This window comes from Microbispora sp. NPDC088329, assembly GCF_040685655.1.
Taxonomy (GTDB): domain Bacteria; phylum Actinomycetota; class Actinomycetes; order Streptosporangiales; family Streptosporangiaceae; genus Microbispora.
The window spans coordinates 56,866-112,820 of record NZ_JBFBIP010000013.1 but is presented as its reverse complement, the minus strand read 5'-3'; the positions used below and the strand labels follow the sequence as shown (position 1 = coordinate 112,820).

54 protein-coding genes (1 of these 54 running past the window's edge) are annotated in these 55,955 nt (G+C 71.5%); 21 read left to right on the top strand and 33 right to left on the bottom strand.

Annotated features, from left to right (window positions below; translation table 11 throughout):
- Positions 1 to 170: 170 nt before the first annotated feature.
- Positions 171 to 455 carry a hypothetical protein gene (locus AB0O28_RS23800; RefSeq protein WP_363643599.1) on the bottom strand — a complete coding sequence of 95 codons (285 nt, stop codon included), beginning with the start codon at positions 453 to 455 and terminating at the stop codon, positions 171 to 173.
- 153 nt (positions 456 to 608) lie between these two features.
- Here AB0O28_RS23800 and AB0O28_RS23795 point away from each other — a divergent pair, with 153 nt between their 5' ends.
- The 7 genes from AB0O28_RS23795 (at position 609) to AB0O28_RS23765 (ending at position 8,049) form a co-directional block, all read left to right on the top strand.
- Positions 609 to 1,016: a metalloregulator ArsR/SmtB family transcription factor gene (locus AB0O28_RS23795; RefSeq protein ID WP_363643597.1), complete on the top strand. Its 408-nt coding sequence runs from the start codon at positions 609 to 611 to the stop codon at positions 1,014 to 1,016.
- Positions 1,009 to 2,199 carry a cation diffusion facilitator family transporter gene (locus AB0O28_RS23790; RefSeq protein WP_363643595.1) on the top strand — a complete coding sequence of 397 codons (1,191 nt, stop codon included), beginning with the start codon at positions 1,009 to 1,011 and terminating at the stop codon, positions 2,197 to 2,199. Before AB0O28_RS23795 ends, AB0O28_RS23790 begins: the two co-directional genes overlap by 8 nt.
- Positions 2,200 to 2,317: 118 nt before the next feature.
- Entirely contained in the window at positions 2,318 to 3,151 is an 834-nt protein-coding gene (locus tag AB0O28_RS23785; protein WP_363643593.1) for a glycosyltransferase family A protein, read from the top strand.
- Complete coding sequence (locus AB0O28_RS23780) at positions 3,139 to 4,197, top strand: glycosyltransferase family 9 protein (protein ID WP_363643591.1); 1,059 nt, start codon at positions 3,139 to 3,141, stop codon at positions 4,195 to 4,197. Before AB0O28_RS23785 ends, AB0O28_RS23780 begins: the two co-directional genes overlap by 13 nt.
- A gap of 399 nt (positions 4,198 to 4,596) precedes the next feature.
- Entirely contained in the window at positions 4,597 to 5,052 is a 456-nt protein-coding gene (locus tag AB0O28_RS23775; protein ID WP_363643589.1) for a DUF6220 domain-containing protein, read from the top strand.
- Positions 5,049 to 7,247: a multicopper oxidase domain-containing protein gene (locus AB0O28_RS23770; RefSeq protein WP_363643587.1), complete on the top strand. Its 2,199-nt coding sequence runs from the start codon at positions 5,049 to 5,051 to the stop codon at positions 7,245 to 7,247. Before AB0O28_RS23775 ends, AB0O28_RS23770 begins: the two co-directional genes overlap by 4 nt.
- A gap of 157 nt (positions 7,248 to 7,404) precedes the next feature.
- A complete protein-coding gene (locus tag AB0O28_RS23765; protein WP_363643585.1) occupies positions 7,405 to 8,049 on the top strand; it encodes a hypothetical protein in 645 nt (214 codons plus the stop codon).
- Positions 8,050 to 8,162: 113 nt separating this feature from the next.
- Here AB0O28_RS23765 and AB0O28_RS23760 read toward each other — a convergent pair whose 3' ends face one another.
- From AB0O28_RS23760 to AB0O28_RS23710, 11 genes are all read right to left on the bottom strand, one after another.
- Positions 8,163 to 8,984, bottom strand: a complete 822-nt coding sequence (locus tag AB0O28_RS23760) for a GNAT family N-acetyltransferase (RefSeq protein WP_363643583.1) — start codon at positions 8,982 to 8,984, stop codon at positions 8,163 to 8,165.
- A gap of 97 nt (positions 8,985 to 9,081) precedes the next feature.
- Positions 9,082 to 9,939, bottom strand: coding sequence for a carbohydrate ABC transporter permease (locus AB0O28_RS23755; RefSeq protein ID WP_363643581.1), 858 nt, complete (start codon positions 9,937 to 9,939; stop codon positions 9,082 to 9,084).
- Positions 9,936 to 10,862 carry a sugar ABC transporter permease gene (locus AB0O28_RS23750; RefSeq protein WP_363643579.1) on the bottom strand — a complete coding sequence of 309 codons (927 nt, stop codon included), beginning with the start codon at positions 10,860 to 10,862 and terminating at the stop codon, positions 9,936 to 9,938. The genes AB0O28_RS23755 and AB0O28_RS23750 overlap by 4 nt, the downstream gene beginning before the upstream one ends.
- Positions 10,863 to 10,869: 7 nt before the next feature.
- Positions 10,870 to 12,156 carry an extracellular solute-binding protein gene (locus AB0O28_RS23745; RefSeq protein WP_363643577.1) on the bottom strand — a complete coding sequence of 429 codons (1,287 nt, stop codon included), beginning with the start codon at positions 12,154 to 12,156 and terminating at the stop codon, positions 10,870 to 10,872.
- Positions 12,157 to 12,527: 371 nt separating this feature from the next.
- Entirely contained in the window at positions 12,528 to 13,127 is a 600-nt protein-coding gene (locus AB0O28_RS23740) for an ATP/GTP-binding protein (protein ID WP_363643575.1), read from the bottom strand.
- Positions 13,108 to 13,482, bottom strand: a complete 375-nt coding sequence (locus AB0O28_RS23735; protein WP_363643573.1) for a DUF742 domain-containing protein — start codon at positions 13,480 to 13,482, stop codon at positions 13,108 to 13,110. Before AB0O28_RS23735 ends, AB0O28_RS23740 begins: the two co-directional genes overlap by 20 nt.
- Complete coding sequence (locus AB0O28_RS23730) at positions 13,479 to 13,913, bottom strand: roadblock/LC7 domain-containing protein (RefSeq protein WP_363643571.1); 435 nt, start codon at positions 13,911 to 13,913, stop codon at positions 13,479 to 13,481. Before AB0O28_RS23730 ends, AB0O28_RS23735 begins: the two co-directional genes overlap by 4 nt.
- Positions 13,910 to 16,198 (bottom strand): sensor histidine kinase, encoded by a 2,289-nt coding sequence (locus tag AB0O28_RS23725; RefSeq protein ID WP_363643788.1) that lies wholly within the window; start codon positions 16,196 to 16,198, stop codon positions 13,910 to 13,912. Before AB0O28_RS23725 ends, AB0O28_RS23730 begins: the two co-directional genes overlap by 4 nt.
- A gap of 253 nt (positions 16,199 to 16,451) precedes the next feature.
- On the bottom strand, positions 16,452 to 18,062 hold the full coding sequence (locus AB0O28_RS23720; protein ID WP_363643569.1) for a prenyltransferase/squalene oxidase repeat-containing protein: 1,611 nt from the start codon (positions 18,060 to 18,062) through the stop codon (positions 16,452 to 16,454).
- On the bottom strand, positions 18,059 to 18,964 hold the full coding sequence (locus AB0O28_RS23715) for a terpene synthase family protein (protein ID WP_363643567.1): 906 nt from the start codon (positions 18,962 to 18,964) through the stop codon (positions 18,059 to 18,061). Before AB0O28_RS23715 ends, AB0O28_RS23720 begins: the two co-directional genes overlap by 4 nt.
- Positions 18,939 to 20,333 carry a cytochrome P450 gene (locus AB0O28_RS23710; protein ID WP_363643565.1) on the bottom strand — a complete coding sequence of 465 codons (1,395 nt, stop codon included), beginning with the start codon at positions 20,331 to 20,333 and terminating at the stop codon, positions 18,939 to 18,941. Before AB0O28_RS23710 ends, AB0O28_RS23715 begins: the two co-directional genes overlap by 26 nt.
- 773 nt (positions 20,334 to 21,106) lie before the next feature.
- On the opposite strand from AB0O28_RS23710, the gene AB0O28_RS23705 reads away from it, so the two are divergent.
- The gene (locus AB0O28_RS23705; protein ID WP_363643563.1) at positions 21,107 to 22,174 is read left to right on the top strand and encodes a cellulose binding domain-containing protein; all 1,068 of its coding nucleotides are present in this window, start codon (positions 21,107 to 21,109) and stop codon (positions 22,172 to 22,174) included.
- 41 nt (positions 22,175 to 22,215) lie between these two features.
- Here AB0O28_RS23705 and AB0O28_RS23700 read toward each other — a convergent pair whose 3' ends face one another.
- Entirely contained in the window at positions 22,216 to 23,130 is a 915-nt protein-coding gene (locus tag AB0O28_RS23700) for an SDR family oxidoreductase (RefSeq protein WP_363643561.1), read from the bottom strand.
- Positions 23,131 to 23,218: 88 nt separating this feature from the next.
- Between AB0O28_RS23700 and AB0O28_RS23695 the strand changes: the two genes are divergently transcribed.
- Complete coding sequence (locus AB0O28_RS23695) at positions 23,219 to 23,452, top strand: EF-hand domain-containing protein (protein ID WP_363643559.1); 234 nt, start codon at positions 23,219 to 23,221, stop codon at positions 23,450 to 23,452.
- Positions 23,442 to 24,650 (top strand): helix-turn-helix domain-containing protein, encoded by a 1,209-nt coding sequence (locus AB0O28_RS23690; RefSeq protein WP_363643557.1) that lies wholly within the window; start codon positions 23,442 to 23,444, stop codon positions 24,648 to 24,650. The genes AB0O28_RS23695 and AB0O28_RS23690 overlap by 11 nt, the downstream gene beginning before the upstream one ends.
- Positions 24,651 to 24,663: 13 nt before the next feature.
- On the opposite strand, the gene AB0O28_RS23685 is transcribed toward AB0O28_RS23690, so the two are convergent.
- Complete coding sequence (locus AB0O28_RS23685; RefSeq protein ID WP_363643555.1) at positions 24,664 to 25,812, bottom strand: FAD-dependent oxidoreductase; 1,149 nt, start codon at positions 25,810 to 25,812, stop codon at positions 24,664 to 24,666.
- A 267-nt stretch (positions 25,813 to 26,079) separates the two neighbouring features.
- Here AB0O28_RS23685 and AB0O28_RS23680 point away from each other — a divergent pair, with 267 nt between their 5' ends.
- Complete coding sequence (locus AB0O28_RS23680; RefSeq protein WP_363643553.1) at positions 26,080 to 26,733, top strand: helix-turn-helix domain-containing protein; 654 nt, start codon at positions 26,080 to 26,082, stop codon at positions 26,731 to 26,733.
- A 3-nt stretch (positions 26,734 to 26,736) separates the two neighbouring features.
- On the opposite strand, the gene AB0O28_RS23675 is transcribed toward AB0O28_RS23680, so the two are convergent.
- The gene (locus tag AB0O28_RS23675) at positions 26,737 to 27,456 is read right to left on the bottom strand and encodes a uridine kinase (RefSeq protein ID WP_363643551.1); all 720 of its coding nucleotides are present in this window, start codon (positions 27,454 to 27,456) and stop codon (positions 26,737 to 26,739) included.
- Positions 27,457 to 27,564: 108 nt separating this feature from the next.
- On the opposite strand from AB0O28_RS23675, the gene AB0O28_RS23670 reads away from it, so the two are divergent.
- The 6 genes from AB0O28_RS23670 to AB0O28_RS23645 all read left to right on the top strand — a co-directional run bounded on the left by AB0O28_RS23670 (position 27,565) and on the right by AB0O28_RS23645 (position 33,222).
- Entirely contained in the window at positions 27,565 to 28,731 is a 1,167-nt protein-coding gene (locus AB0O28_RS23670) for a homogentisate 1,2-dioxygenase domain-containing protein (RefSeq protein ID WP_363643549.1), read from the top strand.
- Positions 28,728 to 29,819 (top strand): fumarylacetoacetase, encoded by a 1,092-nt coding sequence (fahA, locus tag AB0O28_RS23665; RefSeq protein WP_363643786.1) that lies wholly within the window; start codon positions 28,728 to 28,730, stop codon positions 29,817 to 29,819. The genes AB0O28_RS23670 and fahA overlap by 4 nt, the downstream gene beginning before the upstream one ends.
- Before the next feature lie 59 nt (positions 29,820 to 29,878).
- A complete protein-coding gene (locus AB0O28_RS23660) occupies positions 29,879 to 31,066 on the top strand; it encodes an Ig-like domain-containing protein (protein WP_363643547.1) in 1,188 nt (395 codons plus the stop codon).
- Between the two features lie 46 nt (positions 31,067 to 31,112).
- Entirely contained in the window at positions 31,113 to 31,538 is a 426-nt protein-coding gene (locus AB0O28_RS23655; protein WP_363643545.1) for a VOC family protein, read from the top strand.
- Between the two features lie 92 nt (positions 31,539 to 31,630).
- Positions 31,631 to 32,062, top strand: coding sequence for an NfeD family protein (locus AB0O28_RS23650; protein WP_363643543.1), 432 nt, complete (start codon positions 31,631 to 31,633; stop codon positions 32,060 to 32,062).
- A gap of 2 nt (positions 32,063 to 32,064) precedes the next feature.
- Positions 32,065 to 33,222, top strand: a complete 1,158-nt coding sequence (locus tag AB0O28_RS23645; RefSeq protein WP_363643541.1) for an SPFH domain-containing protein — start codon at positions 32,065 to 32,067, stop codon at positions 33,220 to 33,222.
- A gap of 8 nt (positions 33,223 to 33,230) precedes the next feature.
- On the opposite strand, the gene AB0O28_RS23640 is transcribed toward AB0O28_RS23645, so the two are convergent.
- From AB0O28_RS23640 to AB0O28_RS23590, 11 genes are all read right to left on the bottom strand, one after another.
- Positions 33,231 to 34,643 carry an FAD-dependent monooxygenase gene (locus AB0O28_RS23640; RefSeq protein WP_363643539.1) on the bottom strand — a complete coding sequence of 471 codons (1,413 nt, stop codon included), beginning with the start codon at positions 34,641 to 34,643 and terminating at the stop codon, positions 33,231 to 33,233.
- 159 nt (positions 34,644 to 34,802) lie between these two features.
- A complete protein-coding gene (locus tag AB0O28_RS23635; protein ID WP_363643537.1) occupies positions 34,803 to 35,369 on the bottom strand; it encodes a hypothetical protein in 567 nt (188 codons plus the stop codon).
- Between the two features lie 50 nt (positions 35,370 to 35,419).
- Entirely contained in the window at positions 35,420 to 37,006 is a 1,587-nt protein-coding gene (locus AB0O28_RS23630) for a YfjP family GTPase (protein WP_363643535.1), read from the bottom strand.
- Entirely contained in the window at positions 37,003 to 38,730 is a 1,728-nt protein-coding gene (locus tag AB0O28_RS23625; RefSeq protein ID WP_363643533.1) for an ABC transporter, read from the bottom strand. Before AB0O28_RS23625 ends, AB0O28_RS23630 begins: the two co-directional genes overlap by 4 nt.
- A gap of 41 nt (positions 38,731 to 38,771) precedes the next feature.
- The gene (locus AB0O28_RS23620) at positions 38,772 to 39,299 is read right to left on the bottom strand and encodes a hypothetical protein (RefSeq protein WP_363643531.1); all 528 of its coding nucleotides are present in this window, start codon (positions 39,297 to 39,299) and stop codon (positions 38,772 to 38,774) included.
- A 6-nt stretch (positions 39,300 to 39,305) separates the two neighbouring features.
- Positions 39,306 to 40,913, bottom strand: a complete 1,608-nt coding sequence (locus AB0O28_RS23615; RefSeq protein WP_363643529.1) for a HAMP domain-containing sensor histidine kinase — start codon at positions 40,911 to 40,913, stop codon at positions 39,306 to 39,308.
- Positions 40,897 to 41,583 (bottom strand): response regulator transcription factor, encoded by a 687-nt coding sequence (locus AB0O28_RS23610; protein WP_363643784.1) that lies wholly within the window; start codon positions 41,581 to 41,583, stop codon positions 40,897 to 40,899. The genes AB0O28_RS23615 and AB0O28_RS23610 overlap by 17 nt, the downstream gene beginning before the upstream one ends.
- On the bottom strand, positions 41,583 to 42,203 hold the full coding sequence (locus AB0O28_RS23605) for a hypothetical protein (RefSeq protein ID WP_363643527.1): 621 nt from the start codon (positions 42,201 to 42,203) through the stop codon (positions 41,583 to 41,585). Before AB0O28_RS23605 ends, AB0O28_RS23610 begins: the two co-directional genes overlap by 1 nt.
- A 28-nt stretch (positions 42,204 to 42,231) precedes the next feature.
- Complete coding sequence (locus tag AB0O28_RS23600; RefSeq protein WP_363643525.1) at positions 42,232 to 43,512, bottom strand: ABC transporter permease; 1,281 nt, start codon at positions 43,510 to 43,512, stop codon at positions 42,232 to 42,234.
- Positions 43,509 to 44,264 carry an ABC transporter ATP-binding protein gene (locus tag AB0O28_RS23595; protein ID WP_363643523.1) on the bottom strand — a complete coding sequence of 252 codons (756 nt, stop codon included), beginning with the start codon at positions 44,262 to 44,264 and terminating at the stop codon, positions 43,509 to 43,511. The genes AB0O28_RS23600 and AB0O28_RS23595 overlap by 4 nt, the downstream gene beginning before the upstream one ends.
- Entirely contained in the window at positions 44,261 to 45,439 is a 1,179-nt protein-coding gene (locus AB0O28_RS23590) for a biotin/lipoyl-binding protein (protein ID WP_363643521.1), read from the bottom strand. The genes AB0O28_RS23595 and AB0O28_RS23590 overlap by 4 nt, the downstream gene beginning before the upstream one ends.
- Before the next feature lie 145 nt (positions 45,440 to 45,584).
- Between AB0O28_RS23590 and AB0O28_RS23585 the strand changes: the two genes are divergently transcribed.
- The gene (locus AB0O28_RS23585) at positions 45,585 to 47,447 is read left to right on the top strand and encodes an efflux RND transporter periplasmic adaptor subunit (protein ID WP_363643519.1); all 1,863 of its coding nucleotides are present in this window, start codon (positions 45,585 to 45,587) and stop codon (positions 47,445 to 47,447) included.
- A gap of 112 nt (positions 47,448 to 47,559) precedes the next feature.
- On the opposite strand, the gene AB0O28_RS23580 is transcribed toward AB0O28_RS23585, so the two are convergent.
- From AB0O28_RS23580 to lhgO, 4 genes are all read right to left on the bottom strand, one after another.
- A complete protein-coding gene (locus tag AB0O28_RS23580) occupies positions 47,560 to 47,859 on the bottom strand; it encodes a helix-turn-helix transcriptional regulator (protein ID WP_363643517.1) in 300 nt (99 codons plus the stop codon).
- A 156-nt stretch (positions 47,860 to 48,015) separates the two neighbouring features.
- Positions 48,016 to 49,431 (bottom strand): HAMP domain-containing sensor histidine kinase, encoded by a 1,416-nt coding sequence (locus AB0O28_RS23575; RefSeq protein WP_363643515.1) that lies wholly within the window; start codon positions 49,429 to 49,431, stop codon positions 48,016 to 48,018.
- A gap of 3 nt (positions 49,432 to 49,434) precedes the next feature.
- Positions 49,435 to 50,157, bottom strand: coding sequence for a response regulator transcription factor (locus AB0O28_RS23570; protein ID WP_363643513.1), 723 nt, complete (start codon positions 50,155 to 50,157; stop codon positions 49,435 to 49,437).
- A gap of 18 nt (positions 50,158 to 50,175) precedes the next feature.
- A complete protein-coding gene (lhgO, locus tag AB0O28_RS23565; protein ID WP_363643511.1) occupies positions 50,176 to 51,360 on the bottom strand; it encodes an L-2-hydroxyglutarate oxidase in 1,185 nt (394 codons plus the stop codon).
- Between the two features lie 88 nt (positions 51,361 to 51,448).
- On the opposite strand from lhgO, the gene AB0O28_RS23560 reads away from it, so the two are divergent.
- Positions 51,449 to 51,811, top strand: a complete 363-nt coding sequence (locus tag AB0O28_RS23560; protein ID WP_363643509.1) for a hypothetical protein — start codon at positions 51,449 to 51,451, stop codon at positions 51,809 to 51,811.
- A gap of 63 nt (positions 51,812 to 51,874) precedes the next feature.
- The gene (locus tag AB0O28_RS23555; RefSeq protein WP_363643507.1) at positions 51,875 to 52,309 is read left to right on the top strand and encodes a CBS domain-containing protein; all 435 of its coding nucleotides are present in this window, start codon (positions 51,875 to 51,877) and stop codon (positions 52,307 to 52,309) included.
- A gap of 135 nt (positions 52,310 to 52,444) precedes the next feature.
- On the opposite strand, the gene AB0O28_RS23550 is transcribed toward AB0O28_RS23555, so the two are convergent.
- Entirely contained in the window at positions 52,445 to 53,518 is a 1,074-nt protein-coding gene (locus tag AB0O28_RS23550; RefSeq protein ID WP_363643505.1) for a hypothetical protein, read from the bottom strand.
- A gap of 91 nt (positions 53,519 to 53,609) precedes the next feature.
- Positions 53,610 to 54,722: an epoxide hydrolase family protein gene (locus AB0O28_RS23545; protein ID WP_363643503.1), complete on the bottom strand. Its 1,113-nt coding sequence runs from the start codon at positions 54,720 to 54,722 to the stop codon at positions 53,610 to 53,612.
- Between the two features lie 62 nt (positions 54,723 to 54,784).
- Between AB0O28_RS23545 and AB0O28_RS23540 the strand changes: the two genes are divergently transcribed.
- A complete protein-coding gene (locus AB0O28_RS23540) occupies positions 54,785 to 55,756 on the top strand; it encodes a YafY family protein (protein WP_363643501.1) in 972 nt (323 codons plus the stop codon).
- A 4-nt stretch (positions 55,757 to 55,760) separates the two neighbouring features.
- Here AB0O28_RS23540 and AB0O28_RS23535 read toward each other — a convergent pair whose 3' ends face one another.
- Positions 55,761 to 55,955: the 3' portion of an SDR family NAD(P)-dependent oxidoreductase gene (locus AB0O28_RS23535; RefSeq protein ID WP_363643499.1), read on the bottom strand. The gene runs 558 nt beyond the window's last position; 195 of the gene's 753 nt are visible here — the last part of the coding sequence; its start codon lies off the right edge, out of view; the stop codon is at positions 55,761 to 55,763.

The following is a 55,955-nucleotide window of genomic DNA, read 5'->3' as shown; positions in this document are numbered from 1 at the left end:
ATTCGGCGATTCCGCGTGATTCAAACGGCGGGACACCGGTGAACAGGCACGCGTGCGACGTGAAAGACGGCGGGAACCACGACACGGCCGGGGGAATCGCGCGGCGCGTCATTCAAGTCGTGGACTTCATCCGCTTTCCGGCGCGACCGGCCGCGGCGTTGGCGACATGCTCAACGGTTCTCCCCGCGAAGCCGCCGGCGTCGCCGCGTCAGCGCCCACCCCAGCAGAGCGGCCGAGACGATGCCGGGCCCGAGATGCACCATAAGCACCCCGCCGAGACTGGGACCACCCCAATCGTTTCGGTACGTCGCCGGATCGGACATGTCGATAACGAACGGCTCTACGACGGCGCGGGCGATCAGGTAAACACCGAGAATGACACCGATGGCCGCAGGAATTCTCCACACTCTTTCATCGTACTCAAATGATCGACCGGCGGGCGGCACCGGAATCATTAATGACCGCACCTGACGGATTATCAAACCCTGGGGCACAAAAGGGACGTAGCGGGCGACTGGTGATCGGGGGCGCACGCCCGCGCCGGTCGCGGGTCGCCCCCCTGGCGGTTCTCCGTTGACACCGACGACCGGTGACTTACACTCTCACACGTGAACGATCGTTCAAACGTTGTGGATCTCGTGACGGCCGACTCCTGCGCGCTGCCCGTGGTGGACGCGAGCCGGGTGGAGACCGTCAGGAGGGCCATGCCGGCCCCGGAGACGGTCGAGGACCTGGCGCAGATCTTCGGGCTCCTGGCCGATCCCGGGCGGCTGCGGTTGATCGCGGCGCTGCTGGAGGGCGGCGAGATGTGCGTGTGCGATCTCGCGGCGGCGACCGGCCACAGCATGTCCGCCGCGTCCCACGCTCTGCGCCTGCTGCGCGTCCACAACGTGGTGAAGGTGCGACGGGCGGGAAGGATGGCCTATTACCGCCTCGCGGACTCACACGTGCGGCTGCTGTTCGACCTGGCGATCACGCACATCGGGCATGAGGATAAGGACCGGGACAATGGGTGAGACCGGCAAGGGGCGCGGACACCGCACCGGGACGGGTCACGGCCGTGAGCACGAACACGGGCGCGCGCATGGGCACGGGCACGGGCACGCGGTCAGCGCCGAGGCCGACCGGCGTCTGCTGACCGGCGCGCTGGCGCTCATCCTCGGCTTCATGGCGGTCGAGGTCGTCATCGGTGTCATCGCGCACTCCCTGGCCCTGGTCTCCGACGCCGGGCACATGCTCACCGACGCCATCGCCATCGCCTTCGCGATCATCGCGATGCGGATCGCCGCCCGCCCGCCGCAGGGCGGCTTCACCTACGGCCTCAAGCGCGCCGAGATCATCAGTGCCCAGATCAACGGCATCACGCTGCTGCTGCTCAGCGTCTACTTCGTCTACGAGGGCGTACGCCGCCTGATCGAGCCCCCCGAGGTCGAAGGCGCGTACGTCGTCGGCACCGGCATCGCGGGCATCGCGGTGAACCTGGCCGCGACCTGGCTGCTGAGCAGGGCCAACCGCGCCAGTCTCAACGTCGAGGGCGCCTTCCAGCACATCCTCAACGACCTGTTCGCCTTCATCGCCACCACCGCCGCCGGCGCGGTGATCTGGCTGACCGGCTGGGGCCGGGCCGACGCCCTGGCCGCGCTGGTCGTGGCCGCCCTGATGCTCAAGGCCGGTTGGGAGCTGGTGCGCGAATCCGGCCGCGTCTTCATGGAAGCCGCCCCCGCCGGGATGAACCCCGCCGAGATCGGCCGCAAGGCCGCCGCCCTGGAACACGTGGTGGAGGTGCACGACCTGCACATCTGGGAGGTCACCAGCGGCTACCCCGCCATGTCCGCGCACATCCTGGTCGCCCCCGGCGCGGACTGCCACGCCGTACGGCAGGCGGCGCAGCGGATGGTCCACGACGAGTACGGCATCGATCACACCACGCTGCAGGTCGACCACGCCCCACCGGAGCTTCTCGCGATAGGGGAACCGGCGGCCGAGACGGCCGAGCCGCACTGCGCCACAACGGCGGCCGAGCCGCACTGTGCCGACGCGGCGCCCGAGCCGCACTGTGCCGACGCGCACGGCCCCACGCACACCAACGGGCGGCGGCCCGCGGAGAGCACGGCCGAGGAACGACGGGTGGCCGGTTGCCCCGGCCGGCGCCGCATCAGGTTTCCCAGCCCCCGGCGCCTCTCCGACCGCCGCTCCTGACGCCTGCCGCTCCCGACCCCCGCCGCTCCCGACCCCCGCCGTTCATGGCCGCTCGTCCTCGGCGCCGGCCTGCCCGTGCCCTCCGTTTGCCGTACGACCTCACGGGTATCAGCCGCCCATGTTCGCCCCGTCTGACCTGGATGTACTCGTGCCCACGAAGGACCGCCCGGGCGCGCTGGCCGTCACGTCGGCGGGCCTCGCGGCGCAGACCGTGTCCGGGTTCCGCGTCGTGGTCTCGGACCAGTCACACGAGCCGGTCGCCGACGATCCGCTGGTGGCGGCGCAGCTGCGCATCCTCGATCACCGCGACAGGCCGGTGGCCGTCCACCACCACGTGCCTTCGCGGGGCATGGCGGAGCAACGCGCGTTCCTGCTCGACCGGGCCGAGCGACGGCTGGTGCTCTACCTGGACGACGACGTCTGGCTGGAGCCGGAGGCGATCGAGGTCCTGCTGTCCGCGATGAGCGACCTGCGCTGCGGCTTCGTCGGCTTCGCCCTGCACGGCCTGTCCTACCGCGACGACGTGCGCCCCGCCGAGCTGGCGCCGTACGAGGAGTGGACGGACGGCGTGCGGCCCGAGCGGGTACGCCGGGAGTCGCCGGCCTGGCGTCGTCACACCCTGCACAACGCCGCCAACCCGCTGCATCTCGCTCGGAAACACCTCGGCTCGCCGCGCCCCGGGGAGTGGCGGCCGTACAAGGTGGCCTGGATCGGCGGCTGCGTGCTGTACGACCGGGAGCGGCTGCTGGAGTGCGGCGGCTTCGGCTTCTGGCGGTCGGTGCCGCCCCGGCACGCGGGCGAGGACGTCGCGGCGCAGCTGCGCGTCATGGAGCGGTACGGCGGCGCGGGCCTGCTGCCGAGCCGCGCCTATCACCTGGAACTGCCCACGACGGTCACCGACCGAAGAGCCGAATGCTACGACTACGTGTTCGACGCCGCATGGGCGCGCTGATCGAGGGGGTGCACCGCATCGCGGTGCTGCGGGCCAACGCCCTCGGCGACCTCGTCCTCGCGATGCCCGCTCTGGAGGCGCTCCGTCGGGCCTACCCGGCGGCCCGGCTGACCCTCCTCGGCACCCCGTGGCACGCCCGGTTCCTGGACGGCAGGCCGGGGCCGGTCGACGACGTCGTCGCCCTTCCGCCGATATCCGGGGTCTCGTCGGCGGCCGACGGCCACAAGGCGCCGGAAAGCCTGTTCGAGGAGCTGCGCGAGCGCCGGTTCGACCTCGCCGTGCAGATCCACGGCGGCGGGCGCAACTCCAACCCCTTCGTCAACGCGATCGGTGCCCGGGTGACGGCCGGCCTGCGCACACCGGACGCCGAACGGCTCGACCTGTGGGTGCCGTACGTCTACTACCAGCACGAGACGCTGCGCTACCTGGAGGTCGCCACGCTTGTCGGCGGAACGGCCGAGGTGTACGAGCCGAGGATCGCCGTGACCGACGCCGACCGCGCCGAACTCGCCCGCGTGTACGGCGAGCCGCCGCCCGGCCTGATCGCGCTGCATCCGGGCGCGAGCGACCCACGGCGGCGCTGGCCGGCGCGCGCGTTCGCGGAGGCGGCCGACCGGCTCGGCCGCCCGGTGGTGATCACCGGTGTCGAGAAGGAGCGAGAGGTGGCCGAGGAGGTCGCGGCGGCGATGCGGCGGCCCGCCGTCACGGCCGTCGGCACGCTCGGCGTCGGCGGCCTCTGCGCGCTTTACGAGCGGTGCGACCTGGTCATCTCCAACGACACCGGCCCCCGTCACCTCGCGGCGGCGGTCGGCACGCCCACCGTCGGCATCTACTGGTCGGGCAACCTCATCAACGCCGGGCCCCTCACCCGCACCCTGCACCGAGCCCTGATCTCCTGGACCGCGCGGTGCCCGGTCTGCGGCGTCAGCGGGCACGATCCCCGGGCGGGGCGGTGCCCGCACGACGAGTCGTGGGTGGCCGAGGTTCCGGTCGGCGATGTCGTCGAGCAGGCCGAGGAACTACTCTGGAACGGCGGCCGGAACTGACCCCGTGCTCGGCCGCACCGCACCGCACCCCGCTCCTACCCCGCTCCGACCGCGCACCGGCCGGCACCCCCTCGCCCCACCGCGCGCATCACCCCGGGCCGCCGCATCGACGATCACCCCGGTCTTTACCGTAAACCGGCCCGGGTGACCATACTCCCCTCGCGGTAGCGGCGGACGGCGCTGATCCCCCGGCGGTAGACACGAGAGCCTTCCGGTGTGCGACGACGCCGACGGCCCTCGGCGGCCATCATCGAGACGCCGCCAGGGGACGGAAGGTACGCGTGCCCGCGTACTCCCCCAGCGGTAGCCGACGTGTCTCTCGACGAGGGACGACGCCGCCGGCTCACGTGGGACAGGATTCCCGCGACCGCCATCCGCTGGAGGAAGGGAGCAAAGAGCGTGCGCAAGGTTTACGCCGTACTGGCGACGCTGATGTTCGTCGCCGCCATCGTGCAGATATATCTCGCGGCAGTCGGTGCGTTCGACAAGCCGCATGACGACTCGTCGTTCTCCCTGCACAGCATGAACGGCACGATGGTCATCCCCGTGGTCTCGCTGCTGGCCACCATCGCCGCGGCGATCGCCAAGGCGCCGGGACGCATGATCGGGATGACCATCCTGCCCATCGGTCTGGTCATCGTGCAGGAGCTGATCATCGCGGTCGGCGGCCTGTTCGACGACAGCACCGGCAACACCACGCCGCTCTCCCTGGCGATCCTCGGCCTGCATGCCATCAACGGCCTTGCGGTCGTGTTCGTCTCCGGTCACGTGTCCCGCGACGCGCGACAGTTCGCGTGGGCCAAGCCCGCCACGTCGGAGGCCGCCGCGGAGGGCCGTCCGGTTCGCGCCTCATGACGACCGACCGGCTCATGGCGCTCGACCTGGTCGTCTCGGTCCTGACCGTGGCGGCGTGGGTGGGCGCGGGCGTGGCCGCGGCGGCCCGCCGTCCGAGGACGGCCGCGGCCCTGTACGCCGTGGCCATGGTCGCGTCACTGGCCCGGATCGGGTCCGTCGTCGCGCTGTCCTGGGCCGGTTGGTGGTTCGTGCAGGAGAAGATCCTCGTCGCCCTGCCGCTTCTCGTCGCGGCGGGCGGCGTCGCCGCCGTGCTCGCCGGGCCGCGCCTGTTCTGCGCCGCCCGGCGGGTGAACCCCTCCCGGGAGGCGGACGCGGCCGGGCCGGGTGACTCCGCCGCCCCGCCCGCGCAGGACGCCGTCAGAGCCCCGGCGGTGGTGGTCTCCCTGCTCGGCGCCGGCTACGCGGCGGCGGCCGGAGTCGTGCAGACCTTCCTCATCGGATATCCGGCGGACGCGAGCTCCGCCCTCCTGCTCCTGGCCTTCGTCGCGGGGGCCGTGCTGGTGACCTGGAGAGCGATGAGCGCCCACGTTCCCAGGCTGCGGGTGGCGACGGCGGCGACCGCCGTGGCCGCCGTCCTCGGAGCGGTCCTCGCTTTCATTCCCCCCACGGAGGGGACCACCACGCAGGGAACCAGCGCGGAGGGAACCAACGCGGAAGGGATCAGCGCGGAAGGGATCAGTGCGGCGGGCGCCGCGCAGGCCCACGCGATGGGCGACACCGACGTGCGCGCCGCCCCCGGCACAGACACAGCCGCCGGCACAGACACGCACGCCGGCACACACGCCGACGCCCATTCCGGTGTGCACCCCGCCTCCCAGACTCACTCCGTCTCCGGGGAATCCGCCTCCGCCGTCGCGGGCCCCGACCGTCCGGTGACCGCGCTGCGCGGTCCGGCCGCGCCCCCACCGGGCGGCTCCGTGCGCCGGTTCGAGCTGACGGCCCGTACGGCGACCATCACGCTGTCCTCGGGACGCAAGGTGTCCGCGTGGACCTTCAACGGGCAGGTCCCCGGACCGCCGATCACCGCCGTTCAGGGCGACCTCATCGAGGTGCGGCTCCGCAACGCGGACATCACGTCCGGGGTGACGCTGCACTGGCACGGCTACGACGTGCCCTCGGGTGAGGACGGCGTGCCCGGCCTCACGCAGGAGGCCGTGCCGCCCGGCGGGGAGTTCGTCTACCGCTTCGTCGCCGCACAGGCGGGGACGTACTGGTACCACACCCACGAGGTGTCCGACCTCGGCGTCCGGATGGGGCTCTACGGCACGCTCGTCGTCACGCCGAAGGAAGGCGCGGCCGCCGGAACGGACCTCACCCTGCCCGTGCACACCTTCGGCGGCACGACGGTGACGGGCGACCGCGACCAGCCTCTGGCCCGGCAGATCGCGCCCGGCACGCCCGTACGGCTGCGCTTGATCAACACCGACAACACGCCGCATCGGTTCACCCTGGCGGGCACGCCGTACCGGCTCGTTGCGGTGGACGGGACGGACCTGAACGGCCCGGGCACGCTCGGCCGGACCGGCCTGCGGCTCGCGGCGGGCGGCCGGTACGACCTCGCGTTCACGATGCCGCCGGGCCCCGCCGTCCTGCGGATCGACGACCGCACCGACTCCGTACGGCTCACCCCGGCGAGCGGATCGTCCGGCGCGGACACAGGTGACGGGTCCGCCGGCGCCGCTCCCGCCGCCGGCGGTCAGACTGCGGACTGGCCGGACCTCGACCTCACCCGGTACGGCGCCCCGGCCCCGACGCCGTACACGGCCCAGAGCCGCTTCGACCGTAACTTCACGCTCGTCCTCGACCGGGGGCTGGCGCTGACGAACGGGCGGCCGATGTACGCGCACACGGTGAACGGCCTCGCCTTCCCCAACGTCCCCACGGAAGTCGTCAGGGAGGGCGACCTGGTCCGGCTGACCGTGGTCAACCGCGGCCGTGACATCCACCCCTGGCACCTGCACGGCCACCGGGTCCTCGTGCTCTCGCGCGACGGCCGCTCGCCCACCGGCAGCCCTCTGTGGCTCGACACCTTCGACGTACGGCCCGGCGAGGTGTGGGAGGTGGCCTTCCGCGCCACCAATCCGGGGCTGTGGATGAACCACTGCCACAACCTCAGCCACGCCGATCAGGGGATGATGCTGCACCTGGCGTACGAGGGGGTGACGTCGCCCTTCCACGGCGGGCACGGCGGGTGACTGAATCACCCTTTTCCCCGGTGTGCCGAGTAAAAAATCGAGGCGGGAAATCCTCACAGGTGTAAACGCTGGGTAATCAGATCAGAACTTCGGGTGAGCACCACTGGCCCGGGTCCCCCCGGCCGGGCGTGGGCGATGCCGACCGAAGGGAGAGATCGTGAGAGTGCCCAAGAGCATCGTTCCCGCTCTGGCGGTATGGGCCGCCGCGGGGTGGTTCGTCGTAGGCCACCCCGCGGCGGCCCTCGCGGGCCCGGCCACCTCGGCCGTCGCGAACCGGGCCGTGCCGCCCGGGCCCGGCGAACCCACCACCTCGGGACCGTACGGGCAGGTCGTGCACACTGCCTGGCAGGGGCCCGGTCTCGTGTGCGCCTACCGCCTGCGGGGCGTGCGCAAGGGCGGCTTCCTCAACGTCCGCGAGGGCGCCGGCATCCACCACGCCCCCGTCGCCAAGCTGCGGCCGGCCGACGGAGGTTTCTCCGGGGCCTGCACCGCCACCCACGGCTGGGTCGCGGTGAAGACGGCCGGTGGGACGTCGGGCTTCGCCGCCGCCCGGTTCCTCCACAGGCTCGACCTCAGCGGGCGGCCCTCGCTCTCGTGCGTCTACCGCCTGCGGCACGTGCGCAAGGGCAGTTTCCTCAACGTCCGCGAGGGCGCCGGCATCCACCACGCCCCCGTCGGCAGGCTCCTGCGGGCCGACGGGAACGTCGCGGGAGCCTGCGACGCCGCCCACGGCTGGGTGGCCGTGGACACCCCCGGCGGCGTTCCCGGATGGGCCTCCGCCCGGTATCTGCGGAGGCTGTGACCCGGGCCGGCATGCTCCGGCCCGTCCCATCCCCCCGGCCGCCGCCCTCGTCCCCGGTGTCCCCCTGGCCGGGGACGAGGGCCGCCGGCCCGCCAGGCCGTGCCCCGCACTCCTCAGCCGAGGTCGTGGTGGGGGACGTAGCGGTCGAGCCGCATGAAGTCCTCGCTGGTCATCAGCGTGTCCATGTCGCCGATGTGCCAGCCCTCGTCGAGCAGCAGGGGCAGCAGCGGATGCGTGCCGGGCACCGCCACGTGCACCGGGCCGGCGCCGGGATGGGCGTTCGCCGCCTCCAGCACGATGTCGGCGCAGTCCTGCGGGGTCGCGCCCCCGGCCGGCCCGATGACGACTCCGTCTCCGGCCGTTCTGGCGAACGCGTAGCCCGAGCCGCTGACGTGCAGGGTCACGCCGGGCAGCCCGGCGAACCACCTCAGCGTCGAGGCCCGGTCCCCGCCGCAGACGTGGGCGTCCATGGCCGCCGCCGCGCGGACGTCCGCCTCCCCCGGCGCCTGCCCGCTGTCTCGTGACGCGGGCCGGCCACCGAGCGGTCCCCGCTCGAGATACAGCAGCGGGCAGCGCGGGCGCATCCCGTTCCTGACGTACAGCGCGAACGCCCTCTTGTCGGCGGAGGCGAAGGTGACCGTGGGCGTGCCTTGCGGCAGCAGGCGGGACAGGATGGCACGGCCCACCCCCGACGACTGGTGGTCCGGCAGGACGAACAGGTCGCCGAGGTGCGTGACCGTCCCCCGGCGCAGCGTGCCGCCGAAACCCACGATCGTGCCGTCCACCTCGCCGACGACCACCGCACCGAACTCGCGTTCGGCGTCCACGAAGTCCGGCTGCTCCGGCCACATTCCCAGGAGGCCGAAGCTGTTCGCGACGGCGCGAAGACCGGGCATGTCGGCGTCGGCCGCGGGACGGACGATCGGCTCCGCCATCGGTGCTCCCCCCTGCGCTTCTCCCCTCGTTTCGTTCACCTTAGGGCGCGTTCGCCCTCACGTTCCCTCCGGGGCGCCGGAGGGGAACGTAATCGGGTCAGCCCTTGACCGCTCCCGCGGTCAGGCCGCTGACGAGCTGGCGCTCGGCCACGGCGTAGAAGCCGAGGGCGGGCAGCATCGCGACCACGATGTAGGCCATGACCTTCGCGACGTCGGTCGAATACTGTCCCTGGAACTGCTGGACCCCCAGCGGGATGGTGGACAGGCTGTCGTCGCTGAACACCACGAGCGGCAGCATGAACTGGTTCCAGCTGTTGACGACCGCGAGCACGGAGACCGTGGCGATCGCGGGGCGGGCCATCGGCAGCAGGATCCGCCAGAAGAAGCCGAACGAGGAGCACCCGTCGAGGATCGCCGCCTCCTCGATCTCTCCGGGGATGGCCCGGAAGAAGCCGCGCAGAATGATGATCGTCATCGGCATGCCGAAGGCGGCCTGCGGAAGGATCACGCCGAGCGGGTTGTCGAGCAGCCCGAACATGCGCAGCAGCACGAACAGCGGCAGGATCGCCACCGCGAACGGGAACATCAGCCCCGCCGCGAACATCGTGAACAGCGCCTCGCGCCCCCGGAAGGCGAAGCGGGCGAACACGAAGGCCGCCAGCGCGGACACCGCGACGACGATGAGTGTGGTCAGAGTCGCGATGTAGGTGCTGTTCCAGAGCATGCGCCAGAACGATCCCGATGCCAGCACGCCCGTGTAGTTCTCCGGCACCCAGGGGTCGGGCAGGCCGATCGGGTTGCTCGAAAGCTGCCGGGTCGTCTTGAAGCCGCCCAGCACGCCGTACAGCAGGGGGATGCCGACGAACAACGCCGTGATCACGACGATGGCGTGCAAGGACAGGCTGCGCAGCGGGCCGCCCGACGTGGGGGAATGCCTGCGGCGAATTGCGCTCATCTCTGGTCTCCCAGCACGGTGGAGGCTCCTTCGAGGTCACGGCGCATGACGTATCTCTGATAGAAGAGCGCGAACACGAGGCTGATGAAGAACATCACCACACTGATCGCGCTCGCGTAGCCGACCTGGAAGCGCTTGAAGCCGAACTGGAACATCGTGACGGCCATGGTCTCGGAGGAGTGCGACGGCCCTCCGCCGGTGATGATCCAGACCAGGTCGAACAGCTGGATCGCACCGATGACCGACAGGAACACGCTGATGCGGATCGTCGGGCCGAGCAGCGGCAGCGTGACGTAGCGGAAGGTCTTCCAGCCCGTCGCGCCGTCGATCTGGGCGGCCTCGGTGAGCTCCTTCGGGATGCCCTGGCGCCCGGCGATGTACAAGATCATGTGGAAGCCGAAGTACTTCCAGGTCATGACGATGAACAGTGACATCATGACCGTCGACGGGTCGGCGAACCAGTCGAGGGGGTCGATCCCGAACCAGCCCAGAATGTAGTTGGCCAGGCCGTCCGTGGGCTTCAGGATCATCATGAACAGGACTGCGGTGATCGCCTCCGACAGGACGTACGGGGCGAAGAACAGCAGGCGGAAGAACGCCCGGCCGTGGATTTTCTGGTTGAGCAGCATGGCGATGCCCAGCGAGAGGGGAAGCTGGATCGCCACCGAAAAGATGATCAGCAGTAGGCCGCGCCACAGGTCGCCCAGGAAGACCTCGTCCGCCAGCAGGCGGGTGAAGTTGGTCATGCCGATGAAATCGGTGGGCAGTCCCCGCATGCCGTTCCACTTGAACACGCTCGCGTAGAAGGCGAGCAGGATCGGCGCCACGACGAGCCCGAAGAAGAGCACGAGCGACGGCAGCAGGAACAGCAGGATTTTGGTGAACCCCCGGAGCCTGTGGCTCCGGGGTCTCGTCGTCTTCACGCGACAGTTACTCCGACTTCGCCGTTTCGGTGATGGCCTGCGTCACCTGTTCGGGCGTCTTGGTGCCGCCGATCAGCTCGGCCACGCTGTCGTTGACCTCCTGGCCGACGGCCGGCGGGTACGCCTGGTCGAGGTAGAGCTGGAACCCGGTGGCCCCGGCGAGGTTCTTGGCGACCACGCTCAGGTTCGGGTCGGTGACCGCGTCCTCCTCTCCCTTCAGCACCGGGAGCACGCCGCCGCTCGCGACCTGCTTGCGGTGCTCGGTGCTCTCGGTGAGGAACTTCAGGAACTCGATCGCCTCCGCCGGGGCGTCGGCGCCGATCGCGTAACCGCCACCGCCGCCGAAAGCGTCGGTGACCGCGCCCTTGCCGCCGTCGACCGCCGGGAACGGGAAGAAGCCGAGGTCGTCGCCGAGGCCCTTGCCTGCGTCCTTCTGGACCGCGGGCGCCCACTGGCCCATCAGCTCCATGGCGGCCTTGCCGTCACCCATCGTGGCGGCCTGGCCGCCCGGGTCGCCGTACGTCGCGCCGAGGTAGCCCTTCTGGAACGGCTGGAGGCCGGCCAGTTCCTTGAGCTTCTGTCCCGCCTGCACGAAGGCCGGACCCGTGAAGTCCTTGGTCTCACCGGCCTGCTTGAGGGCGTCGAGACCGCCGATCCGCATGGCGAGGTACGCCCAGTAGTAGTGCCCCGGCCACTTGTCCTTGCCGCCGAGGGCGATCGGGGTGATCCCGGCGTCCTTCAGCTTCTTGACGTCGTCGAGGAGCTCCGACCAGGTCCCCGGGGGCTGGGCGATCCCGGCCTTCTTGAACAGCGCCTTGTTGTACCAGAAGCCCACCATGCCGATGTCGTCCGGGATGGCGTACTGCTTGCCCTCGACCTTGTACGCCGACAGCGCGGCATCGGTGAAGGTGCCGAGCCAGGAGCCCGCGTCCCCGGTCAGGTCCTTCACCAGGCCCGCGTCGACCTGCTGGGCGAGCACACCGCCACCCCAGGTCTGGAAGATGTCCGGCGCCTTGCCGGACTGCGTGAGCGTCGTCAGCTTCGCCTTGAACGCCTCGTTCTCGTAGGGAACGTTCTTGATGGTGATATTCGGGTGCGCGGCCTCGAAATCCTTGATCGCCTGAACGCCGTAGGTCTTCAGGGGGTCCTTGGTCCAGATGTTCCAGAACTCGACCGTCACCTTGCCGCCGGCTGAGCTTTTGCTCTCGCCGTCGTCGCTCCCGTTGCCACCACATCCCCCGAGGACCAGTGCCGACGCCGCCAGGAGCGCCGCACCTCGCCGACTCAACTTCACGGTGGTTTCCCTTCTGGGTTCCGACCGAAACTTTCGGCTACTGTCCGATAGTTTCTGCGATGTGGCGTACGTTACAGCGGCGCTTCCGTTCAGATCAACGGCTGTTGTGTAGCTGTTACGCGCGGTCCACACCGAAAGGAAAGCGAGCCGCCTCGCGCGAAAGAATCCAGACAAACAGCCAACAATCCGGCGCATTTAACGGACGGCCGAAACCCGGATGAGGTCGTCGTCCATGCCGGACGGCCCGACGGGAACGGCGTCGTCCGGTCGATGACTCGGACATAACAGAAAAAGCGCCGCGCCCAGCATGAAAACTGGGCACGGCGCGAAGGAAACGTACGGCCTCGTGCCTGGGGAAGCCGCCGGAAAGGTCAGCGAGCGGCGGCGGTCGGGCGTTTCCCGTACGCGTGCTTGACGAGTTCGATCAGGACTTCCTTGCCCGATTCCCGCTTGCGCGCGTCGCACAGCATGATCGGCACGTCCTGACCGAGGTTGAGGGCGAGCTTGACCTCGTCCAGAGCGAAGACCGGGGCGCCCTCGAAGCAGTTGACCGCGACCACGAAGGGTGTGCCGCGCCGCTCGAAGTAGTCGACGGAGGGGAAACAGTCGGCGAGCCTGCGCGTGTCGGCCATCACGACCGCGCCGAGCGCCCCCTGCGCGAGCTCGTCCCAGACGAACCAGAACCGCTCCTGGCCGGGGGTGCCGAAAAGATAGAGGACGAAGTCCTGGCCGATGCTGATCCGGCCGAAGTCCATGGCGACCGTGGTGGTCGCCTTGGCCTCGATCCCGGACAGGTCGTCCACGCCGACGCTGCGGTCGGTCAGTGTCTCCTCCGTGCGCAGCGGCCGGATCTCCGACACCGCGCCGACCATCGTGGTCTTGCCGACCCCGAAGCCGCCGGCGATCAGCAGTTTGATCGCCTTCGGCATCTTCGGAGGCGTTTTCTGGGGGTCAGAGCGCCCGAAGGCCATCGAGCACCGCCTTGTACATCCGCTCGTCGAGCACGTCCATCTCCGGTTGAGGCTGTTGCACTGCCACGAAGCCCCGGTCGAAAAGATCACCGAGGAGGACCCGGACGATCCCCGCCGGCAGATCCAGATGGGCCGCGATCTCGGCCACCGACGTCGGCCTGCGGCACAGCCGCACGATCGCCTGGTGCTCGGGGTCCAGCCCGATCTCCGCTCCCGTGGTGGGCCGGAGCGTCACCGCGAGCGAGATGAGGTCGAAACGGTCCTGCGCCTCCGTACGGCCACGTGCGATCACGTACGGCCGGATGGTCGGCGCGTCGAGTAAGCGCTCCTCGTCCGGATTCCATTCGGAGTTCACAGGCGAACCTCGCTCCCCGTGGTCCGGTCGATCGTGGTCCGGGCGGGTGAGGTGAGGTACTGCCCGACCCGGACGACGAGCATGGCCATCTCGTACGCCACCAGGCCGACGTCGGCGTCTCCCGCGCACAGCACGGCCAGACAGGCGCCCTCGCCCGCCACGGTCACGATCAGGAAGGCCGACTTCATCTCCACGATGGTCTGCCGTACGGAGCCGCCCTGGAAGCGCTCGCCGACGCTTCGCGCCAGGCTCTGCAGGCCGGAGGCGACGGCGGACAGATGCTCGGCGTCCTCCACGTGAAGTCCCCGCGAGCCGGCCAGCAGCAGGCCGTCGGTGGACAGCACGATCCCGTGCTCGACCTCGCGGACCCGCGCGACGAGGTCGTCGAGCAACCAGGCGAGGTCCGCGGAGGCCGCGGTCTTCTGCGTCACAGGTTGTCCTCCTCGTCAGCCAGCAGCTTCGCCGCCTCGGATCTGCCGCGCCTCGTCCCCGACTGGAACGAGCCCATGATCTTGCGAATGTCCTCCGGCGAGCGGTCCTCTTCGTCCTCCGTCCCGCCCCGGCGCCTCGGCTCCTCGGCGAGTGCGGGAGCGAGGTTGGCCTGCGGCACCCGGAACGGCAGGCCCGACGGAGTGAACCCGGCCGTGGGCACGGGCTCGTCCGGCCCGTTGCCGCCGGACAGTCCATCGTCACCGGAGACCCCATCGCCACCGGGGAGCGGGGCGCTCGGCACGAGCCGGGGCGGCTCGGGAGCCCTCGGCACGGGAACCACCTCCTGAACTGGTTCGGGACCCGCTCCGGGCGCGCCGACCAGCGCGATCCTCCTGCCCCCGCGGCTCCGCCGCGCGAGACCGGAACCGGTTTCCTCCTCGGGCAGGTCCTCCCCGCCCTCGATGACGAGATCGCGCGGCAGCAGCACGACCGCGGTCGTGCCCCCGTACGGCGACGCCTTGAGCGACACCTTGATGCCGTGCCGCTCGGCCAGGCGGCTGACGACGTACAGGCCGAGCCGGGCGGTGCTCGACAGGTTGAACTCGGGCGGGTCGGCGATGCGCTGGTTGGTCGCCTCCAGGTCCTCGGCGCTCATCCCGAGGCCGCGGTCCTCGATCTCGATCGCGTACCCGCTGGCCACCGTCTGGCCGCCCACCTGCACCGTCGTGTACGGCGGGGAGAACGACACCGCGTTCTCGATCAGCTCGGCGAGCAGGTGGATGACGTCGCCGACCGCGCGTCCGTTGAGCGCGGTCTGCCCCATCGGTATCACGGTGACGCGGGTGTAGTCCTCGACCTCGGCCAGCGCGCCGCGCACGACGTCGACCATCGGCACCGAGCGCCGCCAGGCACGGGCGGGGGACGCCCCGGCCAGAACGATCAGATTCTCGGCGTTGCGCCGCATGCGGGTGGCGAGGTGGTCGATGCGGAACAGGTCCTTCAGCTCCGCCGGGTCCGACTCGCGCCGCTCCATGACGTCGAGCAGCGTGAGCTGGCGGTGCACCAGCGACTGCGTACGCCGGGCGAGGCTGAGCAGGATGTCGCGGATGCTCTGCCGGAGCTGGGCCTCCTCGACGGCGGTGCGGATGGCGGTTTCCTGCACGGTGTTGAACGCCGCGCCCACCTGGCCGATGACGTCGGGGCCGAAGTCCAGCGGCGGCGCCTCCGCCTTGACGTCGACCTTCTCCCCCTGCGCGAGGCGGGCGACCACGCCGGGCAGCCGCTCGTTGGCCAGTTCGAGCGCGGCCTCGCGCAGCTTCTCCAGCTGACGCACCAGCGCCCGCGCCGTGGTGACCGACAGGATGATCGACGCGATGACCGCCACCAGGCCGAGCACACCGGCCAGCAGGAGGCGGGCGACGACGGCGACCGACACGGACGTGGCCCGATCGACCAGCGCGTCACCCGCCTTGTGGACGGCCGCGATCCGCGCGTCCAGGGCCGCCTTGACCACCGGTGTCCACTGCTCGTAGGTGACCGGGGGGGCACCCTGCGCACGCCCCGTCTGCATGACGAGATCTTCCATTTGGCGCAGGCGAACGGAATTAGCGCTCTTGGCCAAGTCCTCGTGCGTTTGCATGTCCGCCCGCGGCAGCTCGGCCGTCCCGTCCATTGTGTAGAAGCGCTGGAGGCCGACCAACTGGACAAACTGCCTGGGCTGACCACCGCCGAACCGCCCGGCCGCGAGCGCGCCCGACAGCACCGCGTCCTCCTGCGACAGGAATTCGCGGGCCCGGTTCAGTTTCGTGATGGTCCGGGTGTCCTTGGCGATCTGCTCGTCATCAAGTACGGCCAGCGAGTCGTACATCCGGTAGAAGGAGTCGATGACCTCGGTGTACACGCCGATCGCCTGGAGGGCGTCTACTCGCCCCTCGTCGATCGCCTTACGGCCGGAACCCAGGTCATCGAGCTGGCGGAAGACCTCGGCGATGCGTTTGTCCAGCGCCTCACTTGACGCGAACTTGACGTCTCCGGCGCTGGCCAGGGCTCGGAACTCAGCCACCGCGGCGTTCGTGTGCGCGCGCTGGACGGCCAGCGTCTGGCGGTCGGCGAGTGACGGGTTGCCCACGTGAACCGCGGAAAGCCGTCGCTCCTGCTGTAGTTCGAGCAGGAGGGTCTCACCGGGTTTCACCAATCCGTTGTTGTAGACGGCCACCCACAGCAGGTTCACGCCATCCCGGACGGTCACCCAGGCGGCGAATGCCCACAGCGCTGTAAGCGACACCAGCAAGGCCGTGACCTTCGTTCGGACACGTGAATTGCGGAACCGCATAGACATTCACCCAGCAAATATCGAAGGGACCGCAGCGTGTATCCAGGCGATTAACTATCGTCGGCTGTTATGTGTGCTGATAGCCGAGCACAAATCGCTGCGTCAGGCTCCGATACCCTAGCAAACACTGTCAAGCGATCTCAACACATTCCGATAAGCCCCCAAAAGGTCATAAAAATTCGACACATGTCACGGGGTACCAAGATCATAGGTGAGCGTAGGGGTCCGAGACAACCAACTGCCGGCGAACGAGCTGAAACGCGGCCAAGACGGCGGCGCGCACAATTGCGACGGGAAGGTAGAGGTCCTTGTCGTGCCAGAGCGGCAGGGCGTCCGCCAGATCGGCTTCAAGAAGGTATCGATAGCCCCGGGCGGCCGCATCCCGGCTCCGGGCGTCCGCCCGCGCCTCCGTCATGAGCAGGATATGCAGCGCGTAAGCCGTCTCCTCGGCGGTGCCCTCCCACCAGCCCCAGGAGCCGTCCTCTCGCTGACCGTCCAGCACCCATCGGACGGCCGCGCGCACGGCATCGGCCGACTGCTCTCCGCCGAACTCGTTCAAGGCGAGTGCACAGCACAGGGTGGCGTAGAACGGCGAGGCGTGCCATCGGTCGGTCCAGCTGCCGTCCGCCGCCTGGTGGTCGCGCAGCAGCGCGGACAGCTTGCGTATCGCGGGACGATACCGCGCCATCTCGCGGGGACGGCAGGCGACGTACTGCCCGAAGGCGTCCAGCACGTGGGCGTTGACGCTGACCGAGAAGCCTTGCTCCCCGGGCCAGGTGCAATAGTGTGTGCCCGTCTCGAACGCCGTAAGGACACCTGGATCGCACGGCGAGCCCAGCAGCGCTAACGCGTACAGGGCCACGGACGTCGTATCGGCGTCCGACGGCAGCCCTGGCCCGGCGGGAGCGCCGGTCGGGCCGATCATCGCCCTGAGATCCGCCAGCATCTCGGGCGGCACCTCGAAGGGCACCCGGGCGCGGGCAAGCGCGCTCAGCACCCAGCTCCGCTCGAAGGCGGTGATGGGGAAGCCGACGGGCACCGGGCCGCCATGCCGCATGACAACCGCCTCCAGATGCCGGCGGACGGGATCAGCGGGATCGAGCCTGCCACGTTCCCCGAGCCAGGCCGCCGCGGCGGCGGGCGACCCGCCGACCGTCCCGATGGAGGTGGGACGCACGGCGGGAGCTCCGGCGGCCGCGTCCCCGGCCACCTCCAGGGCGTGGAGCAACTTCTCCGGCACGTCCGAGCCCGACCTGATTCGGGACCTGATCATTTCAAGCTGCCGGTCGTCGCAGCCTGACGGAATCCGCAGCCGCCCACGGGGCATGCCCGGAAGAGCACCAGTGGCCTCGCCCAGGCTGTCAAGACGGACGTTAATGAGATCAACCAGCGAGGGCACGATGAGCTCGATCGCCGGCATGTCGGGCAGGGCCGGCGCGGGATCCTCGTTCAACCAAGCGAACAGGAGGCGCAGCCCTCGGACCGCAGCCGTCGAGAGGGCCTCCCCATCGACGCCCGGCTCGCCGCCCGTGAGCGCGGACAGGATCGCCTCGGTCGCGCTCAGCGTGGGCACCAGCCGATAGCCCTCGACCTGGCCCCAGCCACCGTCAAGTTGCTGGGCGTCCAGAAGATACCGCACGCGCGCGGTGTGACCGGTGAGCCAGGGAGCCAGGGTGACCATCCGTCCCGTCTCGTACAAGGACGGGGAGACTGTGCCCCAGGGCCGGAATATAAGCCCGGATATCAGCTCGCCAGCCGCGATCGCCACCTCATCGCGCTCTCGTGTCACCACGTGGGTCGGCTCGTCATTACTCACAGCCGTCCCCAGTAGTCGGTGATGCCGTAGAAACCCAAGCTGTAGCCGATCTGCCGCTCCAGGTAGGTGACCTCGCGCGGACAGGCGTCGCGCAGCGGCTCCAGGAGCTTGCGGCAGTTGTCGATGAGTTCGGCAACGCGGGCCAACACCTGCTCCCGGCCGACGCCCAGCATCTGGGAGTTGAGATCGCCCCAGGTCAGGTCGCGCTCGTACGTCGCGAGGTCGTTGAGCAGGCGGAGTATCCGCTGCACCTCGTCACCGGCGGCGCGCAACTCGTCGAAGTGGGCCAGCGCGGCAAGGTCCCCGTTGTAGATCCAGTGGCCGATGTTGACCAGACTGGAGCCGTAGTTGTCGGCGTTGTCGAGGTACTCCTCAAACGAAGGGAGCGCCGAGTTGTCGCCGGCGGCCCGTGCCGCCTTCCAGTCCCACTCCCGCGCGCTGGCGACAAGCAGCCGTTCCACTTGGTCGCGCCACGCCGAGCCCCACTGCGCGTACCCGGGGGCGGTGGCCAGTTCGTCCCGTATGTCCGCGAGGAACCGTGTCAGTGGGTCGTCGGGAGACGCACCGTCGGCGACCGCGAGGATCCGGCGCGCCACGTCGTCCACTTGGGCGCGCGAGTCCGCCTTGTAGTCAATCAGCCAGTCCACCGCGAAGATCCACAGTGAGGTGCGGTTGGCGATCCTGAGCTGCTTGAAGCTCAGCCACGGCGCGCCGAATGCGTTGGCAAGCGCGACGGCGTTGAAGAGCGTGACATCGAAGGGATCGTCCGGGAACAGGCTCGAATAGGTTGTGCCGCACTCCTGCAGGTCGCGCTGGGACAACGCCGCCACGGCGACAGTCGTGCCCAACAGCTCGGCCGCCCGGAGCTCGTCGACCTCACCGGGGTACTGGTTCATATCCATCTTTCTCACACTCGGCGGCGGGACGCAGCATGACCTGGACCTGCTCGCGGGGACGTAGCGAGGCCCCGATCCGAGGAGTGACGATCTGCGGATCGCACGAAACCGGACGGAACCGGCTGAGGATGTTACCGATGATGAGCTGCGCCTCGATTTCGAACAGGTGCATGCCGATACACATGTGCGGGCCGCCGCCGAAGGGGAAGTAGGCGTATCGGTGCCGGCCCCGGACTCGGTCCGCTGTGAAGCGGTCAGGGTCGAACTCGTACGGGCGGTCCCAGAACGTCTCCAGGCGGTGAGTGGCGTACGGACTGAGGAGCACCGTGTCACCGCGCCGCAGCGCCACCCCGCCCACGGTCTGCGGGGTCATGACCAGTCGGTTGAAGACCCAGGCCACCGGGTGCAGGCGCAGCATCTCCTGGATGACGCGCTTCATGTAGGGGAGCTCGGCGAGGTGGGCGCCAGTCACGCGCCCGCCGCCCACGACCTCGTCGATCTCCGCGTACAGTCGGGCCGCGACGTCCGGGTTGGCGGAGAGGATGGGCCACACCCACGTGAGGGCGGAGGCCGTGGTCTCTATCCCGCTGGCGAACATCGAGACGAGATTGTCACGAATCCACTGATGGCTGGGTTTGCGGCCGTCCAATTCCTGCGCACGGCAAAGGACCGAGACAATGTCCTCACCGCCGTCGTTTCCCCGGTACTTCTGTGCGAGCGGGAAGAACACCTCGTCGAATTTCCGTACGGCGTCCCGGAAGGCTGCATCCCCCGGCATCGGCACCCACTCGGGCACGAACGGCAGAAGAAACCGGAAGACTACGGAGGTGCCGATCGAGTCAAGGGCGGTGACCAGTCGCTCGGCCTCCGCCATGGTCACCTTGTCGCCGAAGAACGTTTGGACGATCGTCCTGGTCACCGTGCGGTTGATGGGACCTGCCATGTCAATCGGCTGCCCGATGTCGAGTTTCCCACTCCATGCCTCGACTTCATCGGCGATCATCCCCGCCATTCGCTCAGTCAGCGAGTCTACGTGCCGAGCCGTGAAAATCGGCTGGAGCACTTTTCGACTCCGCTTCCATTCCTGACCGTCCGACACGATGCTGTCGCCGAAGAAGCGCCGTAAAGGCCGCCAGAAGACGCCGTCGCGGGCATAGCTGGCGGAATTGCTGCGCAGAATCTGCTGAATGTGGTCCGGATGGGTGACCAGGTACGGACGGAAGGGACCCAGATTGAGCCGGACGATCTCGCCTCCGGAGGTCGCCCCTATCTCGACGAGAGCGTTGACGGGATCGCGGAGGAGGGAAGGGAGAACGTGACGGAGAGGAATGGTTCTGGCACTCCGAGCTGGCTCGGAGGCGGTTTCGGTCGGCATTACGGGTGCCCCCACCTGCTAACGCGTGTCCACGCAGCAGGGAAAATTCCAGGCGCAGGCGTCCGTCAGCACATTCCAGGACTGCTCGCCGTGCCCGTCAACTGCGCGGACGTGGATTACTTTCTCGGCTCTGCTCAGACAGTCGGCAAGCGCCTGCGAAGAACTGCGCCCGTTCCCTCACACCTCATCTCTCGCGGCGACGAGCTATATCGGCCCCGGTGACGTCACTCGCGAAGTATCACATAGTGCACGCTGATTGATCAACAACGCAGGCAAGTGACACTTCTGTGCCGCTTTAGGCAGACTCTGCCATGGGGAGCATTGCCTAACGAGCAAGGATGGCGTGACGTGGGGTAACAGAAGGGCCGGGCCTCGCGGCCCGGCCCTTCACGACGCGTCGTCAGGAGTGGCTGGTCACCAGCAGCGCGATGCCCACGAGGATGACGATGGGGATCAGCCACACCACGACCTCGCCGAGGAACTCCTTGTACATGGGGACCGAATCCTCTCGGTGACGTGCGGAAAGTTAACCCCGAGCAGCATATTCGCTCCTGCCGGGCGGGGGAACACGGCACCGTCCCCCTCGCCGGGCACGGCAGCGGCCGGTCTGTCGGCGGAGGCCCACGGGCCGGAAGCGATGCCCGCCCGCGCCGTGGGTCATCGGATGAACCGTACATGCATCCCCGCTGGTCAGGACTTCTCCCCCGCCTCGTCCCTGGGCCGGGCGACACGCGCTGCCTACCATCGCGCCGGACAGGACGAGGGAGAGTGCGATGTCGAAGAGAAGTGCCTTGGTGGCGGCCCTGCTCCTGGTGCTCGGGCTGCTCGTCGCCCGGCCCGCCGAAGCGGCCGCCGTGCGGATCATGCCCCTGGGCGACTCGATCACCGGTTCACCCGGCTGCTGGCGGGCCCTGCTGTGGAACAAGCTGCAGAACGGCGGCTTCACCGGCATCGACATGGTGGGCACGCTGCCCGCGCAGGGGTGCGGAGTGCCGTACGACGGCGACAACGAGGGCCACGGCGGCTACCTCGTCACCAACGTCGCCGACCAGAACCAGCTACCGGCCTGGCTCTCGGCGACCCGTCCCGACATCGTGATGATGCACTTCGGCACCAACGACGTGTGGAGCAACAAACCCACCGCGACGATCCTCGCGGCCTACGGCAAACTCGTGGACCAGATGCGGGCGAGCAACGCGAACATGAAGATCCTGGTCGCCCAGATCATCCCGATGAACCCGGGCACCTGCCCCGAGTGCGCCCAGCGGGCCGTCGCCCTGAACAACGCGATCCCGGGCTGGGCCGCCTCGAAGACCACGGCGGCCTCCCCGATCGTGGTCGTCGACCAGTGGACCGGCTTCAGCACGAGCACGGACACCTACGACGGGGTGCACCCCAACGACAGCGGCAACCAGAAGATGGCGGACAAGTGGTATCCCGCTCTGTCGGCGCTGCTCGGCGGTGCCCAGCCGTCCCCCAGCCCGAACACCAGCCCGAGCCCGTCGCCCACGCCGTCCCCGTCACCCTCGCCGGGTTCCGCGGGCTGCACCGCGACCTACACGATCACCAATCAGTGGGGCGGCGGCTTCCAGGGTGAGGTCACGGTCAAGAACACCGGTGCCGCTCCCACCCGCGGCTGGACCGTGACCTGGACCTTCGCCGGCGGGCAGCAGGTGACCCAGGCGTGGGGCGGCACGGCCACACAGAGCGGGGCGAAGGTGACCGTGAAGAACGAAAGCTGGAACGGCTCCCTCGGCGCCGGCGCGAGCGTCACCTTCGGTTTCATCGCCTCCTGGAACGGCTCCAACCCCGCCCCCGTACCCGTCTGCGCGGCCGCCTGACCCGGTCGGGTTCATCGGATCACTCGGCCTCCGGGCCGGCCTCACCGGTAACCGGTGACGTCGGCCGGGAGGCCGCGGTCCTGGACCTCCACCATGTATCGCCAGCAGTCCGGCCGGCTGCCGTCCACATCGGTGAAGCCGTACACCTGAGCCAGTTGGCCGCTGGACAACGACTGCCCGTTCCAGCGGCTCGCCTCCGGGTCGGCGGCCAGGGCCGCCACCGCGCGGCCCACGAAGGCCGGGCTCTCGGAGATGGCGAAGTGCGGCTGCCGGTCCAGCGCGTCACGCCAGTTGGCCTCCGTCACCCCGTAGTGCCCCAGCATGATCTCCGAACGGAGCCAGCCCGGCGTGAGCGACACCGCGGTCGCGCCGTGCGGCGCCAACTCCTTCGCCTGGGCGAACGCCATGCGGTTCACGGACGTCTTCGCGAGGTCGTAGAAGAACGAGACGCGGTAGTTGGCCGCGTTGTACTCCGCCGTGCCGTCGGTGACCTCGACCACCAGGCCGCCCGGCTTGCGGATCAGCAGCGGCAGCGCGTAGTGGCTGGTGATGATGTGGGTGTCGATGGCCAGCCGCAGGATGCGCAGGCCGTCGTCGAGCGAGTGCTCCCAGAGCCGGTCCTTCCAGCTGAACAGCAGCTCTCCGCCCCAGATGTCGTTGACCAGCACGTCGAGCGCGCCCTGCTCGGCGTCGATCCGCTCGACGAGGGCCCGCACCTGCTCGCGGTCGAGGTGGTCCACCGGCACCGCGATGCCCCGCCCGCCGGCGGCGGTGACCAGCTCGGCCGTCTCCTCGATCGTCTCCGGCCGGTTCATCTCCGAGCGCCGCTCGCGGGTGCTGCGGCCGGTCACGTAGACCGTAGCCCCCGCCGCGCCCAGCTCGACCGCGATGCCACGGCCCGCTCCCCGGGTCGCCCCGGCGACCAGTGCGACCTTCCCCTCCAGGCTGTCCGTCATGAGACGCCATGCTGGCACACGCCACCGACAAAAACGGGGCCCGCGGCTTGGCCGCGATCTCTGGGGGCAGCGCGTGCTTTCAGCTAGGGTGCTGATCGCGATCCCGGAGGAGGACGGCATGAGCGAATATGCAGCGACTTTTCAACTTATCGACACCGATGGGGACGGGCGTATCTCCGCAGAGGAGCTCGTCCGCCTGATGGAGGTGCTCGGCCGGCCGCTCACGCTCGAGGGAGCGCAGGGCGCGATCAACAGGGTCGACGCCGACCGCGACGGCCTGATCGACCTGGAGGAGTTCGGCGCCTGGCTGAGTGCGGGCTGAGCGGGCGCTGAAAGGCGACGACGAGTTCTGGGGCACGGTGTCCCCGGGCGTCGCGAGGCTGCTGCGTCCTCATGTGGCCGACGTCGCGGAGCGGATGATCGCGGAGATCCGGCAGCGGGTGCCCGAATACGCCCGCCCTGAGGACGAGGTCTACATCAAGGTCCTGCGACTGTCGGTCAACCAGGCGCTGCGGGGGTTCCTGGAACGCATCGAGAACCCGCGGGCTCCGTGGGATCCCGAGGTCTTCCGTACGATCGGCAGGGGCGAGGCGGCCGAGGGGCGTGACCTCGAGCCCCTGCAGACCGCGATGCGGCTGGGCGCACGGGTGGCCTGGCGGAGGCTCACCGAGCAGTCCGAGCAGCTGGGCCTCGATCCGAAGACGCTGTACGACCTGGGCGAGGCCATCTTCGTCTACCTCGACCAGCTCGCCGACGCGGCGGCCCGGGGTTTCGCCGAGGCGCGGGCGCACGCGGCCGGCGAGGTGGAGCGCCGCCGCCGCCGGCTGCTCGACCTGCTGCTGACCCGGCCCCCGGCCTCGCCGGAGGCCGTCGCCGGCCTCGCCAGGACGGCCGGCTGGCGGCTCCCCCGTACGGTCGCGGGCGTGGCCCTCGAGGAGCACGACGGCGGCTCCCCTCTGCCGGTGCTGCCGCCGGACGTGCTCGCCGGGCTCGACCGGAACCTCCCGTGTCTCGTGGTGCCGGACCCCGGCGGCGCGGGGCGCGTGCAGGCGCTGGAGAGCGCGCTGCGCGGCTGGCGGGCCGCGATCGGCCCCGCCGTGCCGCTCGCCGCCGCCGCGAACTCACTCGGCTGGGCGCGGGAGGCCCTCGATCTCGGCACCCGCGGCGTCCTCCCGAGGCCCGGGCTGCTGCGCTGCACCGACCACATGGCGACGCTGGTCGTCTTCAAGGACGAGGAGCTGGTGGCCGCGCTGGCCGAGGTGCGCCTCGCGCCCCTCGCCCACCTGCGCCGGACCCAGCAGGACCGCCTGGCCGAGACCCTGCTCGCCTGGCTGCGCCACGGCCGGGGCGTCGCCGAGGTCGCCGCGGCGCTCCATGTCCACCCGCAGACCGTGCGGTATCGGCTGCGTCAGATCGAGCAGCTGTACGGCGACGCGCTCGCCGACCCCGACGTCCGGTTCGAGCTGGAGATCGCGCTGCGCGCCCGGCAGGCCCGCGTGGGCCCGCCCGGCCACGCCTGACAGCACGGGGTCGCTAGGCGGTCGGCCCGCCGCTGGTCCGCAGTCCCCGGGCCGCCGGCCGCTCGTGCAGGCCGAACCGCGCCTCCGGCTCCCGTGCGCCGTCGAGGATCTCCGCCACGTATCCGGCCAGGACCGGGGCGTGCTTGAAGCCGTGCCCCGACTCGCCGCCGAGCAGCCAGACGCCGTCCTCGATCTCCGCGATGATCCATTCGGCGTCCCTGGTCAGCGCGTACTGGCAGACCTGGCTGAACACCACCGGCGCGCCCGCCAGCGACGGGAACCGCCTGGCCAGGTAGGCGCGCGCCTGCTCCTCGGTGTGCCGGAGCACCCGCCTGCCGCCGGTCTCCGGGTCGTACGGCTCGCCCTCGGCGTCGCCGGTGACCTTCATGCCCATGCCGTCCAGGTCGCCGTGCCCGTACGCCGCCAGGTCGTAGTCGCAGAACGCGGGCAGCGGCGGCGTGGTCCAGTCTCTCGGCACGCCGAAGTGGAAGGTGTCCTGGCGCGTCACCCGCACGTGCCCCGCCTCGTGCGGGAACAGCCACGGCAGCCACGCCCCGCACGCCCACACCACGCGGTCCGCCGTCAGCACCTCGCCGTCCGCCACGACCCCCACCCCTCGCGCGTACGGCACGGCCCGGGCGCGGACCTGCCGGACGCCGGCGACGCCGGCCAGGTGCGCGGTCGCCTGCGTCGCCCGCCGGGCCCGCAGCACCCCGGCGTTCGGCTCCCACAGCACGAAGGCGAGGTCGTCGCCGCGCAGACCGGGGAAGCGCCGCGCCGCCTCGGCCGGGTCGAGCAGCTCGCAGGGGATGTCCAGCCGCTCCAGCACCCGGGCGCTGCGCGTCTCCCATCCGTCCGGGTCACGGGCGAACCACATCAGGCCCGACTCGACGTACAGGTCCTCGCCGGTCCTCTCCTCCAGCCGCCGCCAGGCGTCGCGGGCCCGCCAGGCCAGGCGCGGATACCAGTCGTCCGAGCCGTGGGCGCAGCGCAGCAGGCGGGTCTCCCCGGCGCTGGCCTGGCGCACGTGCCCCGGCGCGTACTGCTCGACGAGCGTGACCCGCCAGCCCTCGTCGGCCAGTCGCAGCGCCAGCGACGCCCCCCAGATCCCCGCCCCCACCACGATCGCCGACTTCATCGAGCCTGAGCCACGGTCCCCCATGTGATCATCCAGTCCTTCCAGAATGACCGGCAGGATGGTCCCTCCCAGCCCCATCCCGGTCCCCGATCTGTCACGCATCAGCGGCCCGAGATGGAAGCTGAGAAGGATGTCGCTGATGCGGTAGATCTTACGTTTGGATCCTCTCTCATCCTTCGTGACCGGAATCAAGCGCTCGACCAGCCGGGGTCCGACAAGGTCTTCCGGAGACGGCGCCGGGTCGCACGTGAGTACCCGCATCGGCGCGCCGGTGTGGCGATAATCGGAGACATGATGGCGGCCGAGTCGGCGCAGACGCTCGAACGGGGCTTACGGCTGTTGCGGCTGCTGGCCGACGCGAACCGGGGCCGTACGCCGACCGAGCTCGCCCAGGAGCTGGGCCTGAGCCGGCCGATCGTCTACCGGCTCCTGACGACGCTGCAGGCCGAGGGCTTCGCCCGGCGGGACGCGCACGGCCGCGTGCACCTGGGCTTCGCCGTGCTCGCGTTGGCGCAGGCCGTGCATCCTCTCCTGCGGGCGGCGGCGCTGCCGGCTTTGCGTGCGCTCGCGGAGCAGGCGGGGGCGACCGCGCACCTGACCGTGGCCGAGGGCGATGAGGGCCTGGCGGTCGCGGTGGTCGAGCCGTCGTGGACCGACTTCCACGTCGCCTACCGCGAGGGCTCGCGCCACCCCCTGACGCGTGGCGCGGCCGGGCTGGCGCTGCTCGCGCTGCGCGAGGGCCGTACGGAACCGCCGGTGCACACGAGCAGCGGGCAACTCCAGGAGGGTGCGCAGGGCATCGCCACCCCGGTCAGGAACCTGCCGTGGCTGGACGCGTCCGTCGGCGTGGTCAGCTTCTCCGACCTCGACGCGGACAAGGTCGGCCCGCTGGTCCTGGAGGCCGCCGACCGGCTCGCGACCGCCCTGTCCGAGCCCCCGCGCTGACGGTCACCACTTCAGCAGTCGCGGATCGGCGAAGTTCGTGTTGTCGACGACCACGTCGGCCCGCCCCAGCGGATCGGCCTCCGCGATGTAGATGCGCTCGGCGGGCAGATAGCGGTGCAGGTGCAGCGCCTCGGCCTCGGACCCGGCCCAGTCCTGGTCGCGTTCCGCCCCGCGGCGCACCGAGGTCTCCGGCGACACCTCCATCCAGACGCGCAGGTCCCAGTACGCGTCGATCTCGGGGCGGAACGCGAAGACCCCGTCGACGATCGTCACCGAGCCGGGCGCTGCGGTCGTCCGCACCGACGAGTGGTCCACCTGGGTCAGCGGGTCGATCGAGCACAGCGCCACGTCCCCCGAGCCGTCCGGCCCCGCCGGTTCGAGCAGCAGGGCGATCGCCGCGTCGTAGTCGTAGGCGTTCCGGTAGTACCCCTCGCCCGACTCCCGGTCGTACAGGTGCCGGTCGCGCCACGGCCGCTTGAAGTCGTCGAGGCTCGCCCGCAGCACCGGACGCCCGGCCCGGGCGAGGTGCTCGGCGAGCTCGTGGCCGAAGCTCGTCTTCCCCGCCGCCGTGAGCCCGTCGACGCCGACGCGCAGGCGGCCCGGCCCGAGGGCCAGCACGCGCTCGGCGATCCGCCCGGCCAGCGCCGTACGCGCCGGGGAGGCGGGCGGGGGCGACGGCTGCCGCCAGGTCGAGACGGACAGGTGGATCTCCGCTGTGCTCATGGCCGACAGCTTGACATTCCCGGCGGCATGGCGAATCGTCGTACATATATAGGACACTGGCGTCCGATTAGCGGACGTACGATCCCACGGACCAGCACGGGAGGCCCGATGCCGTACTACCGCGTGGTCGGCGAGGTGCCGCGCAAGCGCCACGTGCAGTTCCGCACACCCGACGGCGGGCTGTACAAGGAGGAGCTCATGGGAGAGGAGGGCTTCTCCTCCGACTCCTCGCTGCTCTACCACCGCCACGCGCCGACCGCCATCGTGAAGGCCGAGGCCGTGGACGCGGGAGCGCCCGGCCTCACGCCCAACCTGCCGCTGTCGCCGCGTCATTTCCGCACCCGCGATCTGACGCCCGACGGCGACCTGGTCTCCGGGCGGATGCTGCTCGCGGGCAACTCCGACGTCCGCATCTCGTACGCCGCGACCGAGGCCCCCAGCGAGCTGTACCGCGACTCGATGGGCGACGAGTGCGTCTACATCGCGAGCGGCCGGGCCCGCTTCGAGTCGGCGTACGGCGCGCTGGACGTGGCCGAGGGCGACTACGTCGTGATTCCCACCGGGACGATCCACCGATGGGTGCCCGAGGGCCCGGTGACCGCGCTGGTGATCGAGGCGGCCGGGCACATCAGGCCGCCGAAGCGCTACCTGTCCCAGTTCGGCCAGTTCCTCGAACACGCGCCGTACTGTGAGCGTGACCTGCGCGCACCGGCCGAGCCGCTGCTCGTGGACGGCGAGGAGGTCCCGGTCCTGGTCAGGACGCGGGGCGGGCTGACCAGGCTGATCTACGCCCACCACCCGTTCGACGTGGTCGGCTGGGACGGCTGCCTCTATCCCTACGCGTTCAACATCCGGGACTTCGAGCCGATCGTGAAGCGCACCCACGCGCCGCCGCCGGTCCACCAGACCTTCGAGGGCCCGGGCTTCGTCGTCTGCTCGTTCTGTCCCCGGCCGCTGGACTTCCACCCGGAGGCCGTGCCGATCCCGTACAACCACCACAACGTGGACTCCGACGAGTTCATGTTCTACGTGGGCGGCGACTACACCGCCAGGAAGGGATCGGGGATCGACGTCGGCTCGATCTCGCTGCACCCGGCTGGCTTCACGCACGGCCCGCAGCCGGGCGCGGTGGAGGCCGCCGTCGAGGCCGTACGGAAGGGCCACACCGAGACGACCGAGATGGCCGTCATGATCGACACGTTCCGCCCGCTCGACCTCGGCCCGGCCGCCCTCGCGTGCGAGGACACCGACTACGCGTGGACGTGGGCGAGATGAGCTTCGGGCTCGGCAACCTGCCGTACGGGGTGTTCTCCCGGCCCGGGGAGCCCCGCAGGGTCGGCGTCCGCGTCGGGGACCACGTCCTCGACCTGGCGGCCGCCCTCGGCGGGGACGTCTACGCGGCGCCCAGCCTCAACCCGCTGCTCGCCCTGGGCCGTACGGCCTGGCAGGCGACGCGGGCACGGGCACGCGAGGCGGCGGCCACGGGCGACCACCTGATCCCGCTGGCGGAGGTGACCCTGCACCTGCCCGTCGAGGTGGCCGACTACGTGGACTTCTACGCCTCGCTGGAGCACGCGTCGAACCTCGGGCGGATGTTCCGGCCGGACGACGAGCCGCTGAAGCAGAACTGGCGGCACCTGCCCGTCGGCTACCACGGGCGGGCGGGCACCGTCGTCGTCTCGGGAACGCCGATCAGGCGGCCGCGCGGGCAGCGGCCGTCGTTCGGCCCCTCGCAGAAGCTCGACATCGAGGCGGAGGTCGGCTTCGTCGTCGGGGTGCCGACGGGGCTCGGCGAGCGCGCCGGCGCGTTCGAGGACCACGTCTTCGGGGTCGCGCTCGTCAACGACTGGAGCGCCCGCGACATCCAGGCGTGGGAGTACGTCCCGCTCGGGCCGTTCCTGGGCAAGTCGTTCGCCACCTCGATGTCCGCGTGGATCACGCCGCTCGACGCCCTGGAGGAGGCCAGGGTCGAGGGCCGGTCGCAGGACCCCGAGCCCCTGCCGTACCTCGCCAGGCAGGCGCCCTGGGGGCTCGACCTCACACTGCGCGTCGGGCTCAACGGCGAGACGGTCTCGACGCCGTCGTTCCGCGACATGTACTGGACGCCCGACCAGATGCTCGCCCACATGACCGTGAACGGCGCCCGCCTCCGCACCGGCGACCTGTTCGCGAGCGGGACGGTCTCGTCGATCGGGCAGCCGGGCTCGCTCATCGAGCTGACCTGGAACGGCGCGGAGCCGGTCAAACTACCCAACGAGACCCGGACCTTCCTGGAGGACGGCGACACCGTCACCATCACCGCGTGGACCTCGCACGGGATCAGCCTCGGCGAGGTCTCCGGCACCATCCTTCCCGCCACTTAGCGTAATTGTGTCGTCACCTCTCGCTATCTTGGGTGCCCGTGAAGCCATCTTGGGTGCCTGTGAGGCCGCGTGCCCTGCCTCCCGCCGCCCGCGCCCTGCTCACGGTGCCGCTGCTCGCGGTGCTGCTCGCGGCCTTTCCCGCGCTCGTCGCGGGCTGCGCCGTGCGGGTGCCGCCCGCGCCGCGCATCGTGATCACCCCGGCCTCCGGCGCGGCGGCGGTGCCTCCGGAGGGTGGCCTGGTCGTCAGGGCGCAGGGCGGCACGCTGACCAGCGTGCTGGCGTTCGCGGGGCGCGAGGCGGTGCCCGGCGCGTTCGACGAGACCCGCACGGTGTGGCGGTCGTCGTGGACGCTGCGCCCCGGCGAGCAGTACGTCGTCAACGCCGTCGCGACGGGCGCCCAGGGCGTCACCGCCCGGGTCGCGGGCCGGTTCCGCACCCTCCCCCCGCGGCATGAGGTCGCCGTCGCCTCGATCGTCCCGTACGACGGGGAGACCGTGGGCATCGGGATGCCGATCATCGTGACGTTCACCGGGCCGGTCGAGGACCGCGCGGCGGTCGAGCGGGCGCTGGAGGTCCGGGGCCCGGCCGAGGGCGCCTGGCGCTGGACGAGCCCCACCCGGGTCGTCTACCGGCCGCGGACGATGTGGCCGGCGAACAGTGACGTGCGCGTCACCGCCCACCTCGCCGGCGTCCGCGCCGCCCCCGGCACGTACGGCGCCGCGGACCGGAGCGTCGCCTTCACCGTGGGACGTGCACTGGTCAGCACGGTCGACACCCGCGCCCACCAGATGGTGGTGCGACAGGACGGCAGGGTGGCCCAGCGCATGCCGATCAGCGCCGGAATGGCCACCACCAGGGAGTACACGACCACGAGCGGGACCCACCTGACGATGGACAAGGGCAATCCGGTCCGCATGGTGTCCCCGGGCCGCCGCAAGGGCGACCCCGGCTACTACGACAAGCTCATCGACCACGCCGTACGGATCTCCAACAGCGGCGAGTACGTCCACGCGCTGGACAACGTGTGGGCACAGGGCCGCGTGAACGTCAGCCACGGCTGCGTGAACGTCCGCCCCGACCAGGCGCGGTGGTTCTACGAGCACGCGCTGCGCGGCGACCCCGTCATCGTCACCGGCACCACCCGCGCGCTGGAGTGGGACAACGGCTGGGGCTACTGGCAGCTGTCCTGGCCCCGGTGGCTGGCCGGCAGCGCCCTCCGCCACGAAACCCCTGCCACCTCTTCCTGACAGACGTGACCGCACCCGGGTCAGCGGCCTGTATTACGGTCGAGTCATGGCAGTGACGATCGATCTAGCCCTTTATTGCGCCAATGCGCGACTGCTCGCCGAGTTCTGGAAGTCGGCGCTCGGCTACGTCGAGGAGATCCCGGCCGCCCGGTACGGGACCGGTGACGAGTCGTTCGCGCGGTTCGACGTGCCCGCCGGCGACGACGGGGCCCTGCTCTGCGACCCCGAGGGAAACGGCCCCCGGCTCTCCATCCTCCCGGTCGCCGACCGGGGGACGGCGGCGGACACCCGGCTCCACATCGACGTCCGGGTGCCGGCGGACGGCACGGCCGCCGACCAGTGGGAGCGGATCAGGGCGGAAGCCGCCCGGCTGGTGCGTGCCGGCGGCACGATCCTCGCGACCTTCGACGACCACGTGCTGATGGCCGACCCGGAGGGCAACGAATTTCGCGTCACCGTGGCTCCCGTATGACGCCCGAGTCCCTGGGACAGCGCGGCCGTACGCGTTAGGTTGGAGGAGGAACCGGACCCGAGCGGTGTTCGTTCATTGCTTTGGAGGCGGCAATGGACCCCTGGATCGTGTGGCTCATCCTGGCGGCGGTGCTGGGTATAGCGGAGATCTTCACGCTGACCGCGTCATTGGGGCTGCTGTCCGTCGCGGCCCTGCTCACGACAGTGGTCGCGGTCGTCGGGCTGCCGCCCGCGATTCAGCTCGCCGTGTTCGTCATCGCCTCCGCCGCCGGCCTCGCCGGGGTGCGCCCGATCGCGCTCCGGCACATCAAGCAGCCGCCGCCCCGACGCTTCGGGGTGTCCGCGCTGGTCGGCAAGTCCGCCTACGTGACCAGGGAGGTCACCGGCAGGGACGGCCGGGTGCGGATCGGCGGCGAGGAGTGGTCGGCCCGCGCGTACGACGAGACGCTCGTGATCCCGCCGGGTGCCACGGTCGACGTCATAGAGATCGAGGGCGCCACCGCCCTCGTGTATCCCCGGGAGTAGGTATGGACGCAGCAGTGATCGCCGGAATCGTCATCGCGTTCGTCGCGATCCTGACGGTGCTGCGGGCGGTCCGCATCGTGCCGCAGGCCAGAGCCGCCAACGTCGAGCGCCTGGGCAGGTACTACCGCACGCTGGGCCCCGGTCTGAACTTCGTCATCCCGTACATCGACAGGGTCCGCCCGCTGCTGGACCTGCGTGAACAGGTGGTGTCGTTCCAGCCGCAGCCGGTCATCACCGAGGACAACCTGGTGGTGGACATCGACACGGTGCTGTACTTCCAGGTCACCGATCCCCGGGCGGCGGAGTACGAGATCGCCAACTTCATCCAGGGCGTCGAGCAGCTCACCGTGACCACGCTGCGCAACGTCGTCGGCGGCATGGATCTGGAGAAGACGCTCACCTCCCGCGACATGATCAACAGCCAGCTGCGCGGCGTGCTCGACGAGGCCACCGGCAAGTGGGGCATCCGGGTCAACCGGGTCGAGATCAAGGCGATCGACCCGCCGAAGACCATCAAGGACGCCATGGAGAAGCAGATGCGCGCCGAGCGGGACAAGCGCGCGGCGATCCTCACGGCCGAGGGCCAGCGGCAGTCGCAGATCCTCACGGCCGAGGGTGAGAAGCAGAGCTCGATCCTGCGCGCCGAGGGTGAGCGCACCTCCCAGATCCTCAAGGCCCAGGGTCAGTCGCAGGCGATCGACGAGGTCTTCCAGGCCGTGCACCGCAACGACCCCGACCCCAAGCTGCTCGCCTACCAGTACCTCCAGGTGCTGCCTCAGCTGGCCCAGGGGCAGGGCAACACGTTCTGGGTGATCCCGAGTGAGGTCACCTCGGCGATGCAGACGCTGTCGAAGGCGTTCACCGAGTCGCTGCCCGCCAGCCGGGCCACCGGCGCGGACGGCAGGGGACCCGGGCTGAGCACGGCGGGCAGCGAGGCGGTCGCGGAGGCCGAACGCGCCGCCGCCGAGGCCAAGGCGGCGGCCGAGGACAGCGAGCTGGGGCCGCGCCAGATCGAGGCCCGCCGCGCCGACGTCGGTGCCGGCGGTATCCCCCGCGGCGCGGACGACGTGCCTCTCGGTGCGGGCGGCGTCCCTCTCGGCGCGGACGACGTCCCGAACCCCGACCCGGCCCACGCCGTACGCCCGGACGAGCGTCCGTAGTCCACGGTTCAGACCATGTCCAGATAGGCGGCGAGCTCGTCCGCCGAGGAGGTGGAGATTCCCACATAGCCGTCCGGCCGGACGAGGGTGTACCGCTCGCCGCCGTACGGCTCGGCCGGAGCGTACGCGCGCACGTGCCGCATCTGCCGTATCCGGGGACCGCCGACGACGCGCGGAGCGGGGTCGGGCGACAGGAGGGTGAAGTGCGGGCCCCGCAGCAGGTCGAACACGCGGGCCCGCGTCCCGTCCGCCAGCGGGAGCGGGCCGTCCGGCACCCGGTCACCGCCGCGCCGGGCGAGTGAGCCGCCCCGGTAGCTCAGCGAGAGCTGGTAGGTGTCCTCGTCCCGCTTGTACGACTTCTTGTCCAGCAGATCCACGCTGAGGCCGAGCACCCGGGCGGCGACGGGCCTGCGCTCCTCCTCGTAGATGTCCAGCAGCATCTCCGGCGCCCCGGCGAGCACCCGGGCGAGCTTCCAGCCCAGGTTGTAGGCGTCCTGGACGCCGGTGTTGAGCCCCTGCCCGCCCGTCGGCGGGTGCACGTGAACGGCGTCCCCGGCCAGGAAGACCCGGCCGGAGCGGTAGCGGTCGGCGAGGCGGACGTTCACCCGGTAGAGGGAGGACCACAGCAGCTCGGTCAGGCGCACTCCGCGCACCATCGACCGCTCCGCGAGAATCCGCTGATATTCGGACAACGTCTGCTCCGGCGTGGCTCCCGGCTTCAGCGAGGCGAGCATCTGGAAGGTGTCGGTGCCGGCCATGGGGTAGAGCGCCACCATCCCCTTTCCCGGCCGCACCCACACGTGGATGTGGTCCCGGTCGAGCCCCTCGGCCCGCACGTCGCCCAGGGTCATCCGCTGCTCCTCGCGGGTCTCGCCGGTGAAGCCGATCCCGAGCGCCTTGCGCACCGTGCTTCTGCCGCCGTCCGCCGCGACCAGGTAGCGCGCCCGCAGGGTCTCCCCCGTGCCGAGCACGGCGGTCACCCCGTCCGCGTCCTGCTCGAATCCGGTCAGCGCGGTGCCCTGCTCCACCCTCCCGCCCAGCTCGGCCAGGCGTTCGCGTAGCACCGCCTCGGTGCGCCACTGCGGGTGCATCAGCACCGCCGGGAACGGCACCGCGTCCGTGGCCGCGGCGGGCCTATGCATGCGGGCCTGCCAGATCGGCACCCGGCCGATCCTGACCCGCAGCGGCGGGTAGGGCGTCGCCGCCGCCAGGATCGGGCCGATCACTCCGAGGTCGTCGAAGACCTCCTGCGTACGCGGTTGCAGGCCCTTGCCCTTGGAGCCGACCGCAGTGGAGCCGGCCGCGGGCTCGGGCGCCCGCTCGACGATGCGGAAGGCGACGCCGCGGCGGGCCAGGTCCACGGCGAGGGTGAGGCCGGTCGGGCCGGCTCCGACGATCAGTACGGCCGTGTTCGCGTGCATGCCCCCGACGGTGCCCGGCCGCTCTGCCGGATCCCTGTCAGCCGTCTGCCGCGCCCTGTCACCACCGATCCGGATCAGCTCAGGTCCGGATCGACTCAGGTCCGGATCGACTCAGGTCCGGATCGACTCAGGTCCGGATCAGCTCAAGTCCGGATCAGCTCAGTGCGGCACGAAGGGCTGGGCGACGTCCAGCAGGACGAGCACCAGGCCGGCCAGCGCGAAATAGCGCAGTTTGGGCTGCTCGGCGCTCGTCCGCCGCCACACCGCCACCAGACCGGCCGCCAGGCCGAGCGCCAGCGCCAGGTGGGCGGCGTACCAGAGCGGGAGCGGCACCTTCGCCAGGATCGTGCCGGAGAACAGGTCGTCGGGCAGCGCGTACCCGGTGACCACGGCCAGCGCGCCCGCCGCCGGCAGCGCCGCCACGGCCGCCATCCGGCGGAACACCTTCCCGGCCACCAGGCGCAGGACGAGCACCAGCAGGAAGAGCCACGACGACGAGTGGTGCAGCTGCCGCGCGTACAGCCCGTGAGGCTCGTCGAAGGTGATCCGCAACTCCGAGGCGTACGCCTCGCTCATCGCGACCTCGCCCAACGGGGTGTACGAGCCGTGGTACGTGGTGGACGTGTTGAACGGGTCGTAGAAGTACGCGAGGTAGGCGCCGCTGAGCACGACGGCCGCGAAGCAGGCGACGAGCGCGGCGGTCGTGAGCGTCCTGTACAGCCTCATTCGGCATAGTCCACCATGATCTCCACCCCTTTGTACTCCCGATCCGGGGGTCAGGAGGTGGCGCGGGTGATGCGGTCGGCGAACCTGGCGTAGCGGGCGAGTTCCTCCCTCGCCGGCGTAACGACCAGTTCCCCGGCGACCCGTTCGATGCCGGTGCGCAGGATCCGGGCGGCTCTGCGGGCCCTGCGCCTCCCGCCGACCCAGGCGAACACCCGGCACAGCAGCGCGATCAGCACACCCGCCAGCGCGCCGCCCAGCAGGAGCACGGTCGGCCACGGCGCCCGGCCGACCGTCGGGGTCGGAAGCTCGGGCAGCATGAGGTAGTTCATCGCGAAGCGCACGAGCAGCCAGATCGCGCCCACGGCCATCACGGCGACGGTCAGCCACTGCGCCGTCCCCGCCAGACGCCACCACCGGGGGGACCCGGAGACCCCGCCCGAGGTGGCCGCGGCCACCGTGCGGTCCAGGGCGTCGGTCAACTCGCCCGACCGCGACCGCGCCGCGTGCCGTACGGCTGTCGCCCACGGCTCAGGCACCGCCGCCGAGGTGGCGGCTCCGACATCGCGCAGGGCGGTGTCCACGGCCGAGACCTCCACGGCGGTGGCCGCGGGCAGCGAGGAACGGGCGCCCTTGACCAGATGGAGGCGGCGCAGCGGATCGGGCCGCAGCCTGCGCACCCAGCGCGTCACCGGCCAGCCCGTCGCGGCGACCGAGCGGTGCCGGTGCGATTTCGCCACGGCCTCGACCACGACGGGCACCCCGGCCGCCTGTGCCAGCGCCCGCGTCAGGGTCCTGCTCACGGCGGCCTCCTGCGGCACCTCCCCCGTGACCGGGGGCCGCGGGTCCGCCGAGAGCCGGGCGGCGGCCGAGGCCACGTCGGCGGCGAGACGGGACGACCAGGCGCGGCGGCGGGAGACCTCCCGGCCGAGCAGCTCCCTGAGCTCGGACACGCCCTGCCCCGTACGCGCCGACACGGCGAGGATCGGCACACCTTCCAGCCCGTCGGCCGCCAGCAGGCCGCGCAGGTCGTCGAGGCAGCGCTTGACGGACCGCTCGGGCAGCCGGTCCACCTGGTTGAGCACGACGACCATGACGTCCCGGTGCCGGGCGAGCGGGCGCAGATACCGCTCGTGCACGGCCGCGTCGGCGTACTTCTGCGGGTCGAGCACCCAGATCAGCAGATCCACCACGGCGACCAGGCGGTCGACCTCCCCGCGGTGGGACAGCTCGATGGAGTCGTGGTCGGGCAGGTCCAGCAGGATCAGTCCCGACGCGTCGCCCTCCACCGTGTGGCGCAACGGGACGTCGAGCCAGTCGAGCAGCGGTCCCGAGCCGCCCGCGCCCCACAGGGCCGCCTGCGCCTTGGCGGTGGTCGGCCTGGTCACTCCCACCGTCGCCAGATCGGTGCCGGACAGGGCGTTGAACAGCGACGACTTGCCGCTCCCCGTCGCTCCGGCCAGGGCGACCGCGGTGTGGTCCACCGACAGGCCCCGCCGTACGCCGGCCCGGGCGACGACGGCGCGGGCGTGGTCCACGGCCTCCTGGCCGAGCCGGCCCTCCGCCAGGTCGGCGGCCTCCGCGAGCGCCTCCAGCCGGTCGTCCAGCGACACCTCGGCCTTTCTGCCCAGGAGCTTCACAGGACGCCCCTCTCCTGTACGGCCTTGGCGGCCTCCCGCAGCCGGGGGGCCGTGTCGGCGGCCGGGCCCAGCCCCTCGACGAGGGAGGTGAAGCGGTCGCGCTCCTCGTCGAGCAGCGCGCGGACGCGCCGCCGCAGGTCCTCGCGGGCCTGCTGGGTCAGCGTGCGCACGGCCTGGTCTCCGAAGACGGCTTCGAGCAGTTTCTGGCTGAGCACGCCGGTGCCGCCCGCGATGCCCAGCTCGATGCCGGTGATCCCCCCGGTCGTGGAGAACACCGCCAGCATGATCAGCACGCCCAGGCTGTTCACGCCGAACGACGCCGCCCGGGCGAGCGTGCGCCGGTCGGCGCCCTCGGAGCGGACGAGGTCGAGCACGTGCCCCTGCCAGTCGCGTACGGCCGTGCCGGCCTTGCGGGGCAGATCGGCGGACGCGCGGCCGAGCCGGCCGGAGACGGTGACGCCGGACTTCTCCAGCAGGTCGCGCCCTGCCGGCAGGGCCAGCCACGCCTCGACGGCCCGCTCGGCGGCGGCGTCGGCGGTCGCGCGGATCAGCGACTCCACGCCGCTCTCCAGTGCGACTCGCAGCTCCCTGTCGGGCGCCGGGCGGCCCCGGAAGGCGGCGGCGAGGCGGTCGCGCAGCCAGCCGATGCGGGACTCCAGGGCCCGCATGAGGTCGCCGGTGCCGACGAAGTCCTGCCAGCGGGCCAGCACCTCCCCGCGCAGCAGCCTGCCGTCGCGCATCCCCTCGTCGAACGCCGACATCGCCACGTCGTACGCCCTGCCCGCGATGTCGCGCAGCTCGGCGATGCCCGCCCGCTGGCGCTCCACCCGGTCGGCCAGATCGGGCACCCGGGTGCCCAGGCTGTCCAGAGCCCCGGTCAGGGTCCGCCGTACGATCTCGGCCCGCGCCCTGGCGTCCACGGACAGGTCGGCGAGCCAGGTCGCGATCGGCTGCACGACGTCGGCGGGCAGCCGGGCGCGCTCCGACGGCAGCGCCAGCTCGGGAACGGTGAACAACGGTGTGCCGCCCAGGCCGTTCTCCCGCAGCAACCGCGTCAGATCGGCGGTCACGGGCGCGGACGCCTCCGCCGGGACCCGCTGGAGGATCACCGCGAGCGCCGTGCTCCGCTCCCTGGCCAGGCGCAGGAAGCTCCACGGCACCTCGTCGGCGTACCGCGCGGCGGTCGTGACGAACAGCCACAGGTCGGCCGCGGCGAGCAGCTGCGCGGCCAGCTCGCGGTTGGCCGTGACGACCGAGTCGATGTCGGGGGCGTCGAGCAGCGCCATCCCGGGGGGCAGGGCCTCCACGGGGGCGATCCGCAGGGTCCCGGGCTCACCGCGTCCCCCGCCGGACGGCCCGCCCGTCACCCTGGCCAGCCCGGGCAGGACCATGGTGGAGGTGAACCAGGCGGCGTCGGCCGGATTGCACACCAGCGTCGGCGCGAGCGTGGTGGGCCGCAGCACTCCGGGCTCGGTCACGGTCGTCCCGGCCAGCGAGTTGACCAGGGTGGACTTGCCCGCACCGGTGGAACCGCCGACCACCGCGAGCAGCGGCGCGTCGATGGCCGCGAGGCGGGGCAGCAGGTAGTCGTCGAGCTGCCCGCGCAGCTCCCCCAGGACGCGCCGGTCGGCCGCGGCGTCCCCGATCTCCAGGGGGAACAGATCCTGATCGAGGTGACGCCGCAGGCTCTCGAGCGCGGCCCGCAATCTGTCGTTCCCCGCCATACTTCCGGACCTTCCCTGTGGAAGGCCCTCGAATCAGCCGGTCAGGCGCTGGGGGTGGGGGCGGGCAGCAGGACCTTGCACTTGTCGTACGCCTTGGCCACCTTGGGGTCCGCCGTGGCCGGATCGCGCAGGCGCCCGCCGGCGGGCAGTTCGGCGCCGTTGTCCTTCATGCAGGTGCGGAACGCCTGCATCGCCTGCGGATCGACGCCGCGCCGGCCGCCGAACCCGCCCCGGCCGCCTTGCGGCATGAGCGAGCGGCACGCCTCGAACGCCTTGCTCGTGGCGGGGTCCATCGACCGGAACCCGCCGAAGCCCCCATCTGGCCGGCCGCTCGGCCACGCGCTGGGCCTGCCGCTGGGGCGCCCGTTCGGCATCCCGGAAGGACGCCCGGTCGGCAGCGTGACGCCGTTCTCGCGCAGGCACGCGGTGAACGCGGCCCGGGGGTCGGCGGTCGAACCGCCGCCCGCGGCCTGCGTGGTGGTCGTGGCGGCGGTGTCGTCACCGCCGCCGCAGCCGGTCAGCGTGACCGCGAGGGCCGCCGCGGCGACCGCGATGGACAGGTATCGCATAGAGGATCACCCAAGCCTTTCGTCAGGGGGGCACTCGGGGAGGCGGACGCGGAACACCGCGCCGTGGCCGGGCTCGCTGTCGGCCGTGATGGTGCCGCCGTGGGCCTGGACGAGAGCGGCGGCGATGGACAGCCCGAGCCCCGTGCCGCCGGAGTCCGACCGGCTGCGCGAGGGATCGGCGCGGTAGAACCTTTCGAAGACGCGCTCGGCGTCGCCGGGGCCCAGGCCGGGCCCGTCGTCGGCCACCTCGATCAGCACCTGCGATTCGGGCACGGTCCCCACACCGACCCGCAAGGCGGTGCCCGCCGGGGTGTGCCGCAGGGCGTTGCCGACGAGGTTGCCGACGACCTGGCGCAGCCGCGCCTCGTCGCCGAGCACCCGCACCGGCTCGTCCGAGTCGTCCAGCCGCAGCAGGTCGATCTCCCGGTCCGGCGCGAGGGTCTGCGCGTCGAGCACCGCCCCCGCCGCGAGACTCAGCACGTCGACCGGGCGGCGTTCGAGGGGGCGCTGCTGGTCGAGCCGGGCGAGCAGCAGCAGGTCGTCCACGAGCAGGCCCATCCGTACGGCCTGGTCCTCGATGCGGCGCAGCAGCAGGACGGGATCCTGCGAACTCTGCTGCCGGTACAGCTCGGCGAAGCCGCGGATCGAGGTGAGCGGGGTGCGCAGCTCATGGGAGGCGTCGGCCATGAACCGGCGCATCCGCTCCTGCGACGCCTCCCGCTCCCGGAACGCCGTCTCGATCTGCGTGAGCATGCCGTTGATGGACCGGCCGAGACGGCCCATCTCGGTGCGCCGGTGCCGCAGCGGGACCCGCCGCGACAGATCGCCGGCCGCGATGGCCTCCGCCGTACGCTCGATCTCCCCCAGCGGGCGCAGGCTGCGCCGTACGAGCCAGTAGCAGGCGACCCCGAGCGCGACGAGCACGGCGAGGCCGACCCCGACGACGATCAGCTCCAGCTGGGAGACCGTGTTGTCGATGTCGGCCAGGCTGACGGCCGCGACGCGGAAGCGGGTGCCGCCCTCCTCGCGTACGGCGATCGCCCGCCACACGACCCCCGAGGGGGCCTCCATCGTGAACAGCCACTGCCTGCGGTCCTGCCGGGGCCTGGGCAGCGCGGGCAGCGGGTCGGCGTTCGGCGGCTCCTGGACGGTACGCACGACGGCGCCGTCCCGGTCGAGCACGACGATGTAGAACGAGCCGAACTGCCGCGGCGGCCGGGACGCGGTGGCCGTGGCCTGGGGCGGAGGCGGCGGCTCGACCGGGCGCCGGCCGACGGCCGCGAGCTGTGTCTCGACCCGCTCCACCAGGTAACCGCGCAGGAGCTGTACGGCGAAGCCACCGGTCAGCGCGATCGCGAGGGTGACGAGCAGCAGCGTGCCCGCGACGAGCCGCAGCCAGAGAGGGGTCCGCGCGGCCCGCCGCCGCAGCTCGCGAACGCTCAGCGAGCACAGCGGCCGATCGGCGCGCGGCAGCCGGGGCCACCGGCGGGCACGGGCCGTTTCCCCACCGGGCTCCCGCGCGGGCCCGGCCGTCCCACCGGCCCTCGCACGGGTCCTCGCACCCGCGGCGCCGGCCGGCCTGCCGGCGTGGAGCAGGTCAGTGACGCGGCGCACGGAGGACATAGCCCACGCCGCGGAGCGTGTGGATCAGCTTGGGCTCGGTGGTGTCGATCTTGCGGCGGAGATAGGAGACATACGACTCGACCACGTTGTGGTCGCCGCCGAAGTCGTAGTGCCAGACGTGGTCGAGGATCTGCGCCTTCGACAGCACCCGGCCCTGGTTGACCATGAAGTAGTGCAGCAGCTTGTACTCCGTGGGCGAGAGCCGTACGGCGGCTCCGCCGCGCCAGACCTCGTGGGAGTCCTCGTCGAGCTCGAGGTCGGCGACGCGCAGCCGGGCGGGGACGGCGTCGCCGCCGCGCGTGCGGCGCAGCACGGCCCGGATGCGCGCGAGCACCTCCTCCAGGCTGAACGGCTTGGTGACGTAGTCGTCGCCGCAGCCGAGCCCGGTGATCTTGTCCTCGGTCGCGTCCCTCGCGGTGAGGAACAGCACCGGGACCCGCCGCCCGGAGGCGTGCAGCCGGTCGGAGACGGCGAAGCCGTCCAGATCGGGCAGCATGACGTCCAGCACGATCAGATCGGGGCGCACCTTGCCGGCCAGCTGGACCGCCTCACGGCCGGTGGACGCGGTGAGCACCTCGAACCCGGCGTACCGCAGGCTGGCCGACAGCAGCTCTCTGATGTCGGGCTCGTCGTCGACGACCAGCAGACGGCCCTCCCTGATCACGAGCCCGTCCTCCGGCCCATGGGCGAGCCCTGGGTGACGGACGTCGCCGCCACCTGACCCTGGTCGTCGGCGGTCCCCGCGACGGTGACGAAGCTGCCCGGCTTGAGGTCGGACACCTTCCCCGCCCGGGTGACCTGGACCTTGGTGTCACCTGACGTGGTCACCGTGACCACACCGCCGTTCGCGGTCTGCACGTAGATCTTGTCGCCGTCGACCAGTTTGACCGTGCCGAAGGTCATGCCGCCGGGCCCTGCTCCCGTCCCCGCGCCCGCTCCTCTTCCCGCGCCACCGCCGGCGAAGCCGCCGCCCGCGCCGTCACCGCCCCTGCCCGCGCCGCGGGCGTACCCGCCGCCGAGCCCGCCGCCCCCGGGGGCCTGCCCTCCACCGGCGTACGTCCCGAAACCGGCGGCGCGGGACGACTGGCCGGGTGCGGAGCCGCCCAGGAGCTTCTGCACCTGGATGCCGAGGAGGAGCCCGGCCACGAGCAGGACGCCTCCGGCCAGGGCGAGCGTCAGCCTCGACCCGCCCGTCCGGGCGGGACGCGCCGCCAGCACCTCCTGGAGGTCGTCGTCGAACGGCGAGGTCTCCAGAAGCTCCTCGGTGTCGTGCCTGCTCAAATCCTTCTCCCTTCCCTGGGTCCGGCCGTCATTCGAAGCGCAGGGCTTCGATCGGCCGCAGCCCGGCGGCGCGGTTGGCGGGATAGCTGCCGAAGAACAGGCCGATCGCGACCGAGACGCCGAGCGCCAGCGCGATCGACGTCGGAACGATCACCGGCCGCACGCCCGCGATCGTGAACTGCGCGCCGATCACGGCGATCAGCACGCCCAGCAGGCCGCCGACGAGGCTGAGCATCGTCGCCTCGGCGAGGAACTGGCCGAGGATGGCGCCCTTGGGCGCGCCGATCGCCTTGCGGATGCCGATCTCCCGCGTCCGCTCGGTGACCGTGACGAGCATGATGTTGGTGATGCCGATGCCGCCGACGAGCAGGCTGATCGCGGCCACCGCGCCGAGCAGGACCGTGAACGTCCCGGTCGCCGCGCTGACCGTCTCCTGCAGCGTCGCCTGGTTGAGGATGCGGTAGTCGGCGCTCGCCGAGCCGGTGATGCCGTGCCGCTGGTTGAGCACCTCGGTCACCTCGCTCTGCGCGGCGTCGACCGCCTCGGCGCTCCTGGCCTGCACGAGGATCTGCCCCAGCGGCCCGAATCCGGTCAGGCTCTGCTGCACGGCGGGCAGCGGGGCGATCGCCACGTCGTCGGCGTCCTGGAACCCGGACGAGCCGGCCTCCTTGAGCACGCCCACGACCGTGAACGGCACGCCCGACAGCGTGATCTGCTTGCCGAGGGGATCGACCGCCCCGAACAGGTTCTCGGCCACCGTCTGCCCGATCACCACGACCTTGCGCGCGGCGAGCACGTCGTCGTTGTAGAAGTAGGCGCCCTTGACCACCGGCTTGTTGGACGCCTCGAAGTAGCTCGGGTAGGTGCCCACGAGCTGGCCGATCGAGTGGCTCGCCCCTTCGTACGTGGCGGTCTGGGACTGGGCGGTGACGACCGGCGAGACGCTCTTGACCGAGGGGGCGTTCGCCGGGTCGGCCAGCGCCCGCGCGTCGTCGACGGTCAGGTTCCTGGCCTGCGTGCGCGGTCCGCTGTTCTGCCGCCCGGCCTGGCCACCGCCTCCCCCGCCTCCCCCGCCGAACGCGCGGCCGAACCCGCCGCCGCCACCGGATGTGGAGGGCGTGACGGTCAGCGAGTTGGCCCCGAGCCGCTGGATGTTCTGCTGGATCTGCTGGGAGGACCCCTCGCCCACCGCGACCAGGAGGATCACCGCGGCGACGCCGATCAGGATGCCGAGCATGGTGAGCGCGCTGCGCATCTTGTTGGCGGCCAGGCCGCGCAGGGCGAAACGCAGGACCTCCGCGGCGTTCACGAGGCCACCTCCGCGAGCATCGGGGGCGGCCCGCCGACCGGCGTGGTGCGTACGTCCTCGACGATCCGGCCGTCCATGAGCCGGACGACCCGTTTCGCGTGCGCGGCGACCTCCTCCTCGTGCGTGATGACGACCAGGGTGCGGCCGCTCACGCTGAGGCGGTCGAAGATGTTCATGACGTCCTCGCTGGACTTGCTGTCGAGAGCGCCCGTGGGCTCGTCGGCCAGCAGCAGGGTCGGCGCGGTGACGAGCGCGCGGGCCACCGCCACCCGTTGCTGCTGGCCGCCGGACAGCTCGTTGGGCTGGTGGTGGACGCGCTCGGAGAGCCCGACCCGGTCGAGCGCGGCCAGCGCCCTGCGGCGCCGCTCCGCGGCTTTGACCCCGCCGTACGCCAGGGGAAGCTCGACGTTGGCGAGGGCGCTCATCCGGGGGATCAGATTGAACGACTGGAAGACGAAACCGAGTTTGCGGTTGCGGACGACCGCGAGCCGCCGCTCGTCGAGCCCGCCGACGTCGGTGCCGTCGAGGTGATAGGTCCCCCCGGAAGGAACGTCGAGGCAGCCGATGATGTTCATCAGCGTGGACTTGCCGGAGCCGGAGGCGCCCATGATCGCCACGTAGTCGCCGCGCTCCACCCTCAGCGACACGCCGCGCAACGCGCGCACCGCGGTCTCGCCCTCGCCGTACACCTTGGTGACGTGGCCCAGATCGAGAACGGGGGGGTTGAGCACCGGCGGCTCCCCCGCCGTCATCGGTCGCCCCTGCCGCCACCGCCACCGCCGCCGAAGCCGCGGCCGAAGCCGCCTCCGCCGCCCGGGAACTGGATGCCGCCGCCTCCGCCGGTCGTCGATGCCTGGGGTCGCACCACCTGGTCGCCCTCCTGAAGTCCCGACGTGATCTCGGTGGTCGTGTCGCCCTTGAGGCCGACCTGCACCCGCTTCACGACCTGCCTGCCGTTCTCCAGCACGGTCACCGTGGTCTGGCCGCCCGCCGTCGTGACCGCCGAGGACGCCACCGTGAGCGCGTCGTCCGCCTTGCCCACGGTCACCCGGGCCGTGGCCGTCTGCCCGAGCCGTACGGTGGAGGGCACCTTGGTCAAGGAGATCGTCACGGCGTACTGGACGACGTTGTTGGTGGTCTGCGGCTGTGGGTCGACCACCGTCACCTTGCCGGCGGCGGTGACCCCGGCGAGGGCGTCGAAGGTCACGGTCGCCGCCTGGCCGACCTTGATCCTGCTGACGTCGGCCTCGGTGAAGTTCCCCACGATCCGCAGGCGGGCGGGGTCGGCGATCTCGATGAAACCGCCGGACCCGCTCTGCGACTGCGAGGACTGCGACTGGCCCTGACCGCCCTGGGAGGATCCGCCGGATCCGCCGGATCCGCCCGATCCGCCCGATCCGCCTGAGGAGCCGGACGCGCCCGAGGAACCGCCGACAGAGCCGTTGACCGCCGTGACGACCCCGGCGAACGGCGCCTTGATCACGGTGCCCGCCAGCGCCCGCTTCGCCGACCGGTAGGCGTTCCTCGCGTTGATGTACTGCGAGTAGCCGGAAGCCGTCGAAGTGTCGGCCTCCTCGGCGGCGTCCAGGCTCGCCCGGGCCGCCTCCAGGCTCTCCCGGGCCGCCGTGTCGTCGATGCGCGCGAGCACCTGTCCCTTCTTGACCTTGTCGCCGGTCTCGACCAGGACGGACTCGACGGTGCCGTTCGCGGAGAAAGCGAGGGCGCGCGTCCTGGCGCTCTCGACGGAACCGGAGGCCGATACCGAGGCGAGCACGGTCCCGCGGGTCACCCGGGTCGTCAGCGGCGCGGCGCCGTCACCGGAGGAGTCGCCTCCCACGGACGCCCAGGCCGCCGCGATCCCGCCGAGCAGCAGCACCACCAGGACACCGTTGACGATCAGTGTCCTGCGCTTCGTCGACAGCTTCACGACGTGGAACCCTGGCAAACCCCGCTTCGGGCAACCTAGGCCGATGCTGAGGGTTTCCTGACAGTCCGCATCCGATCCCGCATCCACAGACAACTCTCAGGTACGGCCAAGCCACCGGTCACGTGACGTCAGCAGGATGTCCGCCATGAGATCGAGCACTCCACTTCGTGTCGGAGGGCTCGCGCTGGCGGGGATCGTCATCGCGAGCGTCGCCGTGATCTCCGCCAGGGGCGGCGACACCTCCGTGGCCGACCGGATAGCGCTCGCCTCGGTCAGGCGGGGCACGGTCACCTCGTACGTCTCGGCCGCCGGCACCACGGTCGACACCGGCGTGCGCGATCTCACGTTCGGAGCGGAGGGCACGGTCGAGAAGGTCTACGTCAAGGTGGGCCAGAAGGTCCGCCGCGGCAAGGTCCTCGCCCGGATCGACGACACCATCGCCAGGGAGAACTACGAGGCCGCCAAGGCCGCCCTCGCCGCCGCCCGGGAGACCCTCGACGACGTCGAGAACGGCACCGCCACCACGGGCGGAGCCGCCGCGCCGAGTGCGGGCGGCTCCGGAGGCCGCGCGTCCGGCGGAGGAGCGGGAGCCGGGTCGGAAAGCGCAAGCGGCACCGGCGCGGGAGCCGGGATGGGGAACGCGGGCGGCTCCGGGGGCGGGGCCTCCGCCCGCGGGGGCGGCTCTGGCAGCGCGGGCAGGGCCGGGACCCCCGGCGGCGGAAGCGACCCGGGAGCCGGGTCGGGAAACGCGGGCGGCTCCGGGGCGGCGACCCCGAGCGGCGCCGGCCCGGTCGTGTGTCCGACACCCGCCGCCCGGCCTTCGGGGCAGGCGTCCACGCGTCCCTCCTCCCCGCCCTCGTCGCGGTCTTCCGCGAACACCCGGCCGTCGAGCCGACCGGGTGCCGCCGCGGCGAACAGCGGCGCGAGCGCGGCGAGCATCAGCCTGGTGGCGTACCACGGCGGCTCCACGCCCGAGCCCAGTCCGGCGCCCACGCTCAGGTCACACCCGCACCCGTCGAGGACGCACCATCCGGCCCACAAGGGCGGCGGCGCGACCGCGCCGAACCCCGAGGTGAGCGTCTCGATCCCGCCCACGACGCCGGCGCAGCGACCGACCGCGAAGCCGAGCCCCTCCTCCGGTGGCGCCTCCCCCAGCTGCGCACCGGGCCAGGACGGCCAGGGACAGAACCAGCAGGGACAGGGCTCGCAGGGCCAGAACCGGCAGGGCCAGAACCGGCTGGGACAGGGCGGCGGCGCACCGGGGCGTGCGGGCTTCGGCGGCGGCCAGGACGGCCAAGCGGAGCAGGGCGGCCCGTCGGGACAGGCCGGTCAAGGCGGCCAGGGGGGCGGCGCCCGGCTCACCGAGGCGCAGGCCGAGGCGCAGGTCAGCAAGGCGACGACCGAACTGGCCGAGGCCAAGGAGGCTCTGGCGGGCGTGCGAATCAAGGCTCCGGCGGACGGCACGATCCTGTCCGTCGCGGGGACCACCGGCTCCCGCTACACCTCGGGCGCGTTCATCACGCTCGGCGACCTCGACGCCCTGCAGGTGCAGGCCATGTTCACCGAGTCGGACATCCGCTTCCTGAAGGCCGGTCAGGCGGCCACCGTCACGCTGTCGACGCAGCCGGGGCGGGAGTACGCGGGAACGGTCGCCCACGTCGATCCGACCGCGACCACCTCGAACCGGCTCGTCCGCTATGGCGTGACTATCGACCTCAACAACCGCCCGGCCCGGATGCTGCTGGGCCAGAGCGCCACCGTGAGGGTGACGACCGGCGAGGCGGCCGACGCGCTCTACGTCCCCGCGCAGGCCGTACGCCTCCAGGACGACGGCACGGCCGTGGTCACGGTGACCAACGGCGGGACGCAGGCGCGGCGGACGGTCAAGATAGGCGTGCGTGGCGACACCTACGTGGAGATCACGGGCGGTCTCTCCGAAGGCGACCAGGTTGCCCTGCCCGGCACCACCACCGCCTTCCCCGACGAAGGCTTCCCCGCCGCCTCCTGACCTCCGGCTTACGGCCCGCGCTCGCCGGCGACATGCCTGTGGACGAGGGGCAGCCGTTCGCTTGCCGGACGGCCGCGTACGGGAGAGATTGTGCGGGAAAGCGCAGCAGACGTCACGCTGCAGGAGCCCGGGGTGTCAGACGGACCTCGACATCCGCGTCCAGAGCGCTCGCCAGGCGCTCGATGACAGGCAGGGTGGGAACCGTCCCTCCGGCCTCGAACCGCGCCACCGCTGACTGCGTCATGCCTGCCGTTCGGGCCAGATCACTCTGGCTCCAGCCCCGCGCCTCCCGCATCGCCCGGACCGTCTTTCCCAGTTCATAAGCGAGACGTGCGGCCTCGTAGGCTTCGACCGCTCCGGGCTCGACCATCCGGCGATTCCGGAGCTCCCGCCAGCTCTCCTGCTCGCTCATACCGCTTCTTCTTCCTCATCCACGGTGTGCGCCGCCTCGACACAGCGACGTAGGGCCCGACGAGCCCTCTCTATCTCACGCTCGTCGCGCGGCCTGGACTTGTAGAACACCGTCAGGAGCACGATTCTGCGCCCGGGTGCGATCCGAAGACAGCGGTCAGGTGCGGGCTTCGGGGGCGAGGGGGAGGGTGACGCGGAAGGCGGCGCCGGCGCCAGGGGCCGTCTCCAGGCCGACCTCGCCGCCGTGCACCCGGACGAGGGACTCCACGATCGCGAGCCCCAGTCCGCTGCCACCGGACGGCCGCGTACGGGAGGGATCGGCGCGGTAGAAGCGCTCGAAGACCCGGGCGGCCTGCTCGGGAGTGAGGCCGGGTCCCTTGTCCGCCACCTCGATGAACGCCGTGCCGTCCCGGCTGCCGACGCGGACAGTGATCGGGGTTCCTTCGGGCGTGTGGGTGGTGGCGTTGCTCATCAGGTTGCCCACGACCTGCCTCAGCCGCACCTCGTCCCCCGACACGATCAGCGCCGCGTCCCCCTCGACCGCCAGCGAGACCTCGCGGTCGGGGCAGAGGGTGACGGCGTCGTGGACCGCGTCGGCCGCCAGGGCCAGCAGGTCCACCGGCTGCATGCGCAGCGGGCGCTGCTGGTCGAGCCGGGCGAGCAGCAGGAGGTCCTCCACCAGCAGGCCCATGCGGGCGGCCTCGCTCTCGATCCGCGACATCAGCCGCGTCGTGTCGGCGTCCGGCACCTGCCGGTGGAACTCGGCGAATCCCCGGATCGAGGTGAGCGGTGTGCGCAGCTCGTGTGAGGCGTCGGCGACGAAGCGGCGCATGCGCGCCTCCGACTCGCGCGCCTTGGCCTCGGATTCCCTGGCCGCCGCCTCGGAGGCCGCCCGGGCCTGGAACGCCGCCTCGATCTGGGCGAGCATGCCGTTCAGCGCGCGGGCGAGCCGCCCGACCTCCGTACGCGGGTCGCGGTCGGGGATCCGGCTGCCGAGGTTCCCCCGGGCGATGGCCTCGGCGGTCGCCTCGATCTCCGCCAGGGGCCGCAGGCTGCGTCGTACGATCACGACGCCGACGACGGCGAGCACGACCATCAGGGCGCCGCCGACCAGCGCCTCGATGAGGGTGAGCCGCGTGGTGATCTGCCCGACCGAGGCCATGTCCATCGCGACGACGACCGTGCCGAAGCCCTCGACGGGCACCACCCGGGCCCGCCACAGACCGTCGCCGGAGACGGCGGAGACCGTCACCGGGTTCTGAGAGGTCACGGTGCGGGGGCCCGGCAGACCCTCCACGCTCATGCCCGCCTGCGCGAGCACCGTCCTGCCGTCGGTGTCCAGGATCTCCACCCGGCCCTCGGGCGGCACCCTGAGCCGTGCGAACGCCGCCGGGCCCCGGTCGAGCCGTTTCTCCGTCTCGTGCGCCAGCATGCCGACCTGCATGTCGACCCGGCTGACCAGGTAGTCGCGCAGCACCGAGACGCTGCCCACGCCGACGGCCGCGAGGGCGACCGCGACCAGCGCCAGCATGGCCGCGCTGAGCCGGATCCGCAGCGGCGTACGCCCGGACACGGCTCAGGCGCCGGCGGGTGGTGTCCGCATGACGTAACCGACGCCGCGCAGCGTGTGGATGAGCCGGGGGTGGGACCGGGAATGGGCGTGGTCGAGCTTGCGCCGCAGCACCGACACGTACGACTCGACGATCCCGGCGTCGCCGCGGAAGTCGTAGTCCCACACGTGGTCGAGGATCTGGGCCTTGGACAGCACCCGGCCGGCGTTGCACATGAAGTAACGCAGCAGCTTGAACTCCGTCGGCGACAGGGACACGGCCCGGCCGCCGCGCCAGACCTCATGGGACTCCTCGTCCAGCTCGATGTCGGCGAAGGTCAGCCGCGGCGAAGTGATCATCGGGTCCCCGGCGGTGCGGCGCAGCACGGCCCGGATCCGGGCGACGACCTCCTCCAGGCTGAACGGCTTGGTCACGTAGTCGTCGCCGCCGAGCGTCAGGCCGCGGATCTTGTCCTCGGTGGCGTCCCGCGCGGTGAGGAAGACCACGGGCGTGTGGGTGCCGCCGCCGCGCAGTCTGCGGACGATGTCGAACCCGTCCATGTCGGGCAGCATGACGTCGAGCACGATCAGGTCCGGGCGGTGCCGCTGGGCCGCGGCGACCGCCTCACCGCCGTTGCACGCGGTGTGGACCTCGAATCCGGCGTACCGGAGACTGGCCGCGAGCAGTTCGAGGATGTTCGGCTCGTCCTCGACGATCAGCAGCCGGGCTTCGGGAGATTCAGGGACCATGGCGGAAGCACTCTAGACCTAATTGGTTAAGGGAACCGTTAAAGCGATATGTCTGGCGATCGCGAGGCTGCTCGTCGCCGCAGGTGAGGGCGCGTTCCGCACGAGCACGATCCGCCCGCGCACGTCGATGACGAAGTCGTCGACCAGCCTGCCGTCCCGCGCCACGGCCTGCGCCCGCACGCCGCCCCCGGTGCGTACGAGATCGGCCGGGACCAGGGCGGGCACGTACCGCCGGGCGGCGGACACGAAGGCGTGTTTGGCCAGCGAGCCGTACACCTCGCGCAGGCCGGTGTGCCAGTGCTCGGCCGCCATGCGCCGGGTGCCCGGCCAGGACAGGATGCCGCGCAGGTCGCGGGCCGAGGCCCGGCGCCACGAGTAGCCCTCCAGGGCGAGCGCCGGCACGGCGTTGGGCCCGACCAGGACCTCCCCGTCGATCCGGCGGGTCAGGTGGACCCCGAGGAAGGGATAGCGGGGGTCGGGCACGGGATAGATGAGGCCCCTCACCAGATCGCGCGCCCAGCCGGCGAGCCGGTAGTACTCCCCCCTGAACGGGACGATCCGCACGTCGCCGCCCGCCCTGGCCAGATCCGCCACATGGTCGGTGCCGAGGCCGGCGCACGAGATCAGCCGGTCGAAGCTGAGCCTCTCCGGCCCGGCCGCCACCGCCACCCCGTCGGTGGTCTGCCTGATCGCGCGTACGGGACGCGAGAGCCGTACGGACCCGCCGGCCTCGGCCACGTCGGCGGCGAGGCGGCGGGCGACCGCGGAGAAGTCGGTGATCGCGGTGTGCGGCGAGTGGACGGCGGCGACCCCGACCGCGTGCGGTTCCACCTCCCGCAGGCCGATCGCGTCGAGTTCGGCGATGCCGGGCACGCCGTTCTCCCTGGCCCGTTCGGCGATGCGGCGCAGCCCGGGCAGCTCGGCCCGGGTGGAGGCCACGACGAGCTTGCCCACCTCGTCGTACGGCAGGCTGTGCTCGGCGCAGTACTCGCGCAGCATCGCGGCGCCCTCCCGGCAGAGGGTCGCCTTCAGCGAGCCGGGCTGATAGTAGATCCCGGCGTGCACGACCCCGCTGTTGTGCCCGGTCTGGTGGGCGGCGATCCGGGGCTCCTTCTCCAGGACGGTCACCTCGGCGCCCGCCCTCGCCATCTGCCGGGCCACGGCCAGACCGAGGATTCCGGCGCCGACGATCCCGATCCTCATGTCCGTGCGGTTGTCGACAGCATGCGAGACATTGTCTCAGCCGGAGCCGCTCCACGGTGATCGAACCTGTGTTCGGTACGATGACGGTGTGTACGTGCCACCCGGCTGGCCACCCGAGGTGCGCCCTCCCGGCAGCCCCGACTGGGCGGTCTCGGCCGTGTCGTGGCTGCTCGACGCGGTTCCGCCGGACTACCGCGCGTACGGCGTGCTGCGCCGCCATCCGCTCGCGCTCGCCCGGATGGCCCGTCAGCAGGTGGCGGCCTCGATCCAGGCGGCGCGGGAGGGGTATCGCGGAGCGGCGGTCGACCTGAAGGAGCACCTGCCCCCACACGCGATCGAGGCGGTCCTCGACGCCTACCGTCAGGAGGGCCCCCGGCTCGTGCGACTGGCCGAGTCGATCGCGCTCGTGGAGCGCGCCCTGCGCGGCGAACACTTCCTACCCCGGCTGTGAACGCGCTCTTATTTCCGGACAGATGGGGCATAACCGCCCAAAAGGGGGAATCGGGGGTTAGACATGACCACAGAGGGAGTGAACAAGACCGCCGGCCAGGTCATGCACGAGGGCGCCGAGTGCATCGGCGAGCACGAGAGCCTGCGCAGGGCCGCGGAGATGATGCGCGACATGAGCGTGGGCGCCCTGCCCATCTGCGGGGACGACGACCGGCTCAAGGGCATCATCACCGACCGCGACATCGTGATCAAATGCTGCGCCGAGGGCAAGGACCTCGACCAGACCACGGCGAGCGAGCTCGCCCGTGGCCTCGTGTGGGTCGACGCCGGCGCCAGCGTCGAGGACGCCCTGGCGAAGATGGAGGAACACCAGATCAAGCGCATGCCGGTGATCGACAACCACCGGATCGTCGGGATGATCACCGAGGCCGACCTGGCCAAGGAGCTACCCGACAGCAAGCTCGCGGAGTTCGTGCACCGCCTCTACGCGCGGAGCTGACTCTCGCGGCGCGCTCCGGGCCGGGTGTCGCCGGGAACGGCGGCCCGGCCCTTCGCATGAGCGGGCCCGGTCGTTGACCACGTGCATCCGGTGCCAAGCCAGGGCGCACACGGTCGCGGACGGGTCCCGCGTCGGTCAGCGGCCCGTGCGGTAGGCGATGAACGCGATGATCCCGATCGCGCCCAGGGCGACCGCGACCCATAACACCCGCATCGGCACGCCGAGCAGGTCGTCCGCGGCGGCCGCCTCGCTCGGCGCCGCGACCGCGCGCGGCCGGGCGGAGCTCCGGGCGCTCGGACGGGGTGAGGGGCTCGGGAGCGCGGCGGCCGGCAGCGGCACCCGGTAGACCGGGCTGTTGCTCCCCTCGCTCCCGGCGAGCAGCGCCCTGCCGTCCCGGGTGTACGCGATCGACTCGGCCTGGTCGAGCGGCGGCATCGTGACGTGCGCGAGCAGCTTCCCCGGCGACCGATAGACGGACGCCGAGAAGTACGTGCGGATGACGAAGCTCGACCCGTCGGGTGCGTACGCCGCGTCGGTGGCCATGATGGGCGCGGGCCCCACCCGGCGCAGGACGTTCACCGTGTCGGTGCGCAGCTTCGCCGGGGCGGCGTAGACACCCCCGGAGATCTCCTTGCTGACGACGTACAACCGGCCGGTGCGGGGATTCACCATCAGCCCCTCGGCGTTGCGGGGGCCGTCGGCGTACCGGAAGCGATACCGCGTGGCCCGCAGCGTCGCGTCCGCCATCGTCCGCGGCTCGGCGACCTTGTAGACGGACACGTCCGGCCAGGTGTCGAGGTTGTCGCCGATGTCGGCGATCCACAGCACCCCGCGGCCGGTCGTGCGGTCGGTGGAGGCCGCGATGGCCTCCCAGTCCCTGGCCTCGGCGTTCCCGATCGTGAAGGTCGCCCGCGTACGGCCGTCCGGGCCGATCGCGTAGATCTGCGGGCCGTTGCCGCTGTCGTTGTGCGTGTAGACGATGCCCTTGTGCGTGGGTGAGACGGCGAGGCCGCTCGACTCGCCGACGCGCTCGTCCCGGATCCGGAACAGCGGTTTGTCCCCGTCGTCGGCCCGCCTCGTGACGTCGGCCCGCTTTGTGACGTCGGCCCGCGCCGCCGTTCCGGGGAGCGCCGCGCCCGCGACCGCGAGGAGAGCGAGGACGGCCCGCGAAATCCGTCTCGTCCGCGTCCGCCCCGTTGCTCGCCCCATGTGGTCATCATTCCCGATGCCCGCTCCGCGTGCGGCGACCGGCATTCCCACGCACGCCCCGGATCAGGTCAAGAACCGGATATGCGCCGCTTCACCGCAGACTGTCGTAGAAGTCGCGCAGATCGGCGGCGAGCACCTCCGGCCGCAGATGGGCGGCGTAGTGGCCGCCCGCGTCGTAGGACCGCCAGTGGACGATGTTCTTGTGATCGCGCTCGGCGAAGGTGCGCATCGACACGAAGTCGCCCTCGAACATCGCCAGGCCGAGCGGGACCGTCGTCGGCTCCGTGGGATGCTCGGCGTGCGCGTCCTCGTAGTAGAACCGCGTCGCCGACGTGGCGGTGCCGGTCGCCCAGTAGAGCATCGTGTTGGTCAGGATGAAGTCGTCGTCGACGTCCTCACCGAACAACTGGGTGTTCCAGCCCAGCAGCCCGGCCGGCGAGTCGAAGATCCCGTACGACAGCGTCTGCGGCTGCTGCGAGTGGACCATGTTGAACGACATCTTGTTCTCGGAGAACCACCGCAGCATCTCCAGCCCCTTCCGCTCCTCGTCGGTGAGGTTCGCCATCTCGGCCGGGTCGCCGGAGGGGAAGGAGTAGATCTGCGTGACGTGGACGCCGACGACGTGCTCGGGGTCCACCCGGCCCACCTCGGGCGAGACGAACGAGCCGCCGTCGTTGCCCACGGCGCCGTACCGGTCGTAGCCGAGCCTGCGCATGAGCTCCGCCCAGGCCCGGGCCGTACGGAACCGGTTCCAGCCCCGCTCTCTCGTCGGGCCGGAGAAGCCGAAGCCGGGCAGCGACGGGATCACCAGGTGGAACGCCCGCGCCGGGTCCTCGGGGTTCGTCAGCGGTTCGATGACCTTGAGATACTCCACGATCGAGCCCGGCCAGCCGTGGGTCAGGATCAGGGGGAGGGCATTGTCGTGCGGCGACCGCACGTGCAGGAAGTGGATGTCCTGCCCGTCGATCTCGGTGACGAACTGCGGATACCGGTTGATCTCGGCCTCGTGGGCACGCCAGTCGTACCCGTCCCTCCAGTACTCGGCCAGCCGCTTCACGTACGCGACCGGCATGCCGTAGTCCCATCCCGCTCCGGGGATCTCGTCGGGCCAGCGGGTCCGGGCGAGCCGGTCCTTCAGGTCGTCGAGGTCGGCCTGGGGGACGTCGATGCGGAAAGGCCTGATCGGAGGCGTGTTGTCGCTCATGACACCGACAGTACGGACCCTTCCGGACAGCTTCTGTCCTGAAGCGCCGTCAGACTGAGGACATGCTGGAAACCTCGGCGCGGCTGCTGCGCCTGCTGTCGTTGCTCCAGGCCAGGCGCGACTGGCCCGGCGCGATCCTGGCCGAACGGCTCGGCGTGAGTGAGCGGACGGTGCGCCGCGACGTCGACCGGCTGCGCGAACTCGGCTATCCGGTGGAGTCCACCCGGGGCACGGACGGCGGCTACCGGCTGGTCGCGGGGACGGCGATGCCGCCCCTGCTCCTCGACGACGAGGAGGCGGTGGCCGCGGCGATCGGGCTGCGGGCCGCCGCCGGCGTGACGGGCGTCGAGGAGGCGGCCGAGCGCGCCGCCGCCAAGCTCGAACAGGTGCTGCCGTCCCGCCTGCGCCGCCGCGTCGGGGCCCTGCAGACCTACACCGAACCGGTGCCGCCCGATCGGCCGGGTCCGGCGGTCGACCCGGCCGTGCTGAGCGTGCTGGCCGCGGCCTGCCGCGACCGAGAACGGCTGCGGTTCGACTATCGCGGCCACGACGGCTCCTCCGGCGTCCGGGTGGCCGAGCCGTACCGGCTCGTGTCCTGGGGGCGCCGGTGGTACCTCGTGGCCTGGGACGTCGACCGCGACGACTGGCGCACGTTCCGGGTGGACCGCATCGCGCCGCGCACTCCCACCGGCCCGCGCTTCCCGCCCCGCGACCCGCCGGAGGGCGGAGCGGCGGCGTACGTCGCCCGGGGCGTGTCGTCGGCGGCCTGGCGGCACCGCGCCCGGGTGCTCGTCCACGCCCCGGCCGAGGAGGTCGCCGCGCGGATCAACCCCGCCGTCGGCGTCGTGGAGGACGTCGACGGCCATACCTGCGTGCTCGCGACGGGAGCCGACACCGTGAACTCGCTCGCCGTCCACCTCGGCCTGCTCGACCTCGACTTCGAGGTCACCGGCCCGCCGGAACTGGTCGACCACCTGCGCGCCCTCACCGCCCGCTACGCCCGCGCGACCGCCGCCGCGGCCGAGGGGCCATGAGGGGTCAGGCTGAGGCGCCGCCGTCGAGCACCAGATCGAGCCCCACCGCGAAGCCGGCGTCGTCCGAGGCGAGCCAGAGCACGGTGCCGGTGATCTCGTCGAGGGTGCCGACGCGGCCGATCGGCAGCGACTCCCTCATCCGGGCGGCCCGGTCGTCCTCGGTCTCGCCGGGGCGCTTGGACATGTCGGTGTCCAGCGG

Excerpts from the sequence above, each read along its gene's own strand:
- AB0O28_RS23655 (WP_363643545.1), top strand. The coding sequence starts at position 31,113 with ATGGCAGTGACGATCGATCTAGCCCTTTATTGCGCCAATGCGCGACTG.
- AB0O28_RS23640 (WP_363643539.1), bottom strand. The coding sequence starts at position 34,643 with ATGCACGCGAACACGGCCGTACTGATCGTCGGAGCCGGCCCGACCGGC.
- AB0O28_RS23545 (WP_363643503.1), bottom strand. The coding sequence starts at position 54,722 with ATGAGCGACAACACGCCTCCGATCAGGCCTTTCCGCATCGACGTCCCC.
- AB0O28_RS23635 (WP_363643537.1), bottom strand. The coding sequence starts at position 35,369 with ATGAGGCTGTACAGGACGCTCACGACCGCCGCGCTCGTCGCCTGCTTC.
- AB0O28_RS23555 (WP_363643507.1), top strand. The coding sequence starts at position 51,875 with ATGACCACAGAGGGAGTGAACAAGACCGCCGGCCAGGTCATGCACGAG.
- AB0O28_RS23715 (WP_363643567.1), bottom strand. The coding sequence starts at position 18,964 with ATGGATATGAACCAGTACCCCGGTGAGGTCGACGAGCTCCGGGCGGCC.
- AB0O28_RS23790 (WP_363643595.1), top strand. The coding sequence starts at position 1,009 with ATGGGTGAGACCGGCAAGGGGCGCGGACACCGCACCGGGACGGGTCAC.
- AB0O28_RS23800 (WP_363643599.1), bottom strand. The coding sequence starts at position 455 with ATGATTCCGGTGCCGCCCGCCGGTCGATCATTTGAGTACGATGAAAGA.
- fahA (WP_363643786.1), top strand. The coding sequence starts at position 28,728 with ATGAGCTTCGGGCTCGGCAACCTGCCGTACGGGGTGTTCTCCCGGCCC.
- AB0O28_RS23585 (WP_363643519.1), top strand. The coding sequence starts at position 45,585 with ATGAGATCGAGCACTCCACTTCGTGTCGGAGGGCTCGCGCTGGCGGGG.
- AB0O28_RS23650 (WP_363643543.1), top strand. The coding sequence starts at position 31,631 with ATGGACCCCTGGATCGTGTGGCTCATCCTGGCGGCGGTGCTGGGTATA.
- AB0O28_RS23785 (WP_363643593.1), top strand. The coding sequence starts at position 2,318 with ATGTTCGCCCCGTCTGACCTGGATGTACTCGTGCCCACGAAGGACCGC.
- AB0O28_RS23700 (WP_363643561.1), bottom strand. The coding sequence starts at position 23,130 with ATGACGGACAGCCTGGAGGGGAAGGTCGCACTGGTCGCCGGGGCGACC.
- AB0O28_RS23780 (WP_363643591.1), top strand. The coding sequence starts at position 3,139 with ATGGGCGCGCTGATCGAGGGGGTGCACCGCATCGCGGTGCTGCGGGCC.
- AB0O28_RS23760 (WP_363643583.1), bottom strand. The coding sequence starts at position 8,984 with ATGGCGGAGCCGATCGTCCGTCCCGCGGCCGACGCCGACATGCCCGGT.
- AB0O28_RS23670 (WP_363643549.1), top strand. The coding sequence starts at position 27,565 with ATGCCGTACTACCGCGTGGTCGGCGAGGTGCCGCGCAAGCGCCACGTG.
- AB0O28_RS23680 (WP_363643553.1), top strand. The coding sequence starts at position 26,080 with ATGATGGCGGCCGAGTCGGCGCAGACGCTCGAACGGGGCTTACGGCTG.
- AB0O28_RS23685 (WP_363643555.1), bottom strand. The coding sequence starts at position 25,812 with ATGGGGGACCGTGGCTCAGGCTCGATGAAGTCGGCGATCGTGGTGGGG.
- AB0O28_RS23675 (WP_363643551.1), bottom strand. The coding sequence starts at position 27,456 with ATGAGCACAGCGGAGATCCACCTGTCCGTCTCGACCTGGCGGCAGCCG.
- AB0O28_RS23645 (WP_363643541.1), top strand. The coding sequence starts at position 32,065 with ATGGACGCAGCAGTGATCGCCGGAATCGTCATCGCGTTCGTCGCGATC.
- lhgO (WP_363643511.1), bottom strand. The coding sequence starts at position 51,360 with ATGAGGATCGGGATCGTCGGCGCCGGAATCCTCGGTCTGGCCGTGGCC.
- AB0O28_RS23710 (WP_363643565.1), bottom strand. The coding sequence starts at position 20,333 with ATGCCGACCGAAACCGCCTCCGAGCCAGCTCGGAGTGCCAGAACCATT.
- AB0O28_RS23540 (WP_363643501.1), top strand. The coding sequence starts at position 54,785 with ATGCTGGAAACCTCGGCGCGGCTGCTGCGCCTGCTGTCGTTGCTCCAG.
- AB0O28_RS23580 (WP_363643517.1), bottom strand. The coding sequence starts at position 47,859 with ATGAGCGAGCAGGAGAGCTGGCGGGAGCTCCGGAATCGCCGGATGGTC.
- AB0O28_RS23740 (WP_363643575.1), bottom strand. The coding sequence starts at position 13,127 with ATGGCCTTCGGGCGCTCTGACCCCCAGAAAACGCCTCCGAAGATGCCG.
- AB0O28_RS23570 (WP_363643513.1), bottom strand. The coding sequence starts at position 50,157 with ATGGTCCCTGAATCTCCCGAAGCCCGGCTGCTGATCGTCGAGGACGAG.
- AB0O28_RS23620 (WP_363643531.1), bottom strand. The coding sequence starts at position 39,299 with ATGCGATACCTGTCCATCGCGGTCGCCGCGGCGGCCCTCGCGGTCACG.
- AB0O28_RS23595 (WP_363643523.1), bottom strand. The coding sequence starts at position 44,264 with ATGACGGCGGGGGAGCCGCCGGTGCTCAACCCCCCCGTTCTCGATCTG.
- AB0O28_RS23770 (WP_363643587.1), top strand. The coding sequence starts at position 5,049 with ATGACGACCGACCGGCTCATGGCGCTCGACCTGGTCGTCTCGGTCCTG.
- AB0O28_RS23625 (WP_363643533.1), bottom strand. The coding sequence starts at position 38,730 with ATGGCGGGGAACGACAGATTGCGGGCCGCGCTCGAGAGCCTGCGGCGT.
- AB0O28_RS23755 (WP_363643581.1), bottom strand. The coding sequence starts at position 9,939 with ATGAGCGCAATTCGCCGCAGGCATTCCCCCACGTCGGGCGGCCCGCTG.
- AB0O28_RS23705 (WP_363643563.1), top strand. The coding sequence starts at position 21,107 with ATGTCGAAGAGAAGTGCCTTGGTGGCGGCCCTGCTCCTGGTGCTCGGG.
- AB0O28_RS23550 (WP_363643505.1), bottom strand. The coding sequence starts at position 53,518 with ATGGGGCGAGCAACGGGGCGGACGCGGACGAGACGGATTTCGCGGGCC.